The 57,671-nt window shown below is 50.0% G+C and carries 50 protein-coding genes and 1 tRNA gene (2 of these 51 cut by a window edge); 36 read left to right on the top strand and 15 right to left on the bottom strand.

The window, feature by feature from the left end; translation table 11 throughout:
• Positions 1–149, bottom strand: partial view of a divalent-cation tolerance protein CutA gene (gene cutA / locus BMZ51_RS16070; protein WP_068003803.1) — the 5' portion only. The gene continues 163 nt to the left of window position 1, outside the view; 149 of the gene's 312 nt are visible here — the first part of the coding sequence; its start codon is at positions 147–149; its stop codon lies beyond the left edge, outside the window.
• Positions 150–207: 58 nt separating this feature from the next.
• Positions 208–1,278 (bottom strand): tRNA preQ1(34) S-adenosylmethionine ribosyltransferase-isomerase QueA, encoded by a 1,071-nt coding sequence (queA, locus tag BMZ51_RS16065; protein ID WP_068003807.1) that lies wholly within the window; start codon positions 1,276–1,278, stop codon positions 208–210.
• 532 nt (positions 1,279–1,810) lie between these two features.
• Between queA and BMZ51_RS16060 the strand changes: the two genes are divergently transcribed.
• Complete coding sequence (locus BMZ51_RS16060; RefSeq protein WP_068003809.1) at positions 1,811–2,257, top strand: AprI/Inh family metalloprotease inhibitor; 447 nt, start codon at positions 1,811–1,813, stop codon at positions 2,255–2,257.
• A 23-nt stretch (positions 2,258–2,280) separates the two neighbouring features.
• Here the strand turns inward: BMZ51_RS16060 and BMZ51_RS16055 are convergent, their stop codons facing one another.
• Entirely contained in the window at positions 2,281–3,459 is a 1,179-nt protein-coding gene (locus BMZ51_RS16055) for a pyridoxal phosphate-dependent aminotransferase (protein ID WP_068004191.1), read from the bottom strand.
• A 300-nt stretch (positions 3,460–3,759) separates the two neighbouring features.
• Between BMZ51_RS16055 and BMZ51_RS16050 the strand changes: the two genes are divergently transcribed.
• The 4 genes from BMZ51_RS16050 (at position 3,760) to BMZ51_RS16035 (ending at position 7,471) form a co-directional block, all read left to right on the top strand.
• The gene (locus BMZ51_RS16050; protein ID WP_068003811.1) at positions 3,760–4,869 is read left to right on the top strand and encodes a CobW family GTP-binding protein; all 1,110 of its coding nucleotides are present in this window, start codon (positions 3,760–3,762) and stop codon (positions 4,867–4,869) included.
• A gap of 7 nt (positions 4,870–4,876) precedes the next feature.
• Complete coding sequence (locus BMZ51_RS16045; protein ID WP_068003821.1) at positions 4,877–5,854, top strand: WD40 repeat domain-containing protein; 978 nt, start codon at positions 4,877–4,879, stop codon at positions 5,852–5,854.
• Between the two features lie 18 nt (positions 5,855–5,872).
• Complete coding sequence (locus tag BMZ51_RS16040; RefSeq protein WP_068003824.1) at positions 5,873–6,388, top strand: DUF2937 family protein; 516 nt, start codon at positions 5,873–5,875, stop codon at positions 6,386–6,388.
• A gap of 141 nt (positions 6,389–6,529) precedes the next feature.
• On the top strand, positions 6,530–7,471 hold the full coding sequence (locus BMZ51_RS16035; protein WP_068003826.1) for a LysR family transcriptional regulator: 942 nt from the start codon (positions 6,530–6,532) through the stop codon (positions 7,469–7,471).
• A 61-nt stretch (positions 7,472–7,532) separates the two neighbouring features.
• Here the strand turns inward: BMZ51_RS16035 and BMZ51_RS16030 are convergent, their stop codons facing one another.
• Positions 7,533–8,621, bottom strand: coding sequence for a Glu/Leu/Phe/Val family dehydrogenase (locus BMZ51_RS16030; RefSeq protein WP_068003829.1), 1,089 nt, complete (start codon positions 8,619–8,621; stop codon positions 7,533–7,535).
• A gap of 230 nt (positions 8,622–8,851) precedes the next feature.
• On the opposite strand from BMZ51_RS16030, the gene BMZ51_RS16025 reads away from it, so the two are divergent.
• From BMZ51_RS16025 to BMZ51_RS15955, 15 genes are all read left to right on the top strand, one after another.
• Positions 8,852–10,708, top strand: a complete 1,857-nt coding sequence (locus BMZ51_RS16025) for a HoxN/HupN/NixA family nickel/cobalt transporter (protein WP_068003831.1) — start codon at positions 8,852–8,854, stop codon at positions 10,706–10,708.
• Positions 10,709–11,401: 693 nt separating this feature from the next.
• The gene (locus tag BMZ51_RS16020) at positions 11,402–12,490 is read left to right on the top strand and encodes a TRAP transporter substrate-binding protein (RefSeq protein WP_068003834.1); all 1,089 of its coding nucleotides are present in this window, start codon (positions 11,402–11,404) and stop codon (positions 12,488–12,490) included.
• 128 nt (positions 12,491–12,618) lie between these two features.
• Entirely contained in the window at positions 12,619–13,152 is a 534-nt protein-coding gene (locus BMZ51_RS16015) for a TRAP transporter small permease subunit (RefSeq protein ID WP_068003836.1), read from the top strand.
• A gap of 6 nt (positions 13,153–13,158) precedes the next feature.
• On the top strand, positions 13,159–14,739 hold the full coding sequence (locus BMZ51_RS16010; protein ID WP_068003839.1) for a TRAP transporter large permease: 1,581 nt from the start codon (positions 13,159–13,161) through the stop codon (positions 14,737–14,739).
• Between the two features lie 448 nt (positions 14,740–15,187).
• The gene (locus BMZ51_RS16005) at positions 15,188–17,170 is read left to right on the top strand and encodes an AMP-dependent synthetase/ligase (RefSeq protein WP_175485038.1); all 1,983 of its coding nucleotides are present in this window, start codon (positions 15,188–15,190) and stop codon (positions 17,168–17,170) included.
• A gap of 5 nt (positions 17,171–17,175) precedes the next feature.
• Positions 17,176–17,985 carry an ABC transporter ATP-binding protein gene (locus BMZ51_RS16000; RefSeq protein WP_420848468.1) on the top strand — a complete coding sequence of 270 codons (810 nt, stop codon included), beginning with the start codon at positions 17,176–17,178 and terminating at the stop codon, positions 17,983–17,985.
• Positions 17,986–17,994: 9 nt separating this feature from the next.
• On the top strand, positions 17,995–18,978 hold the full coding sequence (locus tag BMZ51_RS15995) for a branched-chain amino acid ABC transporter permease (RefSeq protein WP_068003844.1): 984 nt from the start codon (positions 17,995–17,997) through the stop codon (positions 18,976–18,978).
• Between the two features lie 12 nt (positions 18,979–18,990).
• Entirely contained in the window at positions 18,991–20,067 is a 1,077-nt protein-coding gene (locus BMZ51_RS15990) for a branched-chain amino acid ABC transporter permease (protein WP_068003855.1), read from the top strand.
• A gap of 73 nt (positions 20,068–20,140) precedes the next feature.
• Positions 20,141–21,454, top strand: coding sequence for an ABC transporter substrate-binding protein (locus BMZ51_RS15985; protein WP_068003860.1), 1,314 nt, complete (start codon positions 20,141–20,143; stop codon positions 21,452–21,454).
• 89 nt (positions 21,455–21,543) lie between these two features.
• Positions 21,544–22,407, top strand: a complete 864-nt coding sequence (locus BMZ51_RS15980; RefSeq protein ID WP_068003864.1) for an ABC transporter ATP-binding protein — start codon at positions 21,544–21,546, stop codon at positions 22,405–22,407.
• Between the two features lie 116 nt (positions 22,408–22,523).
• Positions 22,524–23,552, top strand: coding sequence for a ribonuclease T2 family protein (locus BMZ51_RS15975; RefSeq protein ID WP_068003866.1), 1,029 nt, complete (start codon positions 22,524–22,526; stop codon positions 23,550–23,552).
• Between the two features lie 87 nt (positions 23,553–23,639).
• Positions 23,640–24,884 (top strand): phenylacetate--CoA ligase family protein, encoded by a 1,245-nt coding sequence (locus BMZ51_RS15970; RefSeq protein ID WP_068003868.1) that lies wholly within the window; start codon positions 23,640–23,642, stop codon positions 24,882–24,884.
• 174 nt (positions 24,885–25,058) lie between these two features.
• Positions 25,059–26,105 (top strand): ferrochelatase, encoded by a 1,047-nt coding sequence (gene hemH, locus BMZ51_RS15965; RefSeq protein ID WP_068003870.1) that lies wholly within the window; start codon positions 25,059–25,061, stop codon positions 26,103–26,105.
• Positions 26,106–26,253: 148 nt separating this feature from the next.
• Complete coding sequence (locus BMZ51_RS15960; protein ID WP_068003872.1) at positions 26,254–27,228, top strand: SPFH domain-containing protein; 975 nt, start codon at positions 26,254–26,256, stop codon at positions 27,226–27,228.
• Positions 27,229–27,233: 5 nt separating this feature from the next.
• Positions 27,234–27,701, top strand: coding sequence for an NfeD family protein (locus BMZ51_RS15955; RefSeq protein WP_068003874.1), 468 nt, complete (start codon positions 27,234–27,236; stop codon positions 27,699–27,701).
• Between the two features lie 3 nt (positions 27,702–27,704).
• Here the strand turns inward: BMZ51_RS15955 and BMZ51_RS15950 are convergent, their stop codons facing one another.
• The 3 genes from BMZ51_RS15950 to BMZ51_RS15940 all read right to left on the bottom strand — a co-directional run bounded on the left by BMZ51_RS15950 (position 27,705) and on the right by BMZ51_RS15940 (position 30,678).
• The gene (locus BMZ51_RS15950; protein WP_068003876.1) at positions 27,705–28,565 is read right to left on the bottom strand and encodes an OmpA/MotB family protein; all 861 of its coding nucleotides are present in this window, start codon (positions 28,563–28,565) and stop codon (positions 27,705–27,707) included.
• Positions 28,566–28,695: 130 nt separating this feature from the next.
• Complete coding sequence (locus BMZ51_RS15945) at positions 28,696–29,466, bottom strand: motility protein A (RefSeq protein ID WP_068003878.1); 771 nt, start codon at positions 29,464–29,466, stop codon at positions 28,696–28,698.
• A 198-nt stretch (positions 29,467–29,664) separates the two neighbouring features.
• The gene (locus tag BMZ51_RS15940) at positions 29,665–30,678 is read right to left on the bottom strand and encodes a KpsF/GutQ family sugar-phosphate isomerase (protein WP_068003880.1); all 1,014 of its coding nucleotides are present in this window, start codon (positions 30,676–30,678) and stop codon (positions 29,665–29,667) included.
• A 240-nt stretch (positions 30,679–30,918) separates the two neighbouring features.
• Between BMZ51_RS15940 and BMZ51_RS15935 the strand changes: the two genes are divergently transcribed.
• The 4 genes from BMZ51_RS15935 (at position 30,919) to BMZ51_RS15920 (ending at position 36,596) form a co-directional block, all read left to right on the top strand.
• Positions 30,919–32,427: an outer membrane beta-barrel protein gene (locus tag BMZ51_RS15935; RefSeq protein ID WP_208979526.1), complete on the top strand. Its 1,509-nt coding sequence runs from the start codon at positions 30,919–30,921 to the stop codon at positions 32,425–32,427.
• A 203-nt stretch (positions 32,428–32,630) separates the two neighbouring features.
• Complete coding sequence (locus tag BMZ51_RS15930; RefSeq protein ID WP_068003882.1) at positions 32,631–33,848, top strand: lytic murein transglycosylase; 1,218 nt, start codon at positions 32,631–32,633, stop codon at positions 33,846–33,848.
• Positions 33,849–33,908: 60 nt separating this feature from the next.
• Positions 33,909–35,072 carry an SGNH/GDSL hydrolase family protein gene (locus BMZ51_RS15925; RefSeq protein WP_208979525.1) on the top strand — a complete coding sequence of 388 codons (1,164 nt, stop codon included), beginning with the start codon at positions 33,909–33,911 and terminating at the stop codon, positions 35,070–35,072.
• Between the two features lie 183 nt (positions 35,073–35,255).
• Positions 35,256–36,596 (top strand): methyl-accepting chemotaxis protein, encoded by a 1,341-nt coding sequence (locus tag BMZ51_RS15920; RefSeq protein ID WP_208979524.1) that lies wholly within the window; start codon positions 35,256–35,258, stop codon positions 36,594–36,596.
• Positions 36,597–36,671: 75 nt separating this feature from the next.
• Here BMZ51_RS15920 and BMZ51_RS15915 read toward each other — a convergent pair whose 3' ends face one another.
• On the bottom strand, positions 36,672–38,105 hold the full coding sequence (locus BMZ51_RS15915; RefSeq protein WP_068003888.1) for a glutamate synthase subunit beta: 1,434 nt from the start codon (positions 38,103–38,105) through the stop codon (positions 36,672–36,674).
• An 11-nt stretch (positions 38,106–38,116) separates the two neighbouring features.
• Positions 38,117–42,847, bottom strand: a complete 4,731-nt coding sequence (gltB, locus tag BMZ51_RS15910; protein WP_082825570.1) for a glutamate synthase large subunit — start codon at positions 42,845–42,847, stop codon at positions 38,117–38,119.
• Positions 42,848–43,520: 673 nt separating this feature from the next.
• Here gltB and BMZ51_RS15905 point away from each other — a divergent pair.
• The 5 genes from BMZ51_RS15905 (at position 43,521) to BMZ51_RS15885 (ending at position 47,379) form a co-directional block, all read left to right on the top strand.
• Positions 43,521–43,814: a BufA1 family periplasmic bufferin-type metallophore gene (locus BMZ51_RS15905; protein WP_068003892.1), complete on the top strand. Its 294-nt coding sequence runs from the start codon at positions 43,521–43,523 to the stop codon at positions 43,812–43,814.
• Between the two features lie 98 nt (positions 43,815–43,912).
• Positions 43,913–44,803: an MNIO family bufferin maturase gene (bufB, locus tag BMZ51_RS15900; RefSeq protein WP_068003893.1), complete on the top strand. Its 891-nt coding sequence runs from the start codon at positions 43,913–43,915 to the stop codon at positions 44,801–44,803.
• Positions 44,787–45,629 carry an HvfC/BufC N-terminal domain-containing protein gene (locus BMZ51_RS15895; protein WP_068003894.1) on the top strand — a complete coding sequence of 281 codons (843 nt, stop codon included), beginning with the start codon at positions 44,787–44,789 and terminating at the stop codon, positions 45,627–45,629. Before bufB ends, BMZ51_RS15895 begins: the two co-directional genes overlap by 17 nt.
• 64 nt (positions 45,630–45,693) lie before the next feature.
• Positions 45,694–46,284 (top strand): DoxX family protein, encoded by a 591-nt coding sequence (locus tag BMZ51_RS15890; protein ID WP_074882167.1) that lies wholly within the window; start codon positions 45,694–45,696, stop codon positions 46,282–46,284.
• A 57-nt stretch (positions 46,285–46,341) separates the two neighbouring features.
• Positions 46,342–47,379, top strand: a complete 1,038-nt coding sequence (locus BMZ51_RS15885; RefSeq protein ID WP_068003904.1) for a threonine aldolase family protein — start codon at positions 46,342–46,344, stop codon at positions 47,377–47,379.
• A gap of 617 nt (positions 47,380–47,996) precedes the next feature.
• Here the strand turns inward: BMZ51_RS15885 and BMZ51_RS15875 are convergent.
• Positions 47,997–48,464, bottom strand: coding sequence for an Hsp20 family protein (locus BMZ51_RS15875; RefSeq protein ID WP_068003907.1), 468 nt, complete (start codon positions 48,462–48,464; stop codon positions 47,997–47,999).
• Between the two features lie 345 nt (positions 48,465–48,809).
• Here BMZ51_RS15875 and BMZ51_RS15870 point away from each other — a divergent pair, with 345 nt between their 5' ends.
• On the top strand, positions 48,810–49,175 hold the full coding sequence (locus BMZ51_RS15870; protein WP_068003910.1) for a hypothetical protein: 366 nt from the start codon (positions 48,810–48,812) through the stop codon (positions 49,173–49,175).
• Between the two features lie 121 nt (positions 49,176–49,296).
• On the opposite strand, the gene BMZ51_RS15865 is transcribed toward BMZ51_RS15870, so the two are convergent.
• Complete coding sequence (locus tag BMZ51_RS15865; protein ID WP_068004196.1) at positions 49,297–49,935, bottom strand: pyridoxamine 5'-phosphate oxidase family protein; 639 nt, start codon at positions 49,933–49,935, stop codon at positions 49,297–49,299.
• 116 nt (positions 49,936–50,051) lie between these two features.
• On the opposite strand from BMZ51_RS15865, the gene BMZ51_RS15860 reads away from it, so the two are divergent.
• Positions 50,052–50,993: an alpha/beta hydrolase gene (locus tag BMZ51_RS15860; RefSeq protein ID WP_068004197.1), complete on the top strand. Its 942-nt coding sequence runs from the start codon at positions 50,052–50,054 to the stop codon at positions 50,991–50,993.
• A gap of 113 nt (positions 50,994–51,106) precedes the next feature.
• Here the strand turns inward: BMZ51_RS15860 and hisN are convergent, their stop codons facing one another.
• Positions 51,107–51,898 carry a histidinol-phosphatase gene (hisN, locus tag BMZ51_RS15855; RefSeq protein WP_068003913.1) on the bottom strand — a complete coding sequence of 264 codons (792 nt, stop codon included), beginning with the start codon at positions 51,896–51,898 and terminating at the stop codon, positions 51,107–51,109.
• 438 nt (positions 51,899–52,336) lie between these two features.
• Here hisN and catB point away from each other — a divergent pair, with 438 nt between their 5' ends.
• Entirely contained in the window at positions 52,337–52,960 is a 624-nt protein-coding gene (gene catB / locus BMZ51_RS15850; protein ID WP_068004199.1) for a type B chloramphenicol O-acetyltransferase, read from the top strand.
• 24 nt (positions 52,961–52,984) lie between these two features.
• Here the strand turns inward: catB and BMZ51_RS15845 are convergent, their stop codons facing one another.
• Positions 52,985–53,848 (bottom strand): N-formylglutamate amidohydrolase, encoded by an 864-nt coding sequence (locus tag BMZ51_RS15845; RefSeq protein WP_074882165.1) that lies wholly within the window; start codon positions 53,846–53,848, stop codon positions 52,985–52,987.
• A gap of 434 nt (positions 53,849–54,282) precedes the next feature.
• Between BMZ51_RS15845 and cpdR the strand changes: the two genes are divergently transcribed.
• From cpdR to BMZ51_RS15825, 4 genes are all read left to right on the top strand, one after another.
• Positions 54,283–54,639: a cell cycle two-component system response regulator CpdR gene (gene cpdR / locus BMZ51_RS15840; RefSeq protein ID WP_008551455.1), complete on the top strand. Its 357-nt coding sequence runs from the start codon at positions 54,283–54,285 to the stop codon at positions 54,637–54,639.
• A 133-nt stretch (positions 54,640–54,772) separates the two neighbouring features.
• Positions 54,773–54,847 (top strand) — tRNA-Val (locus BMZ51_RS15835).
• 204 nt (positions 54,848–55,051) lie between these two features.
• Entirely contained in the window at positions 55,052–55,177 is a 126-nt protein-coding gene (gene ykgO / locus BMZ51_RS15830; protein WP_054662728.1) for a type B 50S ribosomal protein L36, read from the top strand.
• A 147-nt stretch (positions 55,178–55,324) separates the two neighbouring features.
• A complete protein-coding gene (locus BMZ51_RS15825) occupies positions 55,325–56,137 on the top strand; it encodes a tetratricopeptide repeat protein (RefSeq protein WP_208979523.1) in 813 nt (270 codons plus the stop codon).
• 26 nt (positions 56,138–56,163) lie between these two features.
• On the opposite strand, the gene BMZ51_RS15820 is transcribed toward BMZ51_RS15825, so the two are convergent.
• Together BMZ51_RS15820 and pyk are read right to left on the bottom strand one after the other, a co-directional pair.
• Positions 56,164–56,703, bottom strand: a complete 540-nt coding sequence (locus BMZ51_RS15820; protein WP_068003918.1) for a TetR/AcrR family transcriptional regulator — start codon at positions 56,701–56,703, stop codon at positions 56,164–56,166.
• A 409-nt stretch (positions 56,704–57,112) separates the two neighbouring features.
• Positions 57,113–57,671, bottom strand: partial view of a pyruvate kinase gene (pyk, locus tag BMZ51_RS15815; RefSeq protein ID WP_068003920.1) — the 3' portion only. It continues 872 nt past the right edge of the window; the window shows 559 of its 1,431 coding nt (coding positions 873–1,431); the start codon falls outside the window, past its right edge — the gene reads right to left on this strand; the stop codon is at positions 57,113–57,115.

Genomic DNA, 57,671 nt, shown 5'->3' with positions numbered 1-57,671 from the left:
TCACGCCTGTGTACTTCTCCCTTCCACCTGAAAACACTGCTGACATTCACCATCTGTACACTTGCTGCGGCGCGTTCTGAAATGAGCAACTCAGAGATATGTACAGCGTCTGACTTGTTTAATATTGTTGTTACTACAATGGAATACATAGGGGTTCTCCTCTTTAAATCCGTGTGAAGTTTATGTGGCTTCAAACCTTATGGATTGTCATGCACTTGTGCTTGCGCGGAACAACAAGGAGCTGTCTCCAAATGACAAGAACCGATAGTTGTGTGAGATTGCGCGCTTATAGGCATTCAACATCATGTTCTGGCCGCTGAAGGCAGAGACCAACAGGAACAACGTTGAGTCTAGTGGGTGGAAGTTTGTTATAAGCGCGTCTGTGGCGCGAAATTGAAATCCAGGCTTAATAAATATATCGGTTGTGCCGCGAAATGGTTTTGTGAGCTGGCTTTTATCGGTAGAGCTTTCTAGTAGTCTCATCACTGTCGTACCAACGGCAATAATGCGGCCACCCATTGCGCGAACCTGGTTGATCTTGTTAGCCGCCGCCTTTGTGATTTCTCCCCACTCTGAATGGAGAGCTTTATCATCGTCCTTAACGGCGTGTGATGGGAACAAAGACTCGGTTCCAACATGCAAGGTTACATTGCAGCTAGATATTCCGTAGGTGTCGAGCGCTTTGAGTAGGCGATGCGTAAAGTGCAAACTAGCGGAAGGGGTGAGCGCAGCACCTTCGTTTTTGGCGAATACAGTTTGGTAGCTTCGTTTGTCGCTGGGCTTTGCATGTGGAAGCTGGTTTAAGAATGGTGGTTCTGGAAAATTTCTAATGCGAGCCATGTGCTCTTTCAGCTCAAGCCCAGCCTGCTGAAACTGGAGCTCTACGACGCGTCCTGTTTTTTCTTTGACCGCCGCTTCCAGGGTTTTCGGGCCTTTGAAGAAGGTGAGTTTCTCGTTCTTGCTGATGGAAATGTCATCTTTGAGATGTACGGTCCAGCAATCTGGAGTTTTTTGATCAGACAAAAACATTGAGATCGGCTGGGAGGCACCCCCTGAACTTCGGTAGCCTCGAATTTCAGTTGGGATGACCTTGGTGTCGTTAAAGACGATGAGGTCTCCAGGCCTGAGTATTTGCGGGAGTTCGATGATTTTTCGATCCGACAACGGTTCCCGGTCCTCAGGCTTAACCACCATGAGCTTTGCTGCATCCTTGGGCGAAATCTGCTCTGATGCAATTTGATGCAGTGGGATCTCTAGTGTTGATGTGACTGTGTTCATTTCTGAAAAGCCTCTCGCTCGATTTAGGCAGACACAGCATTGACGAACAGGATTGGTCTTGTTTGACCAGTACTAATATCAATCGCAGTGTATAAATTGAATTTCGATCCGAGGATTTATGTTCTAGTATTTTGATAGTCAATGTTTTGATAGTGTTATCCGCGTGAATTTCTTGTTTTTGATCAATAAATACAGTAAATTCTGGGATGTATATTTATTAATGAATAAGTAAATATTGTTCTATGTGCTATAATTTTCTTAAAATGTGGTTTTATTTATTGCTTGATGTTGGTTTCTAGTCGAATGAAAAAAACATGAAATTTGTACGAGCGTCAATAATTACAAGTTATTAATTGGAGTTTTGAGCGCGTAGTAAGTATCAATTAAGTATTTAATGTATTTGTCTTTGCGATAAATGCATGAATAATTTGTACTTTTAGAGATGTTATCTCATGGGTAATTTTTTGTTAACTTAGGGTTAACTGGTTGTGTCGAGAATCTTTGCATAAAACAGATCCTGGAGGTTGTCTATATGCATGGGATTTTCAGAGAAATAGCTTTATTTTCTGGTGTGGCTGCTGCCATGGTAACCCTTGGAGCCTTCCCTGCGGGGGCCAGCGTCATTTCTGGTAGCTGGTCTATTTCAGATGTGTTGTCTTCGAAAACATGCTCAGCTCAGCTTGGGACAGAGCCGGCGGCGAGTGGTTTTGGAAACATGTTTGAAACTACAAACTGCCAAGGGTTATATGCACCAATCACCAAAGCCACGGCTTGGGAATGGAGCTATGAAGATGGCCTGTCCTTGCTGGATGCAGAAGGTCAGGTAGTGCTTCGGTTTGACCTTGATGAACTTGATGGCCTGACCTCCGTCGGACCAGCCTCACTGTTCTTAATCATGCAGCCTGTCCAGCATGACAGCAAGGCAATGGATCTTTCAGGTTTGATTGAAAAAGCGATTTTGATAACAGCGCAGCGTTAGATCGTTTGTTCTGGCTAAACCTCTTACTCGCCGCGTGTGCTGAGGAAGTCTCCCACGCGGTCGAGTGCGCGTGCTATATTCTCCTGTGAGTTTGCATAGGAGAACCGCAAATACCCTTCTCCTAGTACGCCAAAATCAGGTCCGCCAATGAGGGCGACGCCTGCTTTTTCCAGTAGCTCTGAGGCCAATGGCTTGGCTTTCCAACCTGTCTCTTTGATGTTTGGGAAGGCGTAGAAAGCTCCTTTGGGAAGCTTGCAAGAGATGCCGGGTAGGGCGTTTAAGCCTTCCACGACCAATTTTCGTCGGATATCAAAGGCTTTCATCATGTTGTCGACTGCGTCTTGTGGCCCGTTGATGGCTGCAATGCCTGCATATTGGCTTGGGGTGTTAACGCAGGACCAACAATTTACCGCAAGCTTGCGAGCTTTGTCGATGAGAGAGGCCGGCCAAACACAGAAGCCCATGCGCCAGCCAGTCATTGCCCATGTTTTTGACCAGCCATTGAGCAGGATCAACTGGTCGTTGAGTTGCTCAAACTCCAGCAGGGATGTGTGCTTCAAGCCATCGTAGGTCATCCGCGAATAGATTTCGTCGGAGAGAACGGGCAGGTTTGGATGATTTTCCAACCCTCTCACCAGTTTTTCGATCTCGCTGCGTGGTGTGATCCCACCTGTTGGGTTCGCCGGTGAGTTGAGGATCAGCAGGGCGGTCCGCTTGTTGATCAGGTTGAGGGTTTCATTCGCTGAAAAGGCGAAGTCATCGTCCTCGCGGATCGGCACTGGAATAGGGGTGGCTCCGGTGAACTCGATCATAGATCGGTAAATTGGGAAGCCGGGATCAGGGTAGAGTATTTCTTTGCCCGGTTCGCCAAACATTAAAATTGCCATAAACATGGTGACTTTGCCACCAGGAACGACCATCACGTTGTCTGGTGAGACAGAGGTGCCGGTTTCCCTGTGAAGGCTGGCCGCTATGGCTTCTCTTAGTGGGAGAATGCCGGTTGCGCTGGTGTAACCGTGATGACCATCGCGCAGTGCTTTAACCGCAGCTTCGACAATGTGCTCCGGGGTTTGGAAATCAGGCTGACCGATGCCAAGATTGATGATATCGCGGCCTTGCTCTGCCAATGCGGTGGCTCGGGCAAGAACTGAAAATGCATTTTCTTCACCTATGCGGTCAAACGCCTCTACCGTTTTCAGTATGATGACTTTCCCTCCCGAAGTGCCTACGTATTTGTGCTGATCATAGGTGGTGGAAGTCACTGGATGCAAACGGTAAATTGTTGCGATGACAACTGCACGATACGGGGAAGGGTGGATCAGAGGATATTGTGCTCACGTTACGCTGACGAGTGAAATGCGACGGATCCTCTGGGGACAGGTGAAGGGATATCAAACAATCAGGTGCTAGGGTCTTTTGCTGGGAGAGCAACTGACTATATTGAGGGCACGAGATTAATGTGCCAGCTCAATGCAAGAGCACACCCATCCAAGGAGACGTAAATGTCTGAGGCTGCTGATAGCCGTATTCCTGTTACCGTGCTGACCGGATATCTGGGCGCAGGTAAAACCACGCTGCTTAACCGTATTTTGAGCGAGAACCACGGCACCCGTTATGCTGTGATCGTCAATGAATTTGGTGAAATCGGCATCGATAACGACCTTCTCGTTGAGTCTGACGAGGAAGTCTATGAAATGAACAATGGCTGTATTTGCTGCACTGTTCGTGGTGATTTGATCCGTACCGTTGAGAACCTGATGAAGCGTAAAGGCGCTTTTGATGCGATCATCGTGGAAACCACTGGTGTGGCCGATCCTGCACCCGTGGCACAGACCTTCTTCATGGATGATGATGTACGCGCTGCTGCCAAGCTGGATGCCGTTGTGGCCGTTGTGGATGCGCGCCATGTGCAGCAGCGTTTGAAGGATACTGAGGAAGCTGAAGACCAGATCGCATTTTCTGACGTGATTTTGCTCAATAAGACCGACCTTGTTTCTGCTGAAGAACTGGCGGGCGTTGAAGCGGCGATCCGTAAGATCAATCCGTACGCAAAGATTCATCATACCGAGCGCTGCCAGATCGCCATTAATGATGTGCTTGACCGTGGTGCATTTGAACTGGAGCGTATTCTCGATCTTGATCCTGAGTTCTTGAAAAAGGCCGAGCACGCCCATGATCATGAATGCGGGCCAGATTGTGATCACGACCATGATCACGGGCATCACCATCATGGGCACGATCACAAGCATGATCATTCTCACCCTGATCATGAATGCGGCCCTGATTGCGATCACGACCACGGTCAGGAGGATACGCACTCGGTCAAGTCGTTCTCGTTCACTGCTGGTGACCTGAATGCGAATGTGTTCTTTGACTGGATCAACCAGGTCACACAGATTCAGGGGCCGAACATTTTGCGAATGAAGGGCATTTTGTCCTTTAAGGATGACCCGCAACGTTATGTGGTGCAGGGCATTCATATGATTGTTGAAGGTGATCATCAGCGGGATTGGAAAGAAGACGAGAAGCGCGAGAGCCGTATCGTCTTTATTGGCCGTGAGCTGGATGGTGCCGCGCTTAAAACCGCCTTTGAAGCTTGTGTTGCGGAGTGATTGCACAGTGCCAGTGATTGCTCCTTTGGATATTGATGGCTTTGTTGTTGAAGCCAGCTTTCTGGGTGATGTCGCCGCTTTTGCAAGTGGTGAAGGATCCGTCTTTTTTGCAGGTGGGCCGGAGACACAAACTCCGGTTCACAAAAACGGGCTGCTCTGTGCCACGCCAACACAGGATGGCAAAGCGCTTGTTACCGGTGGTGGCGACGGGCGGATTTGTAAAATAAGTGCAGATGGCAGTGTTGAAGAGCTTGCCGTGCAGCCACGCAAGTGGATCGATATTATTGCAACCGGTCCTCAAGATAGTGTTGCATTTGCCTCTGGCCGCACAGCATGGGTCCGTTTGAAGACGGGGGAACTCAAGGAGTTTCAGCTGCAACGCGCTTTCGCCGGTTTGACGTTCGCGCCTAAGGGAATGCGCCTTGCTGCTGCTCGCTATGACGGCGTGACTTTGTTTTGGGTGAATGCAGCTGGTGATCCCCAAGAGTTGAGCTGGAAAGGTGCACATAGCGGTATTTGTTATTCTCCAGATGGCAAATACCTTGTGACGACCATGCAGGAAAATGCTCTGCATGGCTGGCGTCTTGCGGACAGTCAGGACATGCGTATGACCGGGTATCCGGGCAAGGTGAAGTCGGTTAGCTGGTCTGTGAAGAATAAGTATCTGGCGACGTCTGGTGCTCAGGCTGCTATCCTGTGGCCGTTTATGGGAAAGAGCGGCCCGATGGGGCAGGCTCCGCTTGAGCTTGGCGTACGAGCAGACAGCATGGTCTCGGTTGTGAGCTGTCATCCAACCGAAGATATGCTGGCTATTGGCTATCAAGACGGTATGGTGATGGCTGTACGTTTTCACGACAATGCTGAAGTGGTCTTGCGCCGCCCAGGTGCTGGCCCTGTTTCCGCTCTTGCGTGGGATAAAAAAGGTAATCGTCTGGCCTTTGGTACGGAAGAGGGTGCAGCCGGAGTGATTACTCTGGTGGATTAAAACAGGGGGAAGTTCGTGATGATGATTGCACGGGTTTTAACGCTTGGCGTTGCGCTTGTGAGTGGCACTGCGACTTCTCAATTACCTGAGTTTGCCCAACAATATCGCCAGCGCATTGGTGGTGCTATCGATGCGCTGGAAGAGGTCAAGGCTGACTTTGCAGCAGATTCTGCTGCAGCCAGCAAAAGCGTAACGACTGCCCTTGAGCACATGGCCATAAGCACAGACCGCTTTGTACAGATGCGCGGTCAGAGTGTTGAACGCTCACTTGATCGTCTTTATGCACTCAAAGAACAGCAGTTGGCTATGTCGTCGGCTGCTGCATTTGAACGGGTCTGGGTCTTTTTGAAAAAGCCAGACACGAAACTTTCCCGCGCTACATGGAGTGATTTTGAGCCTGCGGTGCCCGTAACACTGGAGGGTGGTGTTTTGGCTGCTTTTGGTTTTGCTCTGGGCCTGCTTTTCTTGCGTTTGACGGGTGCTGCTGGACGCGTGAGACGGCGGCGGAGATTCCGCCAAAAAGCAGATATCTAATGCACTTTGAATGTATCCATTTCCTGCCTAAGCAATTTGCTTGTATATGGACGGTCTAAACTGCTTCAACTTTTTGTTTTAGCACGTACTGTCATCCGAAAGCCGGCCAATTTTTTGGGAATACGCTAAGAGGTCTTGTCGATGGACTCCATCACACGAATTAGATGCTTTTTACAGGTTGTAGAAAGCGGTGGTTTTTCAGCTGCGGCGCGAGATATGGGCCGCTCCAAGGCGCTGATTTCCAAATATGTCAGTGAGCTGGAAGATGAATTGGGCGTGCGGCTGCTAAATCGGACTACGCGGCAGATTTCTCTGACACAGGTCGGTGAGGCTTATTTTCGTGAAGCTGGTGAGCTGTTGCAAAGGTTTGATGATCTGAAAGACGCTGTCCAGCAGGAACATAAGGAAGTGCGCGGAAGGTTGCGGTTGAGTGCGCCGCGTTCGTCCACTGAGTTGATGCTTGGCAGTGTATTTGCTTCCTTTTTGCAGGATCACCCGCGTGTTGAGCTTGATATTCAGATGGAGGACCGGTTCGTCGATATTGTCGAGGAAGGCTATGATGTTGCAATTCGTATTACTGAGCTTGGTGATTCCAGCCTGATAGCGCGCAAGATCAGAGATGTCCGAGTGGTTGTTTGTGCTTCTCCAGGTTATTGGGAGGAGCATGGCATGCCAGAAAAGCCGAGTGAATTGTCGGGAATGCCTTGCCTTATTACTACTAACTACAAGTTCAAGTCCAATTGGATGTTTGTTGAGAACGGAGAACGGTTCTCTGTCCCTGTGAAGGGGCCTATGCACGTGAACAGTGCCAAGACAGCAATTTCGTCTGCTTTGGTTGGCCTTGGCGCGGTTCGCCTTCCGATTTTTTATGTGCATGAAGAGTTGACGAAAGGGACGCTCGTACCAGCTCTGGAAAAATTTGAGGTTCCGGGTCCTGCAATGTATGCGGTCTATCCACATCGCAGGCACTTGTCGGCAAAGGTCCGGGCTTTCGTTGATTATATGGTCAACTGGCACAAGCAGCTGGAGCGGCAAGGTAACTGCCCCAGCGCGCTTGTTAAGGTTGCACATAAAGAGCAATAAAGCGGCTTGCTTTTGGAACCGCTATATTGCTTGTTTGCGGACTTAGTTAGCGTTGAGCTTCCTAAGCTGGAGTGTCGTGGCGGCGAAAACGTTCTTCGGCCACCTCATCCGCGATGATGTTGGTTGGGCGATTTTCCGCTTCTGCTCTTTCGAAAATCTGCGTAAGCGTGTCGCTGATCGCTAAGGTTTTTCTGCGCACGATCGTATCTGACGCACCAGGTTCGCCCAAAGCTACAGAAATGACGCCGCCAGCGTTGATCGCGTAGTCTGGCGCGTATAGGATGCCGCGTTTCATCAGCGCTTCGCCATCTTCCGGTGTTTCAAGCTGGTTGTTGGCTGCGCCCGCAACGACTGCAGCCTTTAGCTGAGGGATTGTATCGGGGTTAAGACCACCGCCCAGTGCGCATGGTGCGAAAATATCAGCTTCTACGAGGTGGGCTTCATCAGGTGAGACACTCGTTGCGCCCAGCTCTTCGATTGCGCGCTTTACAGCTGGCTCATATATGTCTGAAACGATAAGGCGGGCACCAGCCTCATGTAATTGGCGAGCAACCTCATATCCTACATGCCCTAGTCCTTTTAGAGAGACGGTTAGGCCTGATAGGTCATAGGATCCAAACTTGTGATTGGCTGCTGCTTTGATGCCGACATAGGTTCCTAACGCGGTGTAGGGTGACGGATCGCCAAAACCAGTTGCGTCTGTTCCAAGCGCGTACTTTGTCTCGCTGCCAATGATTTCCATATCATCAGAGCTGATGCCAACGTCTTCTGCGGTAATGTAGGTTCCTGCAAGACGATTGATGTGTTTGCCAAACGCCCGGAGAAGCTCAGGGGTCTTATCTGTACGCGGATTTGCAATGATGACTGACTTTCCTCCTCCCAAAGCAAGGTCAGCTAACGCATTTTTATAGGTCATGCCTTTTGAGAGGCGCAGTACATCGGTCAGAGCATCATTCGCGCTTGCATAGTTCCACATGCGACATCCACCAAGACCGGGACCGCGATTTGTGTTGTGAACTGCGATGATTGCTTTCAAGCCGGAGGCTTCATCTGTGATGAGCACGACTTGTTCGTGGCCTGCGAACTCTGGGTGGTCAAATGGTGTCATGTAGGTATCGATCATTATATTGTTATGCAATGGCACGTTCATTAAGCTCTCCCAAACGAAATTGAACAAGAAGCATTGCCGGGATATTGGTTTATTCTTAAAGCAAGATCCGGTTTATTTCGTAGGGAATAAGCAGCAAATAAGGAAAATTTGTTCGAGTGTCTCTAATATTCAGGAAAAACGCCACTCAGGAACTTCAGTAAATAGGTCTTGAATTTGCCGCTATTTTTCGACATCTATCGCGGAGGGCTCTCACATATCGTTTAGGTACCATGTTTCATCGACTTCCACGGTTTTTGACTGTCATCGTTGCATTGTTGGCTTTTCTGTTTCCCTCTCAATCGGTTACAGCGCACCCGCATATGTTTGTGCAGGCTCGTGCTGAGCTGATTTTTGATGATGATGGGTATTTGACACACATTCAGCACCGCTGGCTGTTTGATGACCTTTTCACGGCCTATGCGGTTCAAGGGTTGGATGCCAATAAGAATGGCCTTGTCGAGAAAAGTGAGCTGACTGAGCTGGCAAAAGCCAATGTTCTAGGTCTGGAAGAGTATGGTTACTTCACCTTTGGGGATGATAGCCAAACGGAGTTAGATTTTTCTGAGCCATTTGAACCATCTATGCAGTTAATTCAAGTGGCCTTTGATGATTACTGGCTCATTAGCGATGAGGACCGTCAGGCAATCGCTGAAGATGTTGCTGCTGGGGGGAATAAGCCGGATATGGGGCCAGTCTCTTTGGTGGAGCTTAGCTTTATGCTTCCGTTGAAAGAGAAGGTGAAAGCTGACCAGTCACTTACAATTGATGTCTACGACCCAACTTACTACATCGACTTTAAATGGGGTAAGGATGGGGGCACAATTACTTTAAATAATGCACCAGGCGAATGTTCTGTTCAGGTCATACACCCTCCAGAACTTAACGGGGAAATCGCAGCTCAGTTGGCAACGATAGGTGCCGATCAGCGAAATGTTCCAGATGATTTGAAGCGTTACACATCCGCACTGGTCAATCAGGTGGTTGTAACCTGTGACGGTATGGCGCCTGCACCAGCCTCCAACGGGAATACCAAGTTTATCTCCGAAGTCCTCCAGGAACCGGCAAATGGTGTATCCCAGAGTGCTGAGGAAGCAGTGGCAGCACTGGCGAAAGGTGGTGATCCGATATCACTGTCTAACGTTCAAGAACATGAGCGAGCTCCTGATGCGAGCCTTCGTGCGCCAGATATGAATTTCATTGAGCAAGGTATTGCGAGTATCACGCGATTGCAGAACGAGTTTTATCTTAAACTCACGAATACACTAAGGAATTTTCGCAGCAACCCATCGGCAGGTTGGCTGCTTATGCTGATCAGCTTCGCGTACGGTGTTTTTCATGCAGCCGGCCCTGGCCACGGAAAAGCAGTGATTTCATCCTATGTGATTGCGGATGAGCAGACCCTGAAGAAAGGCATTGCGCTTTCATTCGCCTCGTCCTTTGCGCAGGCTATTACAGCGATTGTGCTGATAGGAGGGGCGGGCGTTTTGTTGCACCTCACAAGCTCGGCCATTACGAGCACGGCGCGTTCGTTTGAGCTGGTCTCATGTGTGTTGGTGTTCTTACTTGGGCTCTACCTTGTTTGGCTGCGCGTAATAAAGCCATGGTTGGCAAAACGAGGTGCTTCCAACCACGTACACCCGCATCAGCACGATGCTCACGATCATGAGCATGTCGGGCATGGTGACGTGTGTTCCAGTTGCGGGCATGCTCATGCCCCGGACCCTCAGATGATCCAGAATAGCGTTTTAAGCTTCACGAGCATCTGGTCAATTATTCTGGCTGTTGGCCTGCGGCCCTGCACTGGCGCTTTAATCGTCCTTGCCTTTGCGTTCTCTCAGGGAATGGTTTGGGCAGGTGTTGCATCTACGCTCGTAATGGCGCTTGGAACAGGTATTACGGTTTCCGCTCTTGCAAGTCTGGCGGTACTTTCACGCGATGTTGCTTTGCGCGTTTGGGGGGCAGACAGCCAAGCCAACACAGTCATTTTGCGCGGCTTTGAGGTGGTTGGAGCGCTCGCAGTGCTGTTGATGGGAACTTTAATGTTGATTGCTGGTCTGAACGGTGGCGCCACGACAGGTTTGTTTTAAAGCGGCTGCGTTTGGGAGAATCGAGCGGGAATTGCCTCGAAATTCTGCCTTTGCGCAGGGTTGGGGCGGAATTTGGAAAAAAATAGCGTTATCGTTAATCCACGAGGATATGTAGAGTTGCAGGCGTTCTTGGTGACCAGAAACCCGCCTTCTTCAACCTTGCTCCGCCATTGCTTAATTGCCCAACCATGACTTGTACCTGCTTCTAAGCAACAAGGCGTGAGATAGTGCTTTTGCTGGCCGGTGCTAAATATGCGAACTCTAGAGATGAAATTGCCGCAAACGTTTGTATGGTAAGGCGTTTATAGAATATCTAGCGTTTTACCCCCCCTAAAACTCATAGGGATACGCCAGCGTAAATTAGGTTAAGAGTGTTGACTTATTAACATTGAAATAAAAGCCTATTAATCGGGCTGCGAAAGGTTGATTGCTAGCCTTAAAGTGCGGAAATTTATAAAATAATTTCGGTTGTTACGTAGCGTAGATTCCAGGTTGAGGACACCTAAAAGAGGTATGCTGAGTTGGCCGAGCTATAGCTATTTTGTCCAATATGGTGCAGATTTCCGTGTATTTTCACGTAGTTTTAGGGTTATAAGAAGTTAGAGATGTTGCTGCAGAGCCCTTAGAAAATGAGGTACATTCCTGCAGAGGCATTAAGAGATTTGACAGAAGAAGCTCTTGGGAGGAGTTTTTATGGATCGCCGTAGTTTTCTGAAAAGTGCAGGTTTGGCAGGCGCAACCGCAGGCGCAGCTACTCTTGCAGCTCCAGCACTTGCATCTGGTAAGCGCGAATTGAAAATGGTCACCACCTGGCCAAAAAACTTTCCTGGTCTTGGTACCGGCGCTCAGCGTATTGCTGATCGGATCACTGCTGCAAGTGAAGGCCAGTTGACCGTTAAGCTATTTGCTGCCGGTGAACTTGTTCCTGCATTCGAAAGCTTTGATGCTGTTTCGAACGGCACTGCTGACATGTATCATGCCGCAGATTACTACTGGCTTGGTAAGCACAAGGCATTTGGTTTCTTCACTGCTGTGCCAATGGGCATGACAGCTGCTGAGCTGGAAGCTTGGATGCACTTTGGTGGCGGTCAACAGTTGTGGGACGAACTGGCAGGTCAGTTCAACGTGAAGTCCTTCCTGGCTGGTAACACAGGCCTTCAGGCCGGTGGCTGGTTTAACAAAGAGATCAACTCGCTTGAAGACCTTAAAGGTCTGAAAATGCGTATGCCAGGTCTGGGCGGCGAAGTTCTGCGTCGTTTGGGTGCATCTGCTGTTGCGCTCCCAGGATCTGAAATCTTCCCTGCATTGCAGTCGGGTGCGATTGATGCAACCGAGTGGGTTGGTGCTTGGAACGATATGGCATTTGGCTTCTACAAAGTTGCTAAATACTACTACACTAAAGGTTTCCATGAGCCAGGTGCAGGATTGTCATTCGGCATGAACAAAGGTGTTTGGGAAAGCTTCACACCTGGCCAGCAGGAGCTGATCAGTTCTGCTTGTATGGCTGAGAACAACTACATGTTCGCTGAATACAACCATAACAACGGTGCTGCTTTGGAAACTCTGCTGACCAAGCACAACGTTCAGGTTCGTGATTTCTCCGACGAAGTCTTTGACGCAATCGGCCGTAAGGCTGAAGAGGTTGTTGCTGAAGTGGCTGAGACTGACGATCTGTCCAAGCGCATCTACGAAAGCTACATCAAGTCTCGTAAGGAAACGTCTGCATGGTCCAACCTTGCTGAACGTAACTACCTGACGGCTCGCGATCGTATTTTGGGCTAATTTTTCTTACTGCTGCACGAGCTCTCCGCATACCTTGCGGGGAGCTTTTCTTTCAAAATTTCTATTCAGGCCTTTGGGGCCCAATAATAATCCAGAGGCTTGGTTTAGACCGAGACGAAGAGGCGGGCATGCGCGCCCTAATGAACCTGATTACCTCAGTCAATAGCGGCATCGGTAAGAGCTGCGCTTGGCTGTCTTTGGGCATCGTACTTGTCCAGTTTACAGTCGTAGTGATGAGATATGTTTTCGGCATCGGCTCCATCTGGATGCAAGAATCCATCACTTATATGCACGGCTTCCTATTTATGTTGGCTGCTGCCTACACGCTGAGCGTTGACGGGCACGTGCGCGTAGATATTTTCTACCGCGATGCACGCCCACGTATCAAAGCTATGGTTGACCTGGTTGGTTCAGTCTTCTTCCTTCTTCCAATGTGTGCCGTAATTATTTACTGGTCCTGGGGGTATGTTGCGAGTTCTTGGTCAATTTGGGAAGGCTCTCAAGAAGCTTCGGGTATTCAGGGTCGCTACCTCTTAAAGAGTGCGATTATCGGGTTTGCCGTTCTTGTTGGACTTCAAGGCATAGCCATAATTATTCGAAGTGTTCTTGCTCTTGGTGGCGACAAGGACTCTCTCGACTCTTTCAAGCAGATTCAGGAGTAAACGGAGATGGATGGTATTCTTCATACTCTTGATATTTTGATGTTTGCGGTCGCCTGTATTTGTTTGATCGCAGGCTTTCCCGTTGCATTTACCCTTGCGGGTGTCGCTCTTATCTTTGCGTTGATCGCGACGTTTGTTGGTGGAAGTGTAACTCTGGGGGCAATTCCAAGCCGAATTTTCGGCACCATGTCCAACGAAACCCTGATCGCTGTTCCTCTCTTCATCTTTATGGGAGTTATGCTGGAACGTTCGAGGGTCGCTGAAGAGCTTCTGGAAACGATGGGCCGGTTGTTCGGCAAGATGCCGGGTGGTCTTGGCCTGTCTGTTACCATCGTGGGCGCTCTGCTGGCTGCCTCTACCGGTATCGTTGGCGCGACAGTGGTTACGATGGGCCTACTGTCTTTGCCCACTATGTTGCGCAATGGGTACAGCCCGCGCCTTGCCTGTGGTTCTATTGCTGCGTCGGGCACGCTTGGTCAAATCATTCCACCTTCGATCGTCCTCGTCTTTCTCGCTGATCAGCTGTCGAATGGTTACCAGATCGCACAACGTGAAATGGGTAACTTTGCGCCAGAGCCATTTTCCGTTGGTGATTTGTTCGCAGGTGCGCTGATTCCTGGCCTTGCTCTTGTCGGGCTATACATTGTGTACCAGCTGTTTGTTGCGTTTACACAGCCGCATAAAGCGCCGCCGATGCGCGATAACGGGTCTGCTGGTCCAACAATGAGCCAAATCCTGCACGCTCTGGTTCCGCCGATTGCGCTTATCATTGCAGTGCTTGGCTCAATCCTGTTTGGTATTGCCACTCCAACGGAAGCTGCTGCGGTTGGCGCTGTAGGTGCGTTGTTGCTGGCGGGTTACCGCATGAATGAGCAGAAGCCTTGGCCTGTGTACCTCGCGGTGCTCTCACTTGTCGTTATGCTTAGTTTGACAAGCCTAATGGATTTGCGGGTTGCACGTAGTGTGATCCCGACTGGTGACATGATTGGCATCTGGGCTGCTGGAATTTCCTGCGCGGTGCTGGCCTACGGTTTATTGGTTTCGTTGTACCGGGTGTTTGCAAAAGACGTACTGGTGCCTGTGATGCGATCCACGACACAGATCACGTGTATGGTGTTTGTGATCCTGATCGGTGCAACATTCTTCTCGCTGATCTTCCGTGATCTGGGTGGTGAAGAGCTTGTTCGGGATGCTTTGACCGGTATGCCGGGCGGTGCCATGGGTGCTGTGATCGCAGTGATGCTCGTCATGTTCGTTCTTGGCTTCTTCCTGGACTTCTTAGAGATCGTGTTTGTGGTGGTTCCTCTTGTTGCGCCAATCCTGCTTCAATTGGAGATGCCAAACGGTGAGCCGATGAGTCCTGCTTGGCTTGGTGTTATGATGGCGGTCAACTTGCAGACTTCGTTCCTGACACCTCCGTTCGGCTTTGCGCTGTTCTACCTGCGCGGTGTGGCTCCGCCGACTGTGAAGACCTCAGACATCTACCTGGGCATCATTCCGTTTGTGCTCATTCAGGTGCTGATGCTGGTGATCCTTTGGTACCTTCCGGATCTTGCTACCTGGTTGCCAAAAGTGATCTATGGCTAAAGTATTAATAGATTAGTATTTGTAAGGGGCGCGAGTATTCGCGCCCTTTTTTATTGCAGTGCTAATAGTCAAAAGTAGTGATTCTTTTTTGCCTTAGTCCAATGATCTATAAAAGGGAATGGGAACTAGATCTAAAGTATTGCGACTTGGTTTAACTCGTGTATTTCGCTTATGCGTGCTAAATATAGTTCATGTATACCTTAGTATAGACAATTTTAAATGTAACTCGTTGAAATATCACATTATTGCACTGCACAATGCCGTTTAGTTGTGCTTCCTCTCGAATAAAACCAATTAAAAAAGCTCCAGTATCTTGCTAGAACTTTGTTTAGGGAGGAACTCGTAGGTTAAGCACTTGCGGGGCGGGGATCTTAGTCTTTCGTATTTCCTCAGAGTAAACATGCAGACCAAAGGCACTTGATGGCCTTTGGTGAGAGGTGATTCAAAGATGCAGGTGCCTCCGTCAGTGGGTATGGATACATTTCCGCAGTTGCTTATTCGGAATGCGCGGGATTGGGGGGAACGACCCGCGTATCGTGAAAAAGATCTTGGGATCTGGCAGAGCTGGACCTGGCTTCAGGTCTTTGAGGAAGTGCGCAAACTTTCACTTGGGTTGAAAAGCTTGGGTTGTAAAGAAGGTGATAAAGTTGCGGTGGTTGGTGCAAACCGCCCGCACCTTTATTGGGTGTTTGCCGCAGTGCAGGCTTTAGGCGGTGTACCGGTTCCGGTTTATGCGGATTCCGTTGCAGAAGAAATTGCGTATGTGCTCGGTCATGCAGATGTGCGCTTTGCAGTTGTTGAGGACCAAGAGCAAGTCGATAAGCTGCTTGACATGTCAGAAAAGCTGCCGAACCTTGAGCACATCATTTATGAAGAGGCGAAAGGGCTTCGGGATTATGATCCAACTTACCTCCATAGCTATCTAAGCGTTCAAGAAGCCGGTCAGGCTTTGCTTGATAATGATGAGAAGCTGGATGGTGAGTGGATTGAAGGCCTTAAGAAGGGCAAACGCGAAGACGTCGCAGTGATCCTTTACACATCAGGCACCACAGGCCGTCCTAAAGGCGTGATGCTGACGTTTAACAACCTTCTTGTCTCCGTTCAAAATGCGAACAAATTCGATAAGCTGGATGAGAACGCGGACACGGTCGCTTATCTGCCGATGGCCTGGGTTGGTGATCATGTCTTCTCATATGCGCAGTGTTTTACAGCAGGCTACTGCGTGAACTGTCCTGAGGGACCGGAAACTGTCTCTATCGATCGTAAAGAGATCGCACCGACTTACATGTTTGCGCCGCCTCGCGTGTTTGAGGGAATGCTGACGCACATCATGGTTCGCATGGAAGATGCGGGCAAGATGAAGAAAGTGCTGTTTGATTATTTCCTAGGTTACGCGAACCAGGTTGGCGAGCGCATCTTGAACGGGGAGAAAGTCTCTTTGTTCGAGCGAGTGAAATATGCAGTTGGCGAGTTCTGCGTTTATGGGCCGCTTAAGAACGAGATGGGTTTTTCTCGTGTGCGCGTGGCTTATACCGCTGGCGAGGCGATTGGGCCGGAGATCTTCAAGTTCTATCGCTCAATTGGCCTGAACCTGAAGCAGCTTTATGGGCAAACTGAATCCTCTGTGTTCATTACTTCGCAACCGGACGGGCAGATCCATGCTGATACTGTTGGCCTTCCTATGGAAGATGTTGAGGTGAAAATCGCTGAGAGTGGCGAAGTTATGTATCGTTCACCAGGTGCCTTCCTTGGGTACTATAAGAACGATGAAGCCACGAAAGACACCAAAACCGAAGATGGTTGGGTGCATACAGGTGATGCCGGGATGTTCCTGGAAAATGGTCACCTAAAGATCATTGATCGTGCGAAGGATGTGGGCAAGCTCAATGATGGTTCCATGTTTGCGCCGAAATACATTGAAAACAAGCTGAAGTTCTTCCCGAACATTAAAGAGGCTGTGACCTTTGGGAACGAGAAGGACTATGCGTGTGCCTTTGTAAATATCGACTTGATTGCGGTGGGCAACTGGGCGGAGCGCAACAACATTGCGTATGCTTCCTACCAGGAGCTGGCAGCACATCCTGAGGTGTACAAGACGATTCAGAGCCACGTTGATCAGGTCAACAAAGACCTTGCAGCAGAACCAATGATGGCTGGTGCGCAGATCAAGCGCTTCCTTGTCCTACACAAAGAGCTAGACCCGGATGATGGCGAGCTTACGCGTACTCAAAAAGTCCGTCGTAACTTTGTTGCTGATCGTTATGCACCTTTGATTGAGGCTTTTTATACAGGTGAGACTTCGAAGCATGTTGTGACTGAAGTGACCTTTGAAGATGGTCGTCAGGGAACGATTGAGGCCACTGTCGAGATCCGGGACATGGACACGTATTCGACCAAATCAATGTCCGCGATTGGGGAGGCGGCAGAATGACTGTGATGGAGCAAACGCTCGAAGAGGCCAAAAAGAAGGCCGAGGAGCGCGAGGTTCTGTTGGATCTTGAGAACGTTTCTCTCTCTTTTGGTGGTGTTAAGGCAATCACGAATATCTCCTTTAACGTCAAAAAAGGTGAAATTCGCGCGATTATTGGTCCCAACGGAGCTGGTAAAACATCCATGCTCAACGTGATCAACGGGTTCTACCAGCCGCAGGAAGGTGTGATCACCTTTAATGGCAAGAAGCGTAAATCCATGAAGCCACATCTTGCAGTGGACCAGGGAATTGCGCGGACATTCCAGAATGTTGCGTTGTTTAAGGGCATGTCTACGCTCGACAACATTATGGCAGGCCGTGCGACCCGCATGAAGCAGAGCATGTTTTGGCAGATGCTTTACTGGGGGCCTGCTCGTCAGGAAGAAATCGAGCACCGCAAGAAGGTTGAGGAAATTATCGACTTTCTTGAGATCCAGCACATTCGCCGCACACCGGTGGGCACCTTGCCTTACGGTTTGCAAAAGCGTGTAGAGCTGGCGCGTGCGCTTGCGATGGAACCAGAACTGCTGCTGCTTGATGAGCCGATGGCGGGGATGAACCTGGAAGAAAAAGAGGACATGAGCCGCTTCATTCTTGATGTGAATGATCAGCTCGGCACCACTATCGCGCTCATTGAGCACGACATGGGTGTTGTGATGGACCTGTCCGACCGCGTTGTTGTTTTGGATTACGGGCGCAAAATCGCTGATGGCGTGCCTGAAGAAGTGCAAAGCAATCAAGAAGTTATAGATGCCTATTTGGGCCTCTCGCATTAGGGGCGATCCATGGAAACGCTTTATTCAGTATTTATCGATCCATTCGTTCAGATGGGCCAAATGCCTGACTTTTTTATGCAGGTATTGTGGGAAGGCCTTGTCTCCGGTGTCCTGTATGCTTTGATCGCGCTTGGATTTGTGTTGATCTTTAAGTCTTCGCGCATCTTCAACTTCGCTCAGGGTATTATGGTGGTGTTCGCCGCTTTGTCACTCGTGGGCTTACATGGCTTCCTGATGCCTGTTGTTGGAAATGAGTTTGTGGCTGCTGCAATCGCAATGCCGCTGACACTTGGCATTATGTACGCCCTTGCTATGAGTGTGGAGCGTGTTGTTCTGCGTCCGCTTGTTGGCCAGCCAGACATCATCTTGTTCATGGCGACTATCGGTATCACAATGTTCCTCATCGGGTTTGGTGAGTTTGTGTTTGGTGGCGAGAACAAGGTGATGATCACCGAGGCACTTGGTATTCCAACCGGCGCGATTGAATTTGAACCATTTGGCGGCTTCCTGCTGCTTGAAGAAAAAGATGTCTTCGCAGTCGTGATGGCGATCGTACTTGTTGTCAGCTTGCTGGTGTTCTTAAACAAGTCTGCCATGGGCCGCGCAATCCGTGCGCTGGGTGATGATCACCAGGCGGCGCTTTCAGTCGGTATTTCTCTCAGCACAATTTGGGTTCTGGTCTGGTTTATCGCCGGTGTGATTGCTCTTGCGACCGGGATTGTCTGGGGGGCTCGTGCCGGGGTCTCCTTCGCTTTGGAAGTGATCGCTTACAAAGCCCTGCCAGTTCTTATGCTTGGCGGTCTGGAGTCAGTATCAGGTGCGATTATTGGTGGCATCGCGATTGGGCTCTTGGAGAAACTCTTCGAAATTTATTGGGGTCAACCTTTGTTCGGTGGAAACACTGAAACCTGGTTCGCCTTCATCTTTGCTCTGATTGTTCTGCTGTTCCGTCCGCAAGGACTGTTCGGTGAGAAAATCATCGAGCGCGTATAAGGGAGGCCTGCCGTGTTTTACAGAACCTCTGGTCAATTTAAAACGACCTATGAAAGCGATCAGGCGCTGTTCCCGATTAAGCAGGATATGATCCTGCTGGCCGTGATCCTTGCAGCTATGTATGTGGTGTTTCCGATGTTCGCATCTGAATTCACCTTTAAAGCCCTGCTGGTGCCGGTGCTGATCTACTCTTTGGCTTCTCTAGGCCTCAACATTCTTACCGGTTTTGCTGGCCAGCTTTCGCTGGGTACTGCTGGCTTCATGGGTGTTGGTGCTTACGCTTGCTATAAGATTACATCGATTTTCCCTGAGATGAACGTCGTTGTTGCGCTATTCCTGTCTGGTTTCTTTTCAGCTGCTGTTGGTGTGGCGTTTGGCTTGCCATCGCTGCGGATTAAAGGCTTTTACCTTGCGATTGCGACACTTGCCTCGCAATTCTTCCTGGTATGGCTTTTTGAGAAGTGGGCTTGGCTTTACAATTACAATGCCTCAGGTGCGATTGAAGTGCGTACCATGGACATCTTTGGCCTTGTTGTAACCGGGCCAAATGCATCTCCTGTCGTTCAATATTACTTCGTTCTCGGCATTGTCTCTGTCGTGACGTTTGCCATGATCAATCTGACACGCGGTCGCTATGGCCGTACGTGGAAGGCTGTTCGAGACATGGACATTGCAGCGGAGCTAGTTGGCATCAACCTGATGCGTGCGAAGTTGAGCGCATTTGCTGTGAGCTCATATATCGTGGGTATTGCAGGTGCGTTGATGGTGTTCTTTTGGAAGGGGGCTGCTGAGCCAAACCTCTTTGACATTCCGATGAGTTTCCAGATTGTATTTATCGCGATCATTGGTGGTCTTGGTAGTGTCATGGGTAACTTCCTGGGTGCGATCTTAATTGTTGCGTTGCCGGTTGTTTTGAACCTGCTGCCTGGGATGCTGGGATTAAATATTGGTTCGGCCACCATGGAACACGTCAACGTTATGGTTGTCGGTTCACTCATCATTCTTTTCTTGATTGTCGAGCCTCACGGTCTTGCGCGGTTCTGGGCGCTAATTCGTGAAAAGCTCATCATTTGGCCATTCCCTCACTAATAAAGAGCTGCGTTTAGCAGCTGGGGAATAGTGGAAATGGCCCGCGGCACTTGCCGCAAAAGTGGAGGAAAATATGAAGCAATTTACGAATTTCAGTAGGGCGGTTGCCGCTGGTGCTCTTGCCGTTGCTATGAGCACAGCTGCGATGGCTTCTGACAGCCTGAACTTTCCTAACCTGACCTACCGTACTGGTCCGTTCGCTGGCACTGGGACGCCAATCATGAACGGTCAGCGCGACTACATGCTTATGCTGAATGCACGAGATGGCGGTATCGGTGGTATGCCAGTCAATTACATTGAGTGTGAAACTGGCTACAACACCAACAAGGGTGTTGAGTGTTATGAGAAGACGAAGGGAGACGCTCTTGTAACTCAGCCATGGTCTACCGGCATCACATTGCAGGTTTTGCCGCGTACAAACGTTGACCGTATCCCTATTCTTGCTCCAGGCTACGGCTCATCGCCCATGTCTGACGGCAATACATTTGCTTGGGCGTATAACCCGCCAGTATCTTACTGGGACGGCGCTTACATGATCCTGGACCACATTGGTGGTGGTGACATGTCAACGCTGAAGGGTAAGAAAATTGCGTTGCTGCATCTTGATCACCCATTTGGTAAAGAGCCAATTCCACTTCTTGAAAAGCTCTCTGAACTGCATGGTTTTGAACTTCTTACAATCCCAGTTGGTTTGAAAGAAATGCAGAACCAGTCTTCACAGTGGCTTCAAATTCGTCGCGAGCGTCCTGATAACGTCGTGATGTGGGGCTGGGGTGCAATGAACGCCGGAGCTATCACCGAAGCAGTTAAGACACGCTACCCAATGGATCAGTTCGTTGGTATCTGGTGGTCTGGTTCTGATGCTGACCTGCAAAATGTTGGCGCAAAAGCAAAGGGCTACAAGTCAATCAGCTTCAATGCCCCAGGCAACTTCCCTGTTCTTGACGATATCCGCGAGCATGTTTTTTCTAAAGGTGACTCGCATATCAAATCTGAAAATGACATGGACACCATCTTCTACCAGCGCGGAATCGTCATTTCGATGATCCTGGCCGAAGCTGCAAAAACTGCGCAGGATAACTTTGGTGAGAAGGGCATTAGTGCTGAACAGCTGCGTTGGGGACTTGAGAACCTGAATATTACCGATGCTCGTCTCGAAGAGCTTGGTATGGCTGGTATGACACCACCATTGAAGACATCATGCGATGATCACACCGGGCACTCAGGTGCATGGATGCTGGAGTGGAATGGCGAAGAGTTTGTGAAAGCAAGCGATCTGCTGGTTCCAAGCCGTGAGCTTATCAAGCCACTGGAAGAAGAAAAGTCGGCTGAATACGCACAAAACAACGCTCCATGGCCTGGTCGTGGCGACCTTGCTTGTAACTAAGCTTTGTTTGATGTGGCCGGGCGCGTTGGTGCCCGGTCCACTCTAATTTCTCCATTTAAACGGAATGTTCGCAGGCTAAGGCTGATCTCATGAGCACAATTGCTGAACCAACAACAAATTCCCAGGTGCCTGCTGTTAACTTGCAGGTTGCTGAAGATATTTTGTCCATCAACAATATCGAAGTCATCTATGACCACGTGGTTCTGGTTCTCAAAGGTGTGTCTTTGAATGTTCCCAAAGGCGGGATTGTTGCCCTGCTTGGGGCAAATGGTGCTGGCAAAACAACAACCTTGAAGGCGATCTCCAATCTGCTGCAGGCAGAACGCGGGGAAGTGACCAAGGGAAATATTATTTTTCAGGGCAAAGAGGTTCAGGCTCTTTCTCCGAACGATCTTGTCCGTCGCGGATGTATTCAGGTGATGGAAGGGCGTCACTGTTTCGGTCACCTTTCTATTGAAGATAACCTAATGACCGGTGCTTACACACGCAAAGATGGGTCCGCTGCGGTCAAGCGGGATTTGGAAATGGTATACGACTACTTTCCACGTTTGCGTGAACGTCGCGGGTCTCAGGCTGGTTATACCTCCGGTGGTGAGCAGCAGATGTGTGCTGTTGGACGTGCGTTGATGAGCCGCCCAAAAATGATCTTGCTGGATGAACCCTCCATGGGTCTTGCGCCCCAGCTCGTTGAAGAGATCTTTGAGATTGTTAAAAAGCTGAACAAGAATGAAGGCGTGTCGTTCTTGCTCGCTGAGCAAAATACCAACGTTGCTTTGAAATACGCGACTTATGGTTACATCATGGAAGCCGGGCGTATTGTGCTCGACGGAGATGCTGCATCTTTACGTGAGAACGAAGATGTGAAGGAATTCTACCTTGGTGTTGGCGGTGAAGGCCGTAAATCGTTCCGCGATGGGAAACACTACAAGCGCCGAAAACGCTGGCTGGCCTAAGCGAAAACCGACTTCCCCTCAAAACATAGGGGTTAACTGTCACAGGAAGTAAATGTATCTGGTTTTAAATAATCTGTACGCTGCTTATTGCTGCAAAGAAGGTTTTGGAGGACCAAATGCATATACTTTCTAAAGTTATTGTAGGGGCCGCGCTGTGGGGCGTGGCCTCTGTTTTGCCAGCGTCTTCACAAGTTCAGCTGGAGGGCTATTTTCTTGCTGAAGAAGCCTGTCCAGCCTTTCAGTCGTTTAATAAGCAAACAAACCCAGGAAATGTTCACGTTGAGCGAATGCGCGCTTATGAGCTGCTTGGGAAAAACAAGGCAAATGCGAGTCATTATTTTATTCGTATGAACGGCGTTGTGCCAAGCGAACGATGGGTTGAGGTTACTTGTGGTCGTCATCTGACCGACGCTGAGAGCGGTCAAGTTGCGGGAGGCCAACAGCCACCCAAAACCAAGGTGGTTCGCCCTGCTTTTGAGGGGCCATCAAGAGATGCCGACTTTGTGCTTGCAGCGAGCTGGCAACCAGCATTTTGCCAGAGTCACCGCGATGTGGATGAATGTGTCACGCAGGGGGCTGATCGGTTTGATGCCAAAAACTTTGCGCTTCATGGTCTTTGGCCGCAGCCGCGCGGAAATTTTTGGTGTGGGGTGTCTCCCAAGGAGAAAGAACTTGCAGAGCGCCGTTCAACACGCGGACAGTTGCCTGGTTTGGCTCTAGATAATGAGACACGTGAGGAGCTGAATAAGGTTATGCCGGGTACTCAGTCATTCCTGGATCGATATGAATGGGTGAAGCATGGCACGTGTTACAGCGATAAACCAGAGGAATACTATCGGGAATCTCTCGATCTCATGAACCAACTTAACACTTCTGCAGTGCAAGATTTGTTTGCGGCGCACATTGGCAATGAATTGACAGTTTCGCAGGTCCGGGCTGCTTTTGACAGATCATTTGGTGCAGGTGCTGGCGACCGTGTGGGAGTGAGTTGTAAGGGTGGGTTGATCACTGAACTTTATTTGAACCTGAAAGGTCGGATCGAAGAAGGTAGTTCTATGAGTGATTTGCTTCTGGCAGGTCAACCAACGAACTCCAACTGTCAAGGCAATGTGGGGCGCGTTGATGATGTCGGATTTGCTCGCTAACCGTTGAATTTTTTAAAGAAATGAGTAGAGGGGCGGCAGGGCCTCTCAGATAGATATGTCGAGAATATTCCCGCGGGAGGGGCTTCTATGGGTACTAAATTTTTTGATGAGTTGGAGATCCGTCCGCCAGGGGAACGCGAAGCTGACTTAGTGGCTCGTTTGCCTGCGCAAATTGCAATGGCGAAAAAGGAAGCGTCAGGCTGGTCTAAGCACTTGGCAGGCATTGACCCTGCCCAGATTACCAGCCGTGAAGCGCTCGCAAAGCTTCCCGTACTGCGTAAGGCCGACCTGATGGCTGCTCAGTCTGAAGAACCTCCGCTGGGTGGGTTTGCTGCGGGTGATTTTTCAACCTACAAACGTATCTTCATGTCTCCTGGGCCGATCTGGGAACCTCAGGGACCGGAAGCAGATCCATGGAAATCAGCGCGTAGTTTTCATGCGGTTGGCATTCGTCCAGGGGATATCGTTCACAACGCACTGTCCTACCATATGACGCCGGGTGGCTTTATTCTGGATCAGGGGGCACGGGCCTATGGCTGCGTGGTCTTTCCCGCAGGAATTGGCAATACCGACTTGCAGGTTTCTGCCATTTCTAGCCTGCGACCTAGGGCCTACGCCGGTACGCCAGATTATTTGAAAGTGATCCTGGACCGTGCTGATGAGCTGGGTGCGGACGTTAGCTCTATCACGCGTGGGCTTGTGTCCGGCGGCGCTTTGTATCCTTCCCTGCGTGAGGAATACGCTAAGCGCGGCGTCAAGGTTTTGCAAAGCTACGCAACTGCTGACCTTGGCATTGTGGCTTATGAGAGTGAAGCCATGGAAGGGCTCATCGCTAACGAAGATTTCATTATCGAGATTGTGCGTCCTGGTACCGGAGAACCGGTTGCGGAAGGCGAAGTGGGGGAATTGGTTGTGACATCTTTCTCTCCAACATATCCGTTGATCCGCTTTGCAACAGGTGATCTATCTGCTGTTTTACCAGGCACCTCTCCTTGTGGGCGTACAAATATGCGCCTGAAAGGCTGGATGGGTCGTGCAGACCAACGCACCAAGGTGAAAGGTATGTTTGTCGACCCTGCGCAAATCGATCGCCTGCGCAAACAGGCTGGTGATGATGTCAGACGCGCGCGTCTTTCCGTTGTGCGCAAAGGCGAGCAGGATCATATGATCCTCAAAGTGGAAACAGAAGCTGCGAGTGATGACTTCATTGCTGCGTTGAAGACATATTTGAAAGAACACACAGGGCTTTCTGGTGAGGTGGAGTTGGTTGCTCCTGATAGCTTGCCGAACGATGGTAAAGTGATTTCTGACGAGCGTGAGCTGAGCGTTTAGGCTGATTTCACACAAAGCGATTGTAGAAATGCCAACCTGCGTTTGTGGGTTGGCATTTTTCTGTTCTGGTTAGTTTCACGGTAATAAGCCTAAAATCGAAGGGATTGTCCTTGGCGTAGGCGCTTGGAAACTCTATTTAGCAAAGGAATTGGATCTGATGCGCATAGAGGTCTCATGAACCAGAGTACAAGCGACCACATCACTAAGCCGGAGGGTCACCCTCCTGTCTCACACGGAAAGCTCGGAGTTCTTCTTGTAAATCTGGGGACACCGGATGGGACTGATTACTGGTCAATGCGACGTTACTTGGCTGAGTTCCTCTCAGACCGACGTGTAATTGAATGGTCTCGTTTTCTTTGGCTGCCGATTCTTCATGGCATTGTGTTGAATAAGCGTCCGCAAAAGTCTGGTGCTGCCTATCAAGAGATCTGGAATACCGAGCTGGATGAGAGCCCACTGCGTACGATTACGAGGAGCCAATCAGATCAGCTGTCAGGTACCCTGTCGGACCTTGGTGAGCATGTGGTGGTCGATTGGGCGATGCGCTATGGCAACCCTTCTATCTCCAGTCGTCTTGATGCTCTAAAGGAACAAGGATGTGAGCGTATCCTCGTGTTTCCTTTATATCCGCAGTATTCTGCATCAACCACAGCAACTGTGAATGATGAGGTTTTCCGGTCGCTCTTGAAAATGCGCTGGCAACCGACGATCCGTATCGTCCCGCCGTACCATGACGACGATACATATATTTCGTCATTGGCGTCATCGATCACGACAAAGCTTGCTGAGCTGGATGATGAGCCTGAGGTGGTTCTTGCATCCTTTCATGGCATTCCGCAAAGCTATTTTGACAAGGGCGATCCATATTATTGCCATTGTCAGAAAACAGCTCGGTTGCTGCGCGAAAAACTGGGGTGGGATGAGAATAGGTTTCAAATCACTTTCCAGTCTCGCTTTGGGCCTGAAGAATGGTTACAGCCCTATACCGATAAGACCATCGAGAAATTAGCGAAACAGGGCGTTAAACGTATTGCAGTTCTGAACCCTGGATTTGTTGCAGATTGTCTTGAAACCCTGGAAGAAATTGCTGGGGAGGCTGCGGAGATTTTCAAGGAAAACGGCGGCGAGCAATTTACGCATATTCCATGCCTTAATGACACTACAGAAGGCATGGCAGTTCTTGAAAGTGTGGTTCGCCGCGAGCTTCAAGGCTGGGTTTAAAAACTAAACGCGTATCAAGCAATTAAAGAAGAGCATCAGTTTCTTTTGGGAAGGGGTGCTCTTTGGTATTTATTCTATAAGTTTTCGCTGGATTTAATGGGGCAAAGCTACGATAGTTTTGGCAAATTACTCCAAAGGATTTGTAGATATGGATATTCTTACTGGCAGTTCGATTACGGTTCTCATTTTGGTTGCCGTTATCGTTCTCGTTGTCTTTGCTGGCGCGAAGATGGTTCCCCAAGGCTATAATTATACGGTTGAGCGCTTTGGTAAATACCGTAAGACCCTGCATCCAGGCCTCAATATCATCATCCCCTTCATTGACCAGATCGGTCATAAGATGAACATGATGGAGCAGGTGCTTGATGTGCCTGCACAGGAAGTTATTACCAAAGACAACGCAACAATTACTGCTGATGGTGTGACGTTCTATCAGGTCTTAAGTGCCTCTCAAGCAGCCTATGAAGTACTTGGTCTTAAAAATGCTATTTTGAATCTGACCATGACTAACATTCGTAGTGTCATGGGCTCAATGGATCTGGACGAGCTTCTTTCAAATCGTGATGAGATCAATGCCCGGTTGTTGCGTGTGGTTGACGCTGCCTGTGAGCCGTGGGGGGTTAAAATTACCCGCATCGAGATTAAGGATATCAATCCTCCGGCTGATCTCGTTGATGCTATGGGACGCCAGATGAAGGCCGAGCGTGAAAAGCGCGCGTCTATCTTGGAAGCTGAAGGTGCCCGCCAGTCAGAAATTGCAAAGGCTGAAGGTGTCAAACAGTCTCTGATCCTAGAAGCGGAAGGTCGGCAGGAAGCCGCGTTTCGGGATGCTGAAGCGCGTGAGCGACTGGCTCAGGCTGAAGCGAAGGCAACAGAGATGGTCTCTAAGGCTATTGCTGAAGGCGATATGGGTGCGATCAACTACTTTGTTGCGAACAAATACGTTGAGGCCTTTGGTGAATTGGCGAAATCTCCGAACCAGAAAACACTCATTGTGCCGATGGAAGCAACTGGCATGATTGGTAGCATTGCTGGCATAACCGAAATTGCCAAGGATGCGCTGCAAGAAAACGAGCGTCGTCGTTCTAGTCGAATCCCCAATACCGGTCATTCGGAGGGTTAATTGATATGCTGATGGAGTTGTTCCAAAACAGTATTGAGCCTTGGGTCTGGTTTGCTTCTGGGCTTGTTCTCATCGGACTGGAGCTGGCGGTGCCCGGCTCGTTTCTGATCTGGTTTGGAGCTGCTGCTCTGATTGTTGGTGCAGTTGTTGCCTATTTTGATATCGACTGGCGCTGGCAACTTGTGTTGTGGGGTGTTTCTTCACTCACCTTTCTTTTTGTGGGGCGGCGGCTCACCATCAAAGCTGATGACAAGGAAGGTGATCCTTACCTCAATAAGAGGGGAAGCCGGTATCAGGGGCGTGTGTTCGTGCTTAAACAAGCGCTTGCACATGGAAAAGGGACACTGGAGATTGGTGATTCCGTGTGGCGGATTAACGGGCCAGATCTACCAGAGGGCGCACACGTCAAAGTTGTTGGACAGGACGGGACGACCCTGATCGTTGAGGCTGCCAATGAGAGTGGTAGGGCCTAACGCCTATTGATAGGGATTGAAATCTGGTGGCAGGGGAGGTTCCTCTGCCATTAGCAGGATCGACACGCGGCGGTTGGCGGCGAGGTACGGATCATTCGGGAAAAGTGGTTCTGTGTCTGCTTTCCCGACGACCGAATGAATGTTGTTTGATGGCAAACCGTATTCAGATAGAATCCGGCGTGCAGTGTTTGCACGGTCTGCGGATAATTCCCACCCCGTCTCACTTGAGGAGGTCACCAGCTGGCCAGTTGTCGTATGACCGGTAATACGAACTCGGTTGGGAAGTTTCGCCAGAACCGGAGCCATCTTCGCGATTAGCCTTCGGGTGATTTCGTAAGGGTACTTAGAACCTTCCGGATACATCGAGCGCCCCTCCTGATCTACAATCAGAATATTGAGACCCTCGTCAGTCTCTTCCAATATAATATTACTGGAGATTTCTGTGATCTCTGGCATTTCCTGAAAAGCCTGACGGAGCGAAACAGTCGCGGTAGCAAACTGTCGGGGCTTTTCGATCTCCGCTTTTTTGGTGGTATGGGTGTTGGCTTCCGGACCTTGCTTCCGCTTTTCAGGATGGCTTTCTGTCGAGAAGTCTGCGTCGGTTATTTGTTTTTCGTATGTGATGTCCTTCATGAAATCGCGCAGTGGCACGCCTTCAATTTCCAAAACACCGGCACGCTTTGTGACTTGCTTGATCCCGAAGGCTTCTTTGATGGAGCCTGCTACGACTTGCAGCTTTTGCTTATCTTGTACCGAGAAGGAGATAATGAGAACGAAGAAACATACTAACAGCGACATCAAGTCAGCAAACGTCAGCATCCAAGCTGGTGCGCCCTTGGTCGCTGATTTCTTTCTGCCCGCCATCTTGTTTCTCCCCCACCTGATGGGTTTAAAGCGGTTTGTGTAAGAACGGAATCTTCAAACTGCTTTGTCTTTTTTTGCGCAATCGGGTTCTCATCGTTGGAGATTGGATGCGCGTAATCCGCCGTGCCTTTTAAGCTGCAGCCTCTGCCATATCGCTACGGCCTTTTTCTGGAATGTAGGCCAGAAGCATCTCACGGATAAGCGACGGGCTTTTACTCTCCCGGATTTGGAGAACACCATCAATCACAAGCGTTTGATTGAGCTCTTCCTGCTCGAATTTGGAGTCAAGCTTGTCAGCAACTGGAATACAAACAATATTGGCGATGAGTGAGCCGTAAAGCGTCGTTAAAAGCGCAATTGCCATAGAGGGGCCGATGGTTGATGGATCATCCATTGTTGCTAGCATCTGTACCAGACCAACCAATGTTCCGATCATCCCAAAAGCGGGCGCTGAATCGCCCAAGGCTCTATAAACACGTGCGCCTTCGTTCAACCGGTTGAGGAAAAGATCCCGCTCTTTTTCCATGGTGTCACGAATAAGGCTGTAGTCATAACCATCAGCGACAAATTGGACACCTTTTGCGAGAGTAGGTTCAGCAATCTCGACATTTTCGAGACCAAGAGGCCCCTCTTTGCGAGCCGTTTCCGCAAGGTGTGCGATGTTTTCGACCAACTCGCGGGGCTCGATTTTTTTATGGGTGAAAGCGAGCTTTGCTCCCATGCCAAAAGCACTGAGCAAACCTGTCAATGGAAACCTAACCAGAGTGGCTGCAAGACCACCACCAAACACAATCAAAATGGAAGGCAGGTCAACGAACTGACTGAAACTGCCTCCAAGGAAGATAGCTATCAGCACTGTTACGCAAGCAGCGAGAACGCCGATAATCGTTGCAAGATCCATTTAGCTTACCCGAATACGCGCCTTTGATGAGGCAAATTAACTAATTATAACTTCGGCTATTATGTCTAATTAAATCCTAATAAATGGGAAAAATTGATTGGGTGAAATCACGGTAATCCCCGCGACTGGGCTCTGAAAACAAAAAATACCCGAGAAGATGCTCTTCTCGGGTAGCGCTTGGACCAGATTTAGAACGCTCTAGGCTGCACCAACTTTTAGCAGATCGAGTGTGCGGATAATTCCAGTAGGCTTACCGTTCTCGACGATAAACAAAGAACTGATCTTAAGGGAATTCATAATTTCCAAGGCGGAGGGTGCCAGAAGCGTTTCTTCGATTGTCTTGGGGTTGTGGCTCATGACGTCCTCAACCTTTTTATCGAGAAAGTCATCGCTGATATGACGGCGCAAGTCACCATCTGTGACAACCCCAATTAAAGTACCGCTGTTGTCTGTGACACCGAGGACGCCGAAGCCCTTTTGGGTCATCAAAACAAGGGCTTCTTTCATAAGCATACCGGTTTGTGCAACTGGCAAGTGGTCACCACTGTGCATGATGTCTTTCACATGCATCAAGCTCGCACCAAGCTTCCCGCCTGGGTGATAGACTTTAAAGTCTTGAGCCGTGAAGCCTTTTGCTTCGAGTAATGCGATGGCGAGTGCATCACCAAGGGCAAGCTGAATCAGGGTGCTGGATGTGGGGGCCAACCCGTGAGGACAGGCTTCGGGAACTTGTGGGAGGGCCAGGCAGATGTCAGAGGCTGCGCCAAGCGTGCTTGATGCATTGCGCGTAATCGCGATCAAGGGCACCTTGAAGCGCCGTGTGAAGCCTATCAGGCTTGCAAGCTCTTGTGTTTCTCCAGACCAGGAAAGTGCAATGACGACATCGCGCTCTGTAATCATACCGAGGTCGCCGTGGCTGGCTTCGCTTGCGTGTACGAAGAAGGCTGGCGTGCCAGTGGATGCTAATGTTGCAGCAAGTTTTGTGCCGATGATACCGCTTTTACCGATTCCTGAAACGATCACGCGACCGGTGGAAAGAGCAATTGTCTCAACCGCTTTTGTGAATGGTTCTGCCAGCCCATTGGATAGGCTTGCCTGCAACGCATCAAGGGCCGCAACCTCGGTCTCGATCGTTCTGTTGGCAGATTTGATCCAGTCATCAGCAGGGCGCAGAGGACGGTCTTCATGCGTTAAAAATGATGGCATATGCATTTGGCACTACTTCTTAGCTTTGCTCATTTGAGCACAACAGTGTTTTGCAGCGAAACTCCTGCACTTAATAAGAGTGCATTGTGAACACTCTGGGGCAAGACGTGGTTTCCCCTCTATCAAATTTTAATTGATAAAACAATCGAGGGTAGAGCGCCAATTTTCAAGGAAACATTAACTATGATCGACGAGTGTGGCATTAATTGAATTTCCCTCATTTAGAGGCAAATTGCGGATTCTTTTATGTCATTGCGCCCTCAAAATCAGAAGAGCCTGCTGACCAAGTCTTGTCTGACTTGGGGGTTGGTGTTGGGCGCTTTGTCGGTAAATGGTGTTGTTGCGCAAACCAGCCCAGTAGAATTTCGGCAAAGCTTTTCGCTTGAGGATAATGCGGGAGAGGGTTTGGAGCTTGTCTCCGAATCGGATCTTGAAGCTTTTGAGTCGTTGAATGAAGCCGAAGACGAAAAGCTTCTAGCTCGTCCCCCTGTTGCAACGGTTCGCGCGCAGCTGACTAGAGCCAACAGAAGCGCTAGAGCTACGAAGTTTTCTGAAAGGACCGAAGCGGTTATGCGGCTGTCTCAACCTGCTAATGGTGCGGAGAGGGATGAGGGGGTGTTTGACGGTCAAACTGTTCAAGACCGCCCTGTCGGTATTCATATGGGTTCGTTGCGTTTGCTGCCTTCACTAGATGCTGGTCTTGGGTGGACCGACAATGCGGAACAGGTGAGGGGCGGTACTCCAGATGGCTTCTATGGGCTTGATGCCGCTGTTGCTGTGATTTCTGATTGGGATCGGCATGCTTTGGGCGTGGAGTTGCGGGGAAGCTTACGTGCCTTTTTCGATGAGCCGGATAACAATCAACCAGTTGTAACTGGGCTAGCCAACCTGCGCCTAGACCTTGGCGGCTCGACACGTGCTGATTTTGAGGGTGGATATTCATTCTCTCGAGAACAGCGGGCCTCTGCAGAAAATGAGGTCGCGAGCGGGCCTACCAATTCAGTGCAGGAGATTGAGGGGAGTTTTTCTCTTAGTCGGCAAGTTTCTGTCGTTCAATTGCGTGGTGGCCTTGGTATAAATCGAAGTGTCTACGATGGGCAGTCGAGTGGCTCCGGGCAACGTGATAATACCGTGTTCACCTCTTCGCTACGTGCTTCGTTTGATAATGGCGCAATGTTTGAGCCATACTTGGAAGGTGGTTTTCTCGTTCGCAAATATGATCACGATTGCAATGGTGACCCGACATGCCTTGACAGAACATCGGGTGGATATTCAGTGCAAGCTGGTCTTCGTGTTGATCGTGGGCCGAAGTTGCGTGGTGAATTTGGGGTTGGCTGGCGGGCTGAGTATCTTGATGATGCGCGTTTGGATGCGTTGCAAGGGTTGATTTTTGATGGTGCATTTGTTTGGTCACCGACCCGCCGTGATACAGTTACGATGAGCGGGGCAACGAGCTTTAACGCAACCAACATCAGCGGAGCTTCAGGTTCAATTCTTTATGCAGGTGATGTGCGTTATGCACGTCAAATTACTCAAGACCTGGTGGGTGATATCCAGCTTGGCTACACCTACAGGACATATCAAGGTGTTGATGTTGTCGAGCAAGAAGCCTCGGGTTCCATTGGTTTGGTATGGGCGTTTGCAAAGGATGCTGCAATCCTTTCGCGTTACACATTTCAGGCATTTGATAGCTCTTCTGCAGAGAGTGATTATACAAGCAGTCTTGTTGAAGCTGGCTTGCGTATAAGGCGTTGAGCCGGCATTGAAAATTTACATTCATTAACTTTTTGCGGATGCTTCTCGTAAAAATTGACTAGCTAGAAAACGGGTTTTGATTAAAAACAGCCTTTTTTTTACCATGGTTGACAGTCAAGGCAGCAATGCCTCCGAGGGCTAAGCAAAAACAATGCGCTCAGCGCGCCTCAAAACATCCCGTTCGGGTGACTGGAGAAAGCTTGATGCGATTTTCTTCTCTACCAGCTGTTCTATTCAGTGGGTTTCTGATTTTTTGTAGCTTTGCTGGTTTCGCTCAAGCGAATGACTTCCAAAGTTGGGTAGCCAGCTTCAAGCGCACAGCTGTTTCGCAAGGCGTTAATGCTCAGTTGTATGATCGTGTCTTTAAAGGCATGACCCCTGATCCCCGTATTAGGAAAAGCGCTCAAAACCAACCTGAGTTTACGCGCGCGATTTGGCAGTACCTGGACAGTGCGGTTTCCCAAGAGCGAGTGACCCATGGGCGGCGTATGGTTGATGAATGGGCTGGTTGGCTCGACAAAATTGAAGCCAAGTATGGTGTGAACCGGCATGTGGTGTTGGCTATTTGGGGGATGGAAAGCTCTTATGGGCGTGTTTTAGACAACAGCTCTATCATGCGTTCTACACCCCGGGCGTTGGCAACGATGGCGTATAACCCTGGCCGCCGCAGGAAATATGCGCGTCAGCAGCTCATTGCTGCGCTTAAGATCCTTCAACGTGGAGATATCTCTCCTGCGCAGATGCAAGGTTCTTGGGCTGGGGCTATGGGGCATACTCAGTTTATCCCGACAACATACCAGGCATATGCGGTCGATATTACTGGCGATGGGAAGCGAGATATCTGGAATAGTGTTCCTGATGCTCTTGCTTCAACAGCTGCCTACCTTTCCAAGATGGGTTGGCAATCCGGGAAGGCTTGGGGCTACGAGGTGTCTTTGCCTAAGAGCTTTAATTATCGCTTGAGTAACCAGCGCAAGCAGCAGTCCCTCAACAGCTGGCGAGAGCTTGGCGTGAAAAGAGTGAATGGTCGCAGTTTCCCGAGAGGGGCAGATATGGCACGGCTTTATACCCCGGCCGGAGCGAATGGCCCTGCGTTTTTGCTGCTCAAGAACTTCTATGTGATCAAACGCTACAATAATTCGGATGCATATGCTCTCGGCGTTGGCCACCTTTCTGACCGTTTGCTAGGGCTTTCTGGCTTTAATGCGGAGTGGCCACGCGATGAGCGGCCACTGACATTTAGTGAAAAGAAAGCGCTGCAGAAGCATTTAGTCGAAATGGGTTATCAGCCTGGTAGTGTTGATGGAAAGATTGGTCAAAAGACGCGAAGAGCGATCCAGGCTTATCAAAAAGCGTCTGGACTCGTTCCAGATGGTCACGATTCAATAAAGCTTCTTAATAGGTTGCAAGGTAGAACATAATCGGCTTTCCTAATGTCGGGACCCGATGGTGGGATTGGTTTCTGTGGGAGAAACGCGATTATGCAACGATCCTTTTTGTCACTTGTGTTTATTGCTCTGATAAGCGTCAGCTTTGTCGGCGTGCTTGTTGTTCCTGCAGAGACTGTCGCGCAGGTTAGGACAAACAACACAAAAGCGCCGAAAAAGAGCAAGCAATCCTTTTTTGGGTGGTTGTTTAGCGGGGGACAGAAACGGGTCCAGAAAGCCGCGCCTTCAAGGCAGAAAAAACGCCGAAGCGGGACGCGAAGGTCGCGCACTGGAACAGCTGCTGCTGTGGTGCGCGCACCAAAGATCGTTGAGAAAGAAAAGAGTAAAGACGCCAAGGTCCTGTTGGTCGTTGGTGATGACCTGGCGAAGGGGTTAGCTGATGGATTAAAGGCCGTTTATGCAGATACACCTTCAATCAGGGTTAAAAAGCTCGTCTATGCGCAAACTGGACTCGTTGCAGATAAAAAGCCCGACTGGCCTGAAGACGTAACCGATGCCCTGAAAGAGGGGGATGTCGGCCTTGTTGTTGTTGCACTAGGGGCTCGAGATAATCGAAATATCAAGGTGGTCGAACAGGTTGTTGTTGATGGGCAAACTTCGAATTTTGCTGAGGAGCTACAATTTCAAGGTGAAGAGTGGAAGAAAGAGTATCGGTTCAGAACGGCTTCTTTGGTTGCCGCCGTCCGCAACGAGCAGGTTCCCTTAATCTGGGTTGGTTTGGCGCCTGCGGAGGAGTATCTGACGAGTGCCAATTTCAGTTATTTAAATGACCTTTTCAGTGAGCAGGTGGAACCAGCTGGAGGGATCTTCGTTGATATTTGGGCAGCTTTTCAAAATGAGCACGGCGAATATACAGCTCACGGGCCAGATATCTCAGGCAAGCTGCGCAGGCTTCGCGGAAACACTGGTGTTTATTTTACATGGGCTGGATATCGGAAAGTTGCGTATTTCGTCGAGCGAGAAATAGCGCGCATTTTTGGTAGTGCGACTGCTTTTATATTTGAAGGTGTGAAGGATAACCCGAATTTCATCGTGTTAACTGGTCGTTTGACCTCACCTGAAACCAAGCTCATTGGACCGGACGATATGGGCGGACGCGCAGCGAGCGGGAGTGATCTTTTCAAACTGACTGTATCTGGTGAGGCACTGCCTGAAGTTTCTGGGCGGGTTGATGACACACGTTGGACAGGTTTTTAACAGAGGCGGTATTTACTTGGGGCTTGCTGCCAGTTTGGCGAGAAAAGGCAAGTAATCCTCGAAAGTAACAATTTTTCTCGGTTTTTTTGAAAATTGATGCGTTTAGCTGCAGCGCGGTAGTGTTCTGTTTACATACATAGATAACAGTACTCATACAGATTTTTAGTGATGACGGGGATTTTGATGGTTACCCAACCGCATGTTTTTAAATTGTCGATGGTTGGCAAGTTTGTATTGGTGGTATTGCTCGCCATGACAATCATGTCTCTCGGCACATTATTTTCGTTTGTTACCATCTATAATGCGGTGACCTCAGCTTTAGAAGACGCGACGTTGCGATCTCAGCTTATGTCTGACCATGGACAAGCTGCGCTGGAAGCGCTGCTCGTAGACAACCTCGTTTTTATCTTGCTTGTTTGCGCTCCTATCGGGACTGTATTTTTCGCCATGGCGGTTTTGATTGCGCGTGGCATGAGAACTAACATGCAAGCGCTTCAGGGTGGCTTGGATGCGCTTGCTGACGGTGTTTTGGACACGGAGATTCTCGGGACAGAACGGGGAGATGAGATTGGTGCGATTGCGCGTTCCATTGCTCAGTTCCGTGTTGTTTTGAAGGACAAAGCTGAAGCCGATGCTAAGGCCAAGATTCAGCAGGAGCTTGAACTTGCAGAGGCGCGTAAGGAAGCGCTGGCAAAGGTTGCGCTCGATTTTGAAGCTTCAGTTGGGCATGTGGTGCATGACCTATTGGAAATCAGTCAAGCGGTAGAAGCACGTTCCAGGGAGTTGGATGCGAGTGTTCAGGGTGCCCATAGCGCCATGACGTCTTCCAGTGATGTTGCACAAACTACACAAACGTCGGTGGAAGCTCTTGTGGAAGCGGCGGAAGGTGTCTCCCGCTCATCTGGTATGATTGGTGACAGCACAATAAAGGCGGCTCAGTTTGCACAGGAAGCCGCAGAGCACGCACATAAGACCAATGAAATCGTGGGCCGCCTTACAGAAAGCGGCAAAGCTATTGGCGAAGTTATTGAGTTGATTGATCAGATCGCTGACCAAACAAACCTACTTGCACTCAATGCCACGATTGAGGCGGCACGGGCCGGGGATGCGGGCCGAGGGTTTGCGGTGGTGGCAAGTGAAGTGAAAAGCCTTGCTGGCCAAACATCAAAAGCAACTGAAGAGATTTCTGCACAGGTTGAATCTGTTCAGCTGGTCACTGAGCAAGCCGCGACTGCCATTCGCTCTATTGGAGAGACCATTGGTCAGATCAATACGTTGTCGACGGGTATCAACGAGGCTGTTGGTGAACAAAAGCAGGCAACTGACGAAATATCTCTCAACCTGAATCATGCGCATCAAAACGTGTCTCAAGTTGCTTCAGACATGCAAGACTTGGACAGTGGGTTCCAAAGCACAAAAGATGCCTCGAATGATCTGCATCAGGCTGCCGGAAGTCTGGGCCAGCTGTCAGAAAACCTACGTTCTGAGGTCGCCAGTTTCCTTAGGAGTGTTAAAGCAGCTTAAGCCGTTTCCCAGTTTATACGAAAGGCCCGAGGTGCTTCCACATCTCGGGCCTTTGCTGTTTATACACAACCGGTATTAACGGGGTAAGTTAGAAGACCCTGTTAGGAACTCGTCGATTGAACGTGCTGCTTGGCGGCCTTCGCGGATAGCCCAAACAACCAAGGACTGCCCTTTGCGTACATCACCTGCGGCGAATACCTTCTTGATGGACGTTTTATAGTCCTCGGTATTGGCCCGTACGTTGGTGCGTTCGTCCAGCTCCAGGTTATCGCCAGCTTCTTTGATGTAAGTGTCCATGTTTGGACCTGAGAAGCCGATCGCTGCCAGAACCAGGTCGGCCTTGAGGATGAACTCAGTTCCTTCAATCGGGACACGCTTTTCATCAACGCGCGCGCATTTTACACCCGTGACGTTGCCGTCTTCGTCGCCAACAACTTCAAGCGTTGCTGCGGAGAACTCACGCTCAGCGCCCTCTGCCTGAGACGTGGAAGTGCGAAACTTTGTTGGCCAGTACGGCCAGAACTGGTTCTTATCTTCCCTCAATGGAGGCATTGGGCGAATGTCCATTTGAGTCACAGACAAGGCACCTTGACGGAAAGATGTACCTACGCAGTCAGATGCAGTATCGCCGCCGCCTACAACAACGATGTGTTTGCCGCCTGCCCAGTATGGTTCTTCGGTGGATACATCTTCTCCGCCGACGCGACGGTTTTGTTGTACGAGGAATGGCATTGCGTACATAGCGCCTTTTAGATCCATGCCCGGAATGCCTGGATCACGCGGACGCTCTGCACCAGTGCAAAGCAAAGTTGCATCGTGACGTGTGTGGATTTCCTCGAATTCTACATCTTTCCCGATTTCACAGCCGTAATGGAAGGTAATTCCTTCTCCTTCCAGCTGCTCGACTCGGCGCTCAATATGATGCTTTTCCATCTTGAAGTCTGGAATACCATAGCGCATCAAACCACCCGCGCGGGGTTCGCGTTCATAAACGTGAACGGTGTGACCTGCGCGAGCCAGCTGTTGGGCTGCTGCCAAACCTGCTGGACCTGAGCCGACAACTGCAACCGTTTTACCAGTCTTGACTGCAGCTGGTTCCGGCTTGATCCAACCTTCTTTGAATGCACGATCTGCGACAGCCTGTTCGACTGTTTTAATCGCTACCGGAATGTCTTCCAGATTCAAAGTACATGCTTCCTCGCAGGGAGCAGGACATATCCGACCTGTAAACTCAGGAAAGTTGTTGGTTGAATGCAGGTTGCGTGATGCCTCTTCCCAATCGCCCGCAAACACCAGGTCATTCCAGTCTGGAATCTGATTGTTTACCGGACAACCGACAGGACCGTGGCAAAACGGGATGCCACAATCCATACAACGTGCTGCCTGACGCTCCACTTCCGGCTGCGAGAGCGGGACAGTGAATTCGCGAAAGTGGCGGATGCGATCTGATGCCGGCTGGTATTTTTGCTCCTGCCGATCGATCTCCAAAAAGCCAGTTACCTTACCCATGTCTTCCCCTCTTATTCCGCAGCCGCAAGGCCTAGACGCGCTGCTTTCATTTCCTGAAGCGCGCGACGGTATTCAACCGGCATAACTTTCACGAATTTCGGACGCCAGTTCTCCCAGTCACTCAGGATGTCTTGAGCTTTGGTTGAACCAGTATACTTTACGTGGTTCTCAAGAATGAGACGCAGACGCTCGTCGTCATGGCGCGTCATGTCAGCGGATAAATCCACACGTCCCTTGTACTCGATATCACCGCCATGGTGATGTAGTTTTTCAAGCAGGTCGTCTTCTTCTTGCACTGGCTGAATGTCTACCATTGCAAGGTTACAACGAGAGCCGAAGGTGCCGTCTTCATCCAATACGTAAGCCACACCGCCGGACATGCCTGCTGCAAAGTTTCGACCAGTTTGGCCTATGACCACAACAACCCCACCGGTCATGTATTCACAACCATGGTCGCCAACGCCTTCAACAACAGCGGTTGCGCCAGAGTTTCGAACAGCAAAACGTTCGCCGCCAACACCGCGGAAGTAAACTTCACCACTGGTCGCACCGTACAATACGGTGTTTCCTACAATGATGGAGTTTTCTGGCACAATGCGCGTGTTTGCTGGTGGGCGCACAATGAGGCGACCGCCTGATAGGCCCTTGCCAACGTAGTCGTTTGCATCGCCTTCAAGGTCGATGGTGACGCCTTTGGTCACAAACGCACCAAACGCCTGACCAGCTGTACCGGTCATGGAGATATGGATGGTGTCGTTCTTGAGGCCTTTGGCACCATAGCGCTTCGCAATCTCACCAGAGAGCATTGCGCCGACTGAGCGATCAACAGACTTGATTTTGGCTGGGAACGCAGTTTTTTCCTTGTTCTCCAGCGCTGGCATCGCGTTTTTGATGAGCTCGCGATCAAGAATGTCGTTGATCGGATGCTCTTGCAGCTGAGACCAGCGGCTTTCTTTCGGCGTTGCATCTGGACGGTAGAAGATTCTTGAGAAATCAAGGCCTTCAGACTTCCAGTGGTTGATCGCAGTCTCTTTGTCGAGCATATCGGAACGACCAATGATATCGTTCAGGTTCTTGACACCGAGTTCTGCCATCAGGCCACGAAGCTCTTCAGCAACGTAGAAGAAGTAGTTGATGACGTGCTCAGGTGTGCCCTTGAAGCGTTTCCGCAGGACCGGATCTTGTGTTGCGATGCCAACCGGGCAAGTGTTGAGGTGACACTTACGCATCATCAAACAGCCAGCAGCAATCAACGGAGCGGTTGAGAAGCCGTATTCATCAGCACCCAGAAGTGCGCCGATGAGAACGTCACGACCTGTGCGAAGTCCACCGTCAACCTGTAGTGCGATCCGGGACCGCAGGCCGTTGAGAACGAGCGTCTGCTGGGTCTCAGCAAGGCCCATTTCCCATGGTGAACCAGCGTGTTTCAACGAGGTCAAAGGAGATGCACCAGTTCCGCCATCATAGCCAGAAACTGTGATGTGGTCGGCTCGTGCTTTTGCAACACCTGCTGCAACTGTACCTACACCTACCTCAGAGACCAGCTTAACGGAGATGTCGGCCTGTGGGTTTACATTCTTCAGGTCGTAGATCAGCTGAGCCAAATCTTCGATTGAATAGATGTCGTGGTGCGGTGGAGGCGAAATCAGGCCTACACCTTGAGTGGAGTGTCGTGTCTTTGCGATCACTGCATCCACTTTATGGCCTGGCAGCTGTCCGCCTTCACCGGGCTTTGCACCTTGCGCAACCTTAATCTGGATCATGTCGGAGTTGACCAGATACTCTGTGGTCACACCAAAACGACCAGACGCAACCTGTTTGATTGCAGAGCGCATTGGGTTTTGTGATCCATCAGGGAGCGGGTTGAAGCGTTCCGCTTCTTCACCACCTTCACCTGTGTTGGATTTGCCGCCAATTTTGTTCATGGCAATCGCAAGCGAGGTATGGGCTTCGCGAGAGATCGAGCCAAAAGACATTGCGCCAGTAGAGAAGCGCTTGACGATGTCTTCGGCAGACTCAACTTCGTCAATGTTGATTGGGCGACGGCCCAACTCTTCAGCTGACTTGATGCGGAACATGCCACGGATGGTATAACGGCCAGTGGCTTCGTTTACTTCTTTAGCAAACTCCAGATATTTGTCAGGCAGATTGTTGCGTACTGCATGTTGAAGTGTGGCGATGCTTTCTGGGGTCCACATATGGCTTTCGCCGCGAGCCCGGTAAGCATACTCACCGCCAACGTCGAGTGAACGACGAAGAACCGGAATGTCTTCAAACGCATTGCGGTGACGAAGAACAGTTTCAGCCGCGACCTCTTTAAGGCCAATGCCTTCGATGGTTGTTGCCGTGCCGAAGAAGAACTTTTCTATGAACTCGGAATTAAGACCAACAGCATCAAAAATCTGCGCACCACAGTATGACTGGTAGGTGGAGATGCCCATCTTGGACATGACTTTTAGTATGCCTTTATTGATGGCCTTGATGTAGCGGGAAACCACTTCATGCTCATCAACTTCTTCAGGGAACGATCCTTCAGAGTGCATTGAGCGGATTGTTTCGAATGCAAGGTACGGGTTGATTGCTTCTGCACCGTAACCAGCCAGAACGCAGAAGTGATGTACTTCACGGGCTTCGCCGGTTTCAACCACGAGACCAACTGAGGTGCGAAGACCTTTACGAATCAGGTAGTTATGGACTGCAGCCGTTGCCAGAAGTGCAGGAATTGCAATGCGTGCACGTGAGATCACACGGTCAGACAGGATGATGATGTTGTAACCACCATGAACTGCTTTTTCAGCGCGTGCGCACAAACGTTCCAGCGCACCTTCCATGCCCTCGGTACCCTTCTCTGTGGAGTAGGTAATGTCGAGAGTCTTAGTCTGGAACTGGTTGTCTTCAATGTCACCAATCGCGCGAATCTTCTCCAGATCTGCATTGGTGAGGATTGGCTGGCGTACTTCCAGACGCTTGGAGGAAGAGAGGCCTTTGAGGTTGAACAGATTCGGGCGTGGTCCAATAAAGGACACAAGGCTCATCACCAATTCTTCCCGGATAGGATCGATCGGAGGGTTTGTTACCTGCGCAAAGTTCTGTTTGAAGTAGGTGTATAATAGCTTGGACTTGTCTGACAGAACGGAGGCTGGTGTGTCCGTGCCCATTGAGCCCAAAGCTTCCTGACCTACCGTTGCCATTGGCAACATAAGAAGTTTGATGTCTTCCTGCGTGTAACCAAAAGCTTGCTGGCGATCGAGAAGGGTTTCACCAGCAACTGGAGCGCGCTCACGTACTGGTGGCAAGTCTTCAAGCACCATCTGTGTGCGATGCAGCCAGTCTTTATAAGGGTTTGCTGTCGAAAGTTGGCGCTTGATTTCCTCATCGGAAACAATGCGGCCTTCTTCCAGATCGATCAGAAGCATCTTGCCAGGCTGGAGGCGCCATTTCTGGATGATTTTTTCTTCTGGAATGTCGAGAACACCAACTTCAGAAGACATAACCACAAAGTCATCATCTGTTACGATGTAGCGAGCAGGGCGCAGGCCGTTTCTGTCCAACGTCGCGCCGATCTGGCGACCATCGGTGAAGGCGACTGCTGCCGGGCCATCCCATGGTTCCATGATAGAGGCATGGTACTGGTAGAAAGAGCGGCGATTTTCATCCATCAATGGGTTGCCGGCCCATGCTTCAGGGATCAGCATCATGGCTGCGTGCGCAAGGGAATATCCGCCGGTTACGAGGAATTCCAATGCGTTATCGAAACATGCGGTGTCAGACTGGCCCTCATAAGAGATCGGCCAGAGTTTGTTGATGTCCTCTCCGAAAGCAGGAGAAGACACGGACGCTTGACGCGCCGCCATCCAGTTGACGTTGCCGCGCAAGGTGTTGATTTCACCGTTGTGCGCTACCATGCGGTATGGATGAGCAAGGTCCCAGGACGGGAATGTGTTGGTTGAAAAACGCTGGTGAACCAGGGCAAGGGCGGACACGTAACGCTCATCGCGCAGGTCATCATAATAGGCGCCAAGCTGATAAGCGAGGAACATGCCTTTGTAAACGATTGTGCGGCTGGAGAACGAAACGACGTAGAACCCTTTTTCTACCGCTGGCGATCTCTCTCGTACTGTGTTGGAAATGACTTTGCGCAGGATAAAGAGGCGTCGTTCCAACAAGTCTCCCTCTGTATTGTCTGGTAGTATTACAAACAATTGGCGAGAGACGGGTTCTGTTGCTGCAATATCAGGCGCCTTGGACAAAGAAGTGTTGTCGACAGGAACATCGCGCCAGCCTAAAACCTTAAGACCCTCATCAGAAATGCAGTCTTCCACGATGCTTTCGCATTGTTTTCGCAGACTTTCGTCTTGTGGAAGGAAGAAGAACGCAACGCCGTATTCGCCTGATTCTGGTAGGTCAAATCCGATTTTGGCACATTCTTCTTTATAGAAAGCATGTGGGATTTGCGTCAGCATACCTGCACCGTCGCCCATTAATGGGTCGGCACCAACAGCGCCGCGGTGAGTCAGGTTTTCAACGATCTGTAGGCCGCTTTGTACCACATGGTGAGACTGTGCGCCTTTGAGGTTCGCAATAAAGCCAACGCCACACGCGTCATGCTCTTTGGCTGGATTGTAAAGCCCCTCAGTGGCAGCAGTGCGGAGTTTTTCCGTAACGGTGCCTGTGGTGGTAGCTCGGGTCTTCATAGGTTCCCCCCCACTCATATGCATCGTGTTTCCTCCTTTTTCTGCCATTTTTGGCCTCACTTTCGCTCATCTCAATGTGACTGGTAAAGGTCACTTCCTCGTTCGGGTCGCGGGGATGTCTTCCTCGCGGCTCGTTCGAAGCCCCGGCACGGCTTGCCCCGGATCTGTCGAATGAAGCACGGCCTCTGTGTCACAGGGCCGCCCATTCGGAGTTTCCTCCGATTTATCATACCCCTTTGGCGAGTGCATTGCGATATGCCGCATGTCACCCATTTGGGGGAGAATGTCGCGGCGCTGGGAGCGCGCCTACATTCTTCTCTTTTGCGTTGTGTGGATCTCTTAGGTGGATCGCCTGGAAGGTGTCTTCCAAATTATCATCAACGCATACGGGATAATAAGGACAGTACTCCTGTCCTTTTCCGCGATGCGAACATGGCAGATTTAGAAGTGCAGAGCAAGAGCGTTTCAGAAAGACTTTATTTCTATTCTTCTAATTTAATTAGGTCGTTTGTCGCATTGGCAATTAAAACTCAAGTTAGATGTAATAATATTTCAACTATTCACGCGTCTGTGAGGATGACGTTCCTATTTCATGACTTTTCTCGCGCGAAAATAACATGTGTTTGATTTCACGTTGAACGAGTTTTTTGGCAGAACTAACTGCAGAGGCGTACCAAACCAGTTGAACGCGTCGTTTATTATTATTTTGAGGAGTTTTGAAATGTCCAAGAAAACATTGTCTGCTGCTGTTCTTGCAACTGCTGTTACTGCTGCTGTGGCTGGTGTGAACATGAGTGTTGCTGAAGCTGCATCTAAAGAGAAGTGTTACGGTGTTTCTCTTGCTGGTGAGAACGATTGTAAAGCAGGGGCTGGGACAACATGTGCCGGTACTTCTACGGTTGATTATCAGGGCAATGCCTGGACCCTTGTTCCAGCTGGTACCTGTGAGAGCATTGAGATTTCTGATAGTCGTAAGGGGTCTTTGACTGAACTTAGTCGCGACCTCCCTAACTAATTGTCTTATATAGTAAAATGATATGGTTTGCCGGAGTGGGAATTCCCCTCCGGTGTGTCAATTAGGCGGTGTCTTAAGCTTATGAAGAGGTGCTGGTTATGAGTGCTCAGCGGGTGAATTCAACGCTCCCAGCAAGAGGTGGTGTCGGTTTGAAGGCTGAGCATTACCGGACTATTCTTAATAGTAAACCTGATATGGGTTTTTTTGAGGTTCACGCGGAAAACTACATGGGGGCGGGCGGGCCTCCACATGGGTACCTGGAAGCGATCCGGCGTGATTATCCTCTTTCTATTCACGGGGTAGGCCTTTCTATTGGGGGGGCAAATCCGCTCAATAAAAACCACCTTGCGCGGTTAAAGGCGCTTGTTGATCGGTATGATCCGGGCATGTTTAGTGAGCATCTGGCGTGGTCTACACATGATACACAATACTATAATGACTTGCTGCCGCTTCCTTATACTGATGTGACATTGCAGCAGGTTGTTGAGCATATCGATGAGACACAAACTCATCTTGGACGACAAATGTTGCTTGAAAATCCAAGCGCTTACGTGACTTTTACTCAAAGCACATATGAGGAAACCGAGTTTCTCAATGAGATTGTAAAGCGTACCGGCTGTGGTTTGCTGCTGGATGTGAACAACGTATTTGTGTCCGCGACTAACTTTGGAAGTTCGCCAGAAGGGTATATTGATCGCTTTCCTGTTGAGCATGTTCAAGAAATCCACCTTGGAGGATACGCTCCAGATACCGATGAACGTGGTTATCCTCTTCTTATTGACGCTCATGATCGTAAAGTCGCTGATCCTGTTTGGGCGCTTTATGCCAGAACAATAGGCAGAACCGGGCCACTTCCTACCTTGATTGAGTGGGATGCTGATATTCCGACATGGGATGTTTTAGCCTTTGAGGCTGAGCAAGCCGACGTCACCATGCAATCTCATGTTCAAGCAGAGAAAAGACGGGGTAGTTATGCCTCAGGTATCTGATTCAAAACAAGAAAATAGAGATTTGAAAGGATATGTCACAGCTTTGCGCGATTTAGGGGGAAACCTGCGCGGATATGTAGAATTTTCGCAAGGACTGCTGGAACCGTCCTTGCCCGTTCCAAATGGGGTTGTTGGCCGCGATGGGGCGGTCTCGCAGATGCGTTATGGCGTGTACCGCAATAATGTGATGGCGAGCCTGATCGATGCGTTGGCAGCAAACTTTCCTGCTCTACACAATCTTGTCGGGCGAGACTATTTTCGAGCGCTGGCCGCTGAATTCGTTCGTGCGCATCCTCCTGAACAGCCTGTTCTGAGTGAGTTCGGGGATAAGTTCTCCGAATTCATCGCGGGCTTTTCTCCGTTGGCAAATTATCCTTACCTTAAAGACGTTGCGACGATGGAGTGGGCGTGGCTGGGTGCCTACCATTCTGCTGATCACGAGGGCATGGCGGTGGATGCTCTGTCTAAGATAGACCCCGAGTTGCTGGGGGATGTTGTGTTTACAGCTATCCCCGCAAGCTCTTTGGTTTATTCCCCTTTTGCACTGAGCGAAATCTGGGAGCAGAATCGTTCGGAAAAAGTGACTGGTGTTATGCCAAAGACCAATCAAGCGATTTTGATTTGTCGCCCGGATATGGACGTGACACTAATCGGTTTAGCGCAGGATGTTGCAGAATTCGCTGAGTTGCTGTTTGCCGGAGAAACTTTGGGTGAAGCTGCCGAAGAGGTTTCCTCGCGGTTTGACACCTTTGATTTATCGGCAGCATTAAGCTGTTTGCTTGCTGCACGTGTGTTCGCGAGCGTCAGTGATAAGGCATCAGCGTGATGAGAAAGGGGTGGTTCAAACCAGCCTGGATAACCGGCGGCACGAGAGGAGACATCCAATGCGAATGCTTGTGAGTTTGTATCAGGGGGTGTTTGGTTGGCTTGATCGGGTGACCAATGGTTGGTTTCTTGGTCTTGCTGCACGTTTTCTCTTTGCCGGTGTTTTGTTCATGTATTTTTGGAACTCAGCTCTGCTTAAATTTGGAGACGGTGCGTTTGGGTTCCTGTTTCTATCAGCTGGTGCTTACGCGCAGATTTTGCCCCAAATTACAGAGGCAGCTGGTTACGATGTCTCTCAGATTGCGTTTTTTCCATACGGAATAATTGTGTTGCTGGGCACTTGGGGTGAAATCATCATTCCTGTTTTGATTGTTGTGGGGTTGTTTACGCGCGCTGCAAGTGTTGGTTTCATTGGTTTTGTCATTGTTATGTCCATTGTTGATGTTGTTGGCCATGGTGTTGATTTGCTGACACTGGGTGCTTTGTTTGATAGGCACCCGTCTGCATTGATTTTCGATCAACGGGCGCTTTGGATTTTCCTGGCAACTGTGTTGGTGATCCGCGGTCCAGGCGTGTTCTCACTGGACTGGGCTTTGGGTAAAGCTTTTGGGATTCATCACGAGACAGGCATTTCTGACACAAAAAGCAAGGCCTAGTGCCCTTTCTATCGATAAAAAGGTTGTTTTAGGCCAGTTTGTTGATATGGGAATTTCATGATTTTCGCGAGTGATAACTGGGCAGGTGCGACGAGTGCGGTGATGACTGCACTTGCGAACCACACAAGCGGCTTTGCCACCGCTTACGGGGTTGATCCATTGAGCCGCTCCATTGAGCGACAGTTCAATGATCTGTTTGAAAAAGAAGTCGCCGTCTTCTTGGTGTCTACCGGAACGGCTGCCAACTCGCTTGCGCTTGCGACCTATGCAAAGCCAGGTGGAGCGATCTTTTGTCATGAAGAGGCGCATATCAATGTTGATGAGTGCCATGCTCCTGAGTTCTTTACAGCTGGGAACAAGCTGATTGGTGTTGCCGGAGAAAACGGCAAACTCACACCAGACGCGCTTCGCTCTGCCATGAATAAGGTGCCAGATAACAACCCAATGCATGGTCGTCCGGCAGCTGTATCCATCTCTCAGGTGACAGAGTTGGGCACGATCTATCAGCTGGATGAAATCCAGGCGCTGGCAGATGTTACCCATTCCCGCAATGTTCCATTGCATATGGATGGCGCGCGCTTTGCCAATGCGCTGGTTTCTCTTGATGTTTCTCCTGCTGAAATGACATGGAAATCTGGTGTGGACGTGCTGTCATTTGGCGGTACGAAAAACGGGTGCTGGTGCGCGGAAGCTGTTGTGTTCTTCAAGCCTGAAGACTCTGATGGATTTGAGTATCTTCGCAAACGGGCCGCTCAGGTTTTCTCAAAAGCACGGTTCATTTCGGCTCAGTTTGAGGGTTACCTGAAAGATGACAGCTGGCTTGTTACTGCGCGTCATGCAAACGAGATGTGTACGCGCCTGGCAAACGGAATGCGCGACATTGACGGCGTTCGGTTGCTGCTTGAGCCAGAGGCAAATGAGCTGTTCCCGGTGCTGAAAAAAGAACAGGCAGAACGCCTGAAAGCGGCAGGAGCTGAGTTTTACGAGAGTGCTGCTGACTTTACCGCGGAAGATGAAGTGTTCATTCGTTTGGTGACCTGTTTTGCCACAACGCCAGAACAAGTTGACGAGTTCCTGCGTCATTTGCGTGGTTAGAACAGTTTGCACGTGTCTTGACGTGTACTTGCCATAAGGCACTTAAAATACTGACCTGCGGAGATCTATATCCGCAGGTCAGGTGCGCACCAGCAAGGGTATGCAGGGGTGTAAGAGGCAAACCCTTGTGGTGTCGATCAAGTCGGTTCAAGGCCCAGCCTTAGAACGAGCAGTTGCTTCACCGGATTCAAAAAAACGAAATCGCTTTTCGATATCAGGCTTTATACGGAGTACTGTAACGCTCTTATTTTGCGTGTAACTTACCAAGTGCATATTTTTAAGTAATTAGATGAGTTTATGAAACGCGCCCAGCACTGAAAGGTGAGGTGCCGGGGAACATGCAATGGCCGAGAGCTGATTTTACCAGAACAAAAAACGCCCCGCTGGGGCAAGCGGGGCGTTGCTTAAGTCTGGCTCATAGTTTGGGGGAGGGTAGCCAGACAGATCCGCATGGGAAATGTGCGGAGGAGGAACTTGTTGATCTGAACTGGATTGGTTGGCAAGGGGCATGCCAACCAATCTATGAGAGGCATTAGAAACGAATTGGGAAGCCACTCGCGAGGCTGGGAGTTTGGGAGGAACGTTCTCCTCGCGAGGGCTGGTTGGTTGGTGTCGTTTTAGTGGGCTACGGTTTCACCCTCAATCTGTTTGTGTTCTGTCTTATCTCCAGATGTGATGTCGATCTTGCGTGGCTTTTTGGCCTCTGGGATCTCTCTGATAAGGTCGATATGAAGCAAACCGTGCTCCATACTTGCACCAATCACTTTCACATATTCAGCAATCTGGAAGCGGCGTTCAAAAGCGCGGGACGCGATACCGCGATAAAGAACTTCTCTGTCTTCGCCTTCAGGATGCTTGTCGCCGGAAACAGTCAGAACATGTTCTTTGGCTTCGATTGTCAGCTCATCTTCCTTAAAACCTGCGACTGCCATGGTGATGCGATAGGAGCTCTCACCAGTGCGCTCTATGTTGTAAGGCGGATAGGCTGACCCTTGTTGTTCCGTGCCTTTTGCGTCCAGCATGGAGAAAAGGCGGTCAAAACCGACGGTGGAACGATAAAGGGGAGTAAGGTCGAAGTGACGCATTTATAGTGTCCTCTATTATGTGGCTTTTGGGCCATCTGAGCAACGTTCACCTGTCGCCGCAAAGCGCGCGGACGATGAAATTTCCTTTTGCTTACAGTGCCTTCCCAGATTTGGCGAAGGTTCTAAGCTGGTGCAGACCCACTGTGTGGCGCCTGTGATTTTGAGATGGGAATGCGGGGAAATAGTTTCAAGGGCTTTTTTTGAAAATAGGTGTTTTTGCTGCGTCGGGCTCAGCTGGTTTCTAGATTAATAGAACCTGAACAAGCTCTTCTGATTCAGTACATCTGTGGCTTGTTAGCTTCTATCTGTGCTGGGGCAAACCGACGGCACATAAGGAGAAAATAGATGAATGCTCTGAAGAAGAATATTAGTAAACTGGCTGCTGCTGCTGTTGTTGCCGGGGTTTGCGCTGTTGCAGCCCCTGCAAATGCAGCGAGCGCGCTTTCAGTGAATGCGTCGAATCTAAGCACCCACGTGGTGCAAGTGCATTCCAAAAAGATGGTGCGCTGGGGGCATGGGCACCACCGTGCAATAAGCAAAAAGCGGCTCAAAAACCGTTTGCGGGCGTGGGGTTTTAAATCCTTTAAGAAAGTCGAGCGAAGAGGTGATGTTTATATTGTAAAGGCTAGCCGGAGAGGGCAACAGCGCGCGCGCTTGGTTGTTGATGCTTATTCCGGCCAGATCCTAAAATACCGGTATTTAGGGTATTAAGAGTAGATAGACCTCGTGACTTTCCAACCTCAGCCTTTTTGTAATGACCTGCCTTTATGTAAGGGCAGGCCATTGGAAAATTGCTGCTTCTTGCAAGCAGATTGCCTTTAATCTGCTCACGTTAGTAGGCGGTTTCCTTTATGCGTCCAGGGTAGGCTTTATCATAGGCGTCGCCGTCAAAGTCTTCTTTGGAAAGGGACTGTACCATTTGCCCGGCTGTTGGCAGTGTTTTTCGATCGACCTTGGTTTCTTCGTTCCAAAGAGCGGAGCGGAAGATTGCTTTCTGGCACTGGAAATAGATGGTCTGCACGGTGACGGTGATGATCGACTTCGGTGGTTTGCCATCCATTATGTGTGCTTCAAGGCGAGCTGGGTCGGTCGAAATCGTCGCTGTTCCGTTGACGCGGATGGTCTCTCCAACTCCAGGAATCAGGAAAAGTAGGGAAACGCGCGGGTCCTCCACGATGTTACGCAGGCTATCGATGCGATTGTTGCCGCGGCGATCAGGAAACTCGATGGTTTTTCCGTCGATGACTTTCACAAAACCGGCCGGGTCTCCGCGCGGAGAACAGTCAGTGCCTTCATGCGATACTGTTGAGAGCGCAAAGAATGGCGCTGCCTCAATAAAGGCTTTATATTGAGTTGAAATATAGCAGATTTCTTTATCTAAAGAGGTCTGTTTCGGGATACCATATAACTCTTCTAGCTGAGCAAGATTGGTCACTTGGTGGGCAACAGCTGCTGCTTGAGTCGCTGGCATAATTAAATCCTTGCTGGCGCGGGGCACCATAGTCGATACTTCCTGATGGCGCAGTTGAATATAGTTGCTCGCAGAGGTTATCAAAGAAACTATCAACGAACTAGGGTCAAATGCTGATGGTGTTGGTCAATACGAATTTTAACAAGGCCCCTGAGGGTACTCAGTCTGGTTTTGTTCAAACGGAAGATAACGTTAAGATTCGCTGGGCCCGTTGGGCACCGACCGGTTCTCCCCTTAAGGGAACAGTGACGATCGTTCAGGGGCGAAGAGAATTTATTGAGAAATACTTTGAAGTCGTTGAGGAGCTGCGCGCGCGGGGCTTTTATGTTGTGACGTTTGACTTGCGCGGGCAAGGTGGTTCGGAGCGTTTGTTGAAGAATGAACGGCGCGGTCACGTTGAAAGCTTTGATGAATTTGCGTTGGATTTGCATGCCGTTCTAGACAATGTGGCGCTTTCTGATTGTCCGAGACCTCATTTCGTGTTGGCTCACTCAACCGGTGGTGCTGTCATGATGCATGCCAACAGGCGGCTGAAGACAAAGATTGACCGTGCGGTGTTAACGGCTCCCTTGATTGGCCTCGCCATAGATAATCGGATTAAGAAATTTGCCGGAACGCTTGCTAAGAGCCTTGTCTGGATGGGGCTGGGGAATGCATTCGTCCCTGGTGGGAACGCTGCGATTACTGTCGATTATGAAGGTAATACGCTCACGTCTGACCCTCACAGATTCAAGCGCATGAATGACATGCTTGAAGCTGCCCCGCATTTGGGGTTGGGTTCACCCACCGTGAGTTGGTTTCGTGCGATGGGCCTGGCTTTGGAGCGATTTAAGGAGCCCGATTTTCAGCTTGAATTCGGGGTGCCTTCGCTTGTCATCGGGGCAGGGAAGGATCAAATTGTTTCTACGGATGATGCCGAGGAGTTGTGTCGGTCTTGTCCAAGCATGAGTTTTCTGGAGATTCGAGGATCTCAGCACGAAATTATGATGGAGCGTGAGCCCTACCGCGAGCAGTTTTGGGCAGCGTTTGATGCTTTCATTCCCGGCAGTGTGGATTAACGAGCTTTTTCAGCATGCACCGCGATCATTCTCATTGACCGCGACACACGCTTCGTTTTTCTGTTTTGCTGCCTCTTATTTGAAAGCCGCAGTAGCATCTGCACTCATACGCTTTAAACGGCTGCTGTTGCCAGTTTGGTCAACAGTTCATCATGGAGCCGTTTATCACCCGTGGCGAGCACCTGCCCGCCATCAACTGCGTTGCCGCCTGTCCAGTTTGTGACGAAGCCACCTGCACCTTCGACGATCGGGATCAAGGCAAGGATATCGTAGGTGTTCATGCCAGTTTCAACCACTGCATCAAAGCCAGCAGCAGCCAGCATGGCATACCCATAACAATCTGTGCTGTAGCGGGTGAGGCGTGCCTGGTCGCAAATGGTATCCCATAGAGGGCGCTCAGTTTCACTGAAAAGGGCAGGCTCTGTTGTGGTGATGACGGCCTCTGAAAGGGAGGCACAGCTGCGTGTCTTCAACGCGCGTTCGCCTAGAGGGCCTTTCATGAACGCTTCTTCGCAATTGCCCCAAAAGCGCTCACCGTTATAGGGTTGGCTCATGATCCCTTGCACGGCCTTGCCCTTTGTTCTGAGGCCGATCAGCGTACCCCACAATGGCGTACCGCAAATGAAAGAGCGTGTGCCGTCGACAGGATCGAGCACCCAGACATTTTCCGCTGTTTCGCGGACCATGCCGAATTCCTCGCCAATGATACCGTGATCAGGGCACTCGACTTCCAAAATCGCACGAATTGCTTCTTCAGCGGACCTGTCTGCAATGGTGACCGGGTCAAACCCTGCATCCAGTTTGTTGATTACTTCATAGCCAGAGCGGAAGTGCTGCATGGTTTTTGCATCGGCAGCGTCTGCGAGTTTGTGAAGGAAAGCGTAATCAGGATTTGAGGAGGTCATATCAGTTCATCCGTTTGGAGCGTCAATCGCTTGCGCACCATAGTCAGGAATTGTGAAAGTGCAAATGCGGAAGATGCGGAAGCTACATATATTTTCCGCATCCGTTTTTTGCAGCCTTTAGCGATGCGTGTATGTTTATGATGCGCTGCACAAAATCTGATTATTCCTATAATTGACCCACTGAAAATTGGGGTGTTGTCGGCAAAGCACAAACTGGCCAATTCGTCTAGGATTGACGCTATTTTGCGGTTAAATACTTGACGTTTTTGCGTCGCGATGCGAGCTTTATTGCAACGCAAGATTTTAGAGTCTGCGTCGCCCTTTGCGAAAGGGCATTCCTCCCTAGACTAGGGCCGCCTCCTATGTGAGAGCGGCCTTTTTTGTTGGCTGGTTGTTAATGTTCTCTGTCGTAGGGAAGTGCAGGCAGGGGAGATTGAAGTGCCAAATTTTTTTGAGAGTCCGTTTAAGGGCATCCCGCTTCAGGAGCAGGTGACCAATCCCAACATTATTGTTGGAAAGCATTCTTATTATTCTGGTTATTATCACGGCCACAGCTTTGATGAATGTGCCCGATACTTACGCTCAGATGAAGAAACTCATGACAAGCTGATTATCGGCGCGTTTTGCTCTATCGGATCAGGAGCAGTGTTTATGATGGCCGGTAATCAGGGACATCGTCCTGAGTGGGCCACAACGTTTCCATTTCATTATTTTGATGAGCCTGCTTTTGAAGGTGCAAAAGACGGTTTTAAGCCAGCAGGCTCGACACGTGTTGGCAATGACGTCTGGATTGGCTCAGAAGCAATGATTATGCCGGGTGTGCAGATCGGTCATGGTGCTTTGATTGGTAGCCGTGCGGTCGTAACGAAGAATGTGCCGGCCTATGCCGTCGTGGCCGGTAATCCTGCTAAAGTTGTGCGCTCCCGCTTTTCTGAAGCGCAGGTTCAGATGCTACTGGAGATGAAATGGTGGGATTGGAGAGATGAAGTCCTGAAAGGTGCCATGCCTCTTTTGTGTTCCTCGGATATTGAGAGACTTTATGACTACTGGCTTGGTTTTTGATGCAGCATAAATTAGAGCTGTAGGTTATTCTGCAGCCAACAGCTCTTTGGAGAAATTCTCGCTTACCATTGCGACCAGTGCGCTGAGAAATTCCATTAAATCCTGACGCAGATCCTGGAAGCCGGAGTGGGGCTCGTGGGTGTGTTCGTCCATGTAAAGAGAACGGTTGATTTCCACCTGTATGGCGTGCACACCTCGTGCTGGCTTTCCGTAGTTTTCTGTAATGTAGCCCCCCGCATATGGGCGGTTTAGTGCTACATGATAGCCCATGTTTTGAAGCAGACCGACGGTGCAGGAGGAAAGCCACGAGGAGCAGCTGGTTCCAAACCGGTCGCCAATAACGAAATCAGCTTTCTGGTCATTGTGTTTACTTGAGTTAGCTGATGGCATTGAGTGACAGTCAACGAGGACTGCCAGCCCAAATTGCTCCTGGACGTCATCAAGAAGACCGCGCAGAGCGCTGTGGTAAGGTTTATAGACCTGCTCGATACGATCCAAGCCCTCTGCCGCAGGAATGCGAGTGCGGTAGATCTCGCGCTGTTCACCCACAATGCGCGCAATTGTACCCAGACCGCCAGCAACTCGCAGTGAGCGGGAGTTGATGTGCTTGGGCAGTGCACCTTCAAACATCTTTGGGTCGAGCTCGTAGGCTTCTCTATTCACGTCTATGTAAGCACGTGGAAAGTTGGCCTTTAAGATAGGCGCACCCAATTGCTGGGCGTCTTTGATCAACAAGTCCACGAATGCGTCTTCACTCTGCCTGATCTGGGTATTATCCAGCCTGGAGGTTTGCAAAAAAGACGACAGGTATGTGCGGCCCGAGTGTGGGCTGTTAAAAACAAACGGGACGGATTGTCTATCAGGCGAGAGGACCTCAAATGCGGGTATCTGGTCGCCTGACTCGAGCGTTTCGCTGTAGTTTGCTATGGCTTTGATGTCATGATCTTTGAAAACTATCACAGAATTACTATTCCTCAGTCGCCATAGACACTCGCAGTATAGAGGGAGATATTCTCCTGAGCCAGACATTAGAAGGTATGCTTATGAATAGGCAAGAGATGTGGCCGTTTTTGTGTATTTGTAAAGACGGTGTGGCCTTGGGCCCTCAGTTGACGCATAAGTCTCTTTAGAACTGACCATGTTTCATTTGTCCCTATTGTTTTGGCAGGTGTTCCCGAGTAGTTTCCTGTTTCCAAGAGCGTACGTTATTCGGAATCTGTCGGATTGCGAGGGGAGGGTACCTCTGACATATTTAAATTATTTACGGGGCGTCTCGTGAGGAGAACGTCATCGCTGCACCTGGAGTTTTAAGGTTGTCGAACATGTCTCGAATTCTGCTCGCGGAAGACGATAATGACATGCGCCAGTTCTTGTCCAAGGCACTTGAGAAGGCTGGGCACACTGTAGTTTCCTTTGATAACGGAAAGAGCGCATACGAGCGTATTTGCGAAGAACCCTTTGCCCTTCTGCTGACAGACATTGTGATGCCGGAAATGGACGGGATTGAGCTGGCTCGTAAAGCTACGCAGCTGGATCCTGATTTAAAGGTTATGTTTATCACAGGGTTTGCGGCTGTTGCCCTTAACCCTGATTCCAAAGCACCACAGGACGCGAAGGTCCTTTCCAAGCCATTTCACCTTAAAGACCTAGTTCGTGAAGTGGAAAAAATGCTCGTTTAGTAAGTTTTTAGGGGTGAATGTGGAAAGAGGGAACATAATTCCGGATTTGGGCTTGCGCACTCTCAAAATTCCTCTTATACGCCACTCCACCGCAGCGTTTAGGCGCTGACGGACGAGCTTCTTTGAAAGTTTCGGGCGTGTAGCTCAGCGGGAGAGCACTACGTTGACATCGTAGGGGTCACAAGTTCGATCCTTGTCACGCCCACCATTTTTCGCCGGTTTAAGCATCTTTGATGTCTGTTCCGGCGGAGCGGGCCCTGATTTCAGGCCCTGCGCCGCTTCTTACAACTGTGGGAATGCAGCGCGGACCGGATCAGTAAACCGTACTTGAGAGGCGCATAGCGCCTCGTTTCGTTGGCGGATCGTGGTACTTCAGGATCCCTATAATTTGACCCAAATTGGGGGTAGGATAATGAAGATTAAGAATTCTCTCAAGGCACTCATGGGCCGCCATCGTGATAACCAGATGGTACGTCGCAAGGGCCGTGTTTACATCATCAACAAAAAGAACCCGCGTTTTAAAGCGCGCCAGGGTTAAGTTTTCTACGCTAATTTTTATGAAATTGGCGTGAAAAACCCTTGGTTCTAAGAGTTGCGAGCCGCATGGCAAAAGTGAGATGCTTTTGCCATGCGGTTTTTTTTGTTTGCTCGCCCGATTTGCTCCTTATGCGGAGCTTTTGAATCTTTGCAGACAACGTTAGTCGGGTTCTCCGGTCTAGCGCCATCTTCACGACATTCTAGCGTATATAAGCTCTGGCGCCGTTCTGGCACGTGTGCTGTCGTTTTGCTTGCTCTTGTCATGTTGTCACTGGGGACTGGTGAAGGGAAGGCAATGGCCTCTGGGGCGAAGGGTGACCGCGCGGGCCATTCAGGCCTGCGCACAGTGCGCGGGTTACCTGATCGCCACCCTAAGCTCAATACAGGCCCTGACGCCGCTCTGAGCGGCCCTGCAGGCGGCCCTGCACAGATTGGGCGGCCTACGCCTCAGCATCATGGTCCAGCTCGGCAGTATACGCGCCAGCAGTTGCTTGATGCTCTGTTCATGGAGCTTCGTGATGCGGATACGCTGAATAAAGCGCAGGGCATTTCGCGGCGCATCCATAGTCTCTTCATGCAATCAGGAAGTCATACGTTGGATTTGCTCATGATGCGTTCAGCGGAGGCGGTTGAAAGCAAGCAGTACGGCCTTGCACTTGACCTGCTGGATGCGGTGGTCCGTCTTGATCCAGAATATGTGGAAGGGTGGAACCGCAGGGCTACTGTGCATTTCTTAAAGGAAGATCTTGGAAGGTCGTTGGCTGACATTGAACAAGTGTTGCGCATCGAGCCTCGGCATTATCCAGCGCTCTCCGGTTTTGCCATGATCCTTCGAAGAACCGGTAAAAACAAAAAGGCACTGGAGGTGTTTCAGCATGTTCTGGGCATCTATCCGTTGTTGGAGAATGCTCAGGACGCCGTTAAAAGTCTTCGTATGGAACTGTGGGGCCAGTACCATTAAAAGCCTGGCCCACAACTCTGGAAGCGTTAATGCAACAATCTGTCAGTGGCTCGTTTGATGCCTGCATCATATTCTGCATGATTGGTTACTGTCAGCAATAGGCCCTTTGCAAGGGTAAAGAGGATAAATGCCTCATCTGCCGCTTGTTCAGCGGACCGCGCTTGGTTGCCTTCCGCAATGACTGTTGCAATCTCATGCAGGACGCGCGGCATAAGGCTTTTATCACCGGATAACATCACCTGTTCCCCCAGTTTAAGCAGTTGCGCGCCATGGGCTGAATTGTGCATCAGGTCTAAATGTTGGCCGATGAGCGTCTCCAACGCACAGACGATCCGTAATTTTGGGGCGTCTTTCTTCTTTTCAAGCGTTTCCAGCGCTTGAATACCAACCTCAATCGAGTAGTCTTCAACGATGGTCTGGAAGAGTTCTTCTTTGGTGCCAAACTTTTTGTAGAGTGACTGACGAGAGAGGCCGACGGCGTTTGCAACGTCATCGACTGATGTTTTTCGAAAACCATACTGAGCAAAGACACCCAGCGCCTTCCGTTTATCAAAGTTCGTTTTCATGTGTACCAAGTTGGTAAGGTCAATTTATATTGTTAATTTTGTTGCTTGTTACGAGCTGATAATGTGCCGTAGACAAACCCTTTTAGCACCCCTGAATAACTTAGTTTTGTGCCAAAGCGTTTCGACATTCTGTTGAGCCGCTTGAACCGCTTTATCTATGTGTTTTGCGACTTCCTTTTCCTAAAGCTGCATTCGATTCAAGGCTGGGTGTATATCACAAGACAGCTAACTTCTAAATTGGTTTTGTGCTGTTTGGAGCGCAAGCGGCTGCATAGTTGGGCTGAGGGGTGAGGGTAACGCGTGTGAGAGCCGTTTTGGGTGCGGTTGCGCACGAGGGTGATTAAAAGAAAAAAGCCCGAGATCATCGATCCCGGGCTTCTTGTTCATATTAGTTCTACTGGCAGGTTGCTTAAATGTCGTTTGAACCAACGAAAGCAATCCGCAGCATATTGGTAGAGCCTGGTGTGCCGAATGGCACGCCGGCAGATACCAGAATGCGCTGACCTGGCTTTGCAAAGCCTTCTTCGTTTGCAAGGCAGCAAGCGCGGTTGATGAGGTCTTCCTCGGTCGCGGCATCCTGACTAGCAACACAGTGCAAGCCCCAACCAATGGTCAGGCGGCGTACAGTCGCGATTTCAGGAGAGAACGCGATGATTGGCGTTGCAGGGCGCTCACGGGATGCGCGCAGTGCGGTTCCACCAGAGGCGGTGTAAGAGACAATCGCTGCCAGATCCAGAGTTTCTGCAACCTGGTGAGCTGCTGCGGTGATTGCGTCAGCGCCGGTTGCTTCAGGTTCTGTGCGCTGAGCGTGGATGATAGAACGGTAGTTCTCGTCTTGCTCAACTTCCACGGCGATCTTGTCCATGGTCGCAACGGCTTCTGTTGGGAAGTCACCGGCAGCTGATTCAGCAGAAAGCATAACTGCATCTGCGCCTTCAAACACTGCGGTTGCCACGTCAGATACTTCT

The organism is Pseudovibrio axinellae, assembly GCF_900110875.1.
GTDB classification, from domain to species: domain Bacteria; phylum Pseudomonadota; class Alphaproteobacteria; order Rhizobiales; family Stappiaceae; genus Pseudovibrio; species Pseudovibrio axinellae.
This window is presented reverse-complemented; position numbering and strand designations above follow the sequence as displayed.

Bases quoted from the DNA above. Each gene is read 5' to 3' on its own strand.
- queA (WP_068003807.1), bottom strand. From the start codon at position 1,278: ATGAACACAGTCACATCAACACTAGAGATCCCACTGCATCAAATTGCA.
- BMZ51_RS16060 (WP_068003809.1), top strand. From the start codon at position 1,811: ATGCATGGGATTTTCAGAGAAATAGCTTTATTTTCTGGTGTGGCTGCT.
- BMZ51_RS16050 (WP_068003811.1), top strand. From the start codon at position 3,760: ATGTCTGAGGCTGCTGATAGCCGTATTCCTGTTACCGTGCTGACCGGA.
- BMZ51_RS16040 (WP_068003824.1), top strand. From the start codon at position 5,873: ATGATGATTGCACGGGTTTTAACGCTTGGCGTTGCGCTTGTGAGTGGC.
- BMZ51_RS16035 (WP_068003826.1), top strand. From the start codon at position 6,530: ATGGACTCCATCACACGAATTAGATGCTTTTTACAGGTTGTAGAAAGC.
- BMZ51_RS16030 (WP_068003829.1), bottom strand. From the start codon at position 8,621: ATGAACGTGCCATTGCATAACAATATAATGATCGATACCTACATGACA.
- BMZ51_RS16025 (WP_068003831.1), top strand. From the start codon at position 8,852: ATGTTTCATCGACTTCCACGGTTTTTGACTGTCATCGTTGCATTGTTG.
- BMZ51_RS16020 (WP_068003834.1), top strand. From the start codon at position 11,402: ATGGATCGCCGTAGTTTTCTGAAAAGTGCAGGTTTGGCAGGCGCAACC.
- BMZ51_RS16015 (WP_068003836.1), top strand. From the start codon at position 12,619: ATGCGCGCCCTAATGAACCTGATTACCTCAGTCAATAGCGGCATCGGT.
- BMZ51_RS16010 (WP_068003839.1), top strand. From the start codon at position 13,159: ATGGATGGTATTCTTCATACTCTTGATATTTTGATGTTTGCGGTCGCC.
- BMZ51_RS16005 (WP_175485038.1), top strand. From the start codon at position 15,188: ATGCAGGTGCCTCCGTCAGTGGGTATGGATACATTTCCGCAGTTGCTT.
- BMZ51_RS16000 (WP_420848468.1), top strand. From the start codon at position 17,176: ATGGAGCAAACGCTCGAAGAGGCCAAAAAGAAGGCCGAGGAGCGCGAG.
- BMZ51_RS15995 (WP_068003844.1), top strand. From the start codon at position 17,995: ATGGAAACGCTTTATTCAGTATTTATCGATCCATTCGTTCAGATGGGC.
- BMZ51_RS15985 (WP_068003860.1), top strand. From the start codon at position 20,141: ATGAAGCAATTTACGAATTTCAGTAGGGCGGTTGCCGCTGGTGCTCTT.
- BMZ51_RS15980 (WP_068003864.1), top strand. From the start codon at position 21,544: ATGAGCACAATTGCTGAACCAACAACAAATTCCCAGGTGCCTGCTGTT.
- BMZ51_RS15975 (WP_068003866.1), top strand. From the start codon at position 22,524: ATGCATATACTTTCTAAAGTTATTGTAGGGGCCGCGCTGTGGGGCGTG.
- BMZ51_RS15970 (WP_068003868.1), top strand. From the start codon at position 23,640: ATGGGTACTAAATTTTTTGATGAGTTGGAGATCCGTCCGCCAGGGGAA.
- hemH (WP_068003870.1), top strand. From the start codon at position 25,059: ATGAACCAGAGTACAAGCGACCACATCACTAAGCCGGAGGGTCACCCT.
- BMZ51_RS15960 (WP_068003872.1), top strand. From the start codon at position 26,254: ATGGATATTCTTACTGGCAGTTCGATTACGGTTCTCATTTTGGTTGCC.
- BMZ51_RS15955 (WP_068003874.1), top strand. From the start codon at position 27,234: ATGCTGATGGAGTTGTTCCAAAACAGTATTGAGCCTTGGGTCTGGTTT.
- BMZ51_RS15950 (WP_068003876.1), bottom strand. From the start codon at position 28,565: ATGGCGGGCAGAAAGAAATCAGCGACCAAGGGCGCACCAGCTTGGATG.
- BMZ51_RS15945 (WP_068003878.1), bottom strand. From the start codon at position 29,466: ATGGATCTTGCAACGATTATCGGCGTTCTCGCTGCTTGCGTAACAGTG.
- BMZ51_RS15940 (WP_068003880.1), bottom strand. From the start codon at position 30,678: ATGCATATGCCATCATTTTTAACGCATGAAGACCGTCCTCTGCGCCCT.
- BMZ51_RS15935 (WP_208979526.1), top strand. From the start codon at position 30,919: ATGTCATTGCGCCCTCAAAATCAGAAGAGCCTGCTGACCAAGTCTTGT.
- BMZ51_RS15930 (WP_068003882.1), top strand. From the start codon at position 32,631: ATGCGATTTTCTTCTCTACCAGCTGTTCTATTCAGTGGGTTTCTGATT.
- BMZ51_RS15925 (WP_208979525.1), top strand. From the start codon at position 33,909: ATGCAACGATCCTTTTTGTCACTTGTGTTTATTGCTCTGATAAGCGTC.
- BMZ51_RS15920 (WP_208979524.1), top strand. From the start codon at position 35,256: ATGGTTACCCAACCGCATGTTTTTAAATTGTCGATGGTTGGCAAGTTT.
- BMZ51_RS15915 (WP_068003888.1), bottom strand. From the start codon at position 38,105: ATGGGTAAGGTAACTGGCTTTTTGGAGATCGATCGGCAGGAGCAAAAA.
- gltB (WP_082825570.1), bottom strand. From the start codon at position 42,847: ATGGCAGAAAAAGGAGGAAACACGATGCATATGAGTGGGGGGGAACCT.
- BMZ51_RS15905 (WP_068003892.1), top strand. From the start codon at position 43,521: ATGTCCAAGAAAACATTGTCTGCTGCTGTTCTTGCAACTGCTGTTACT.
- bufB (WP_068003893.1), top strand. From the start codon at position 43,913: ATGAGTGCTCAGCGGGTGAATTCAACGCTCCCAGCAAGAGGTGGTGTC.
- BMZ51_RS15895 (WP_068003894.1), top strand. From the start codon at position 44,787: ATGCCTCAGGTATCTGATTCAAAACAAGAAAATAGAGATTTGAAAGGA.
- BMZ51_RS15890 (WP_074882167.1), top strand. From the start codon at position 45,694: ATGCTTGTGAGTTTGTATCAGGGGGTGTTTGGTTGGCTTGATCGGGTG.
- BMZ51_RS15885 (WP_068003904.1), top strand. From the start codon at position 46,342: ATGATTTTCGCGAGTGATAACTGGGCAGGTGCGACGAGTGCGGTGATG.
- BMZ51_RS15875 (WP_068003907.1), bottom strand. From the start codon at position 48,464: ATGCGTCACTTCGACCTTACTCCCCTTTATCGTTCCACCGTCGGTTTT.
- BMZ51_RS15870 (WP_068003910.1), top strand. From the start codon at position 48,810: ATGAATGCTCTGAAGAAGAATATTAGTAAACTGGCTGCTGCTGCTGTT.
- BMZ51_RS15865 (WP_068004196.1), bottom strand. From the start codon at position 49,935: ATGCCAGCGACTCAAGCAGCAGCTGTTGCCCACCAAGTGACCAATCTT.
- BMZ51_RS15860 (WP_068004197.1), top strand. From the start codon at position 50,052: ATGGTGTTGGTCAATACGAATTTTAACAAGGCCCCTGAGGGTACTCAG.
- hisN (WP_068003913.1), bottom strand. From the start codon at position 51,898: ATGACCTCCTCAAATCCTGATTACGCTTTCCTTCACAAACTCGCAGAC.
- cpdR (WP_008551455.1), top strand. From the start codon at position 54,283: ATGTCTCGAATTCTGCTCGCGGAAGACGATAATGACATGCGCCAGTTC.
- ykgO (WP_054662728.1), top strand. From the start codon at position 55,052: ATGAAGATTAAGAATTCTCTCAAGGCACTCATGGGCCGCCATCGTGAT.
- BMZ51_RS15820 (WP_068003918.1), bottom strand. From the start codon at position 56,703: ATGAAAACGAACTTTGATAAACGGAAGGCGCTGGGTGTCTTTGCTCAG.